Source organism: Pseudomonas peli, from assembly GCF_050563605.1.
Taxonomy (GTDB): Bacteria; Pseudomonadota; Gammaproteobacteria; order Pseudomonadales; family Pseudomonadaceae; genus Aquipseudomonas; species Aquipseudomonas peli_A.
This window is the reverse complement of the sequence record NZ_JBNXUH010000024.1, coordinates 1-56,315: the sequence shown is the minus strand read 5'-3', so window position 1 is coordinate 56,315 and position 56,315 is coordinate 1. Positions and strand designations below refer to the sequence as shown.

General features: G+C 60.0%; 59 protein-coding genes and 1 pseudogene (1 of these 60 running past the window's edge). 12 read left to right on the top strand and 48 right to left on the bottom strand.

Going from position 1 to position 56,315, the window contains the following annotated elements; translation table 11 throughout:
• The 27 genes from ACQ4LH_RS19380 to putP all read right to left on the bottom strand — a co-directional run.
• Positions 1-1,956, bottom strand: partial view of a chemotaxis protein CheA gene (locus ACQ4LH_RS19380; RefSeq protein WP_430698683.1) — the 5' portion only. Its footprint begins 237 nt before the window's first position; only the first 1,956 of its 2,193 coding nucleotides appear in the window; its start codon is at positions 1,954-1,956; its stop codon lies off the left edge, out of view.
• A gap of 11 nt (positions 1,957-1,967) precedes the next feature.
• Positions 1,968-2,756 carry a protein phosphatase CheZ gene (locus ACQ4LH_RS19375; protein WP_430698682.1) on the bottom strand — a complete coding sequence of 263 codons (789 nt, stop codon included), beginning with the start codon at positions 2,754-2,756 and terminating at the stop codon, positions 1,968-1,970.
• 19 nt (positions 2,757-2,775) lie between these two features.
• Complete coding sequence (locus tag ACQ4LH_RS19370) at positions 2,776-3,150, bottom strand: chemotaxis response regulator CheY (RefSeq protein ID WP_178091816.1); 375 nt, start codon at positions 3,148-3,150, stop codon at positions 2,776-2,778.
• 97 nt (positions 3,151-3,247) lie between these two features.
• Positions 3,248-3,994 carry an RNA polymerase sigma factor FliA gene (gene fliA / locus ACQ4LH_RS19365; RefSeq protein ID WP_167145311.1) on the bottom strand — a complete coding sequence of 249 codons (747 nt, stop codon included), beginning with the start codon at positions 3,992-3,994 and terminating at the stop codon, positions 3,248-3,250.
• Positions 3,991-4,821, bottom strand: coding sequence for a flagellar synthesis regulator FleN (gene fleN, locus ACQ4LH_RS19360; RefSeq protein WP_304864332.1), 831 nt, complete (start codon positions 4,819-4,821; stop codon positions 3,991-3,993). Before fleN ends, fliA begins: the two co-directional genes overlap by 4 nt.
• A 78-nt stretch (positions 4,822-4,899) precedes the next feature.
• Positions 4,900-6,201: a flagellar biosynthesis protein FlhF gene (gene flhF / locus ACQ4LH_RS19355; RefSeq protein ID WP_430698681.1), complete on the bottom strand. Its 1,302-nt coding sequence runs from the start codon at positions 6,199-6,201 to the stop codon at positions 4,900-4,902.
• Between the two features lie 15 nt (positions 6,202-6,216).
• Positions 6,217-8,340 (bottom strand): flagellar biosynthesis protein FlhA, encoded by a 2,124-nt coding sequence (gene flhA, locus ACQ4LH_RS19350; RefSeq protein WP_430698687.1) that lies wholly within the window; start codon positions 8,338-8,340, stop codon positions 6,217-6,219.
• A 133-nt stretch (positions 8,341-8,473) separates the two neighbouring features.
• Complete coding sequence (gene flhB / locus ACQ4LH_RS19345; RefSeq protein ID WP_430698680.1) at positions 8,474-9,610, bottom strand: flagellar biosynthesis protein FlhB; 1,137 nt, start codon at positions 9,608-9,610, stop codon at positions 8,474-8,476.
• Between the two features lie 3 nt (positions 9,611-9,613).
• Entirely contained in the window at positions 9,614-10,390 is a 777-nt protein-coding gene (fliR, locus tag ACQ4LH_RS19340; protein WP_430698679.1) for a flagellar biosynthetic protein FliR, read from the bottom strand.
• A gap of 1 nt (position 10,391) precedes the next feature.
• On the bottom strand, positions 10,392-10,661 hold the full coding sequence (gene fliQ / locus ACQ4LH_RS19335) for a flagellar biosynthesis protein FliQ (RefSeq protein ID WP_311091167.1): 270 nt from the start codon (positions 10,659-10,661) through the stop codon (positions 10,392-10,394).
• A 2-nt stretch (positions 10,662-10,663) separates the two neighbouring features.
• Positions 10,664-11,449: a flagellar type III secretion system pore protein FliP gene (gene fliP / locus ACQ4LH_RS19330; protein WP_430698678.1), complete on the bottom strand. Its 786-nt coding sequence runs from the start codon at positions 11,447-11,449 to the stop codon at positions 10,664-10,666.
• Positions 11,449-11,880 carry a flagellar biosynthetic protein FliO gene (gene fliO, locus ACQ4LH_RS19325; RefSeq protein ID WP_430698677.1) on the bottom strand — a complete coding sequence of 144 codons (432 nt, stop codon included), beginning with the start codon at positions 11,878-11,880 and terminating at the stop codon, positions 11,449-11,451. The genes fliP and fliO overlap by 1 nt, the downstream gene beginning before the upstream one ends.
• Before the next feature lie 2 nt (positions 11,881-11,882).
• The gene (fliN, locus tag ACQ4LH_RS19320) at positions 11,883-12,353 is read right to left on the bottom strand and encodes a flagellar motor switch protein FliN (protein ID WP_430698676.1); all 471 of its coding nucleotides are present in this window, start codon (positions 12,351-12,353) and stop codon (positions 11,883-11,885) included.
• A 32-nt stretch (positions 12,354-12,385) separates the two neighbouring features.
• Positions 12,386-13,357: a flagellar motor switch protein FliM gene (gene fliM / locus ACQ4LH_RS19315; RefSeq protein WP_339731627.1), complete on the bottom strand. Its 972-nt coding sequence runs from the start codon at positions 13,355-13,357 to the stop codon at positions 12,386-12,388.
• 13 nt (positions 13,358-13,370) lie between these two features.
• Positions 13,371-13,898: a flagellar basal body-associated protein FliL gene (gene fliL, locus ACQ4LH_RS19310; protein WP_430698675.1), complete on the bottom strand. Its 528-nt coding sequence runs from the start codon at positions 13,896-13,898 to the stop codon at positions 13,371-13,373.
• Positions 13,899-14,131: 233 nt separating this feature from the next.
• Positions 14,132-15,397 (bottom strand): flagellar hook-length control protein FliK, encoded by a 1,266-nt coding sequence (locus ACQ4LH_RS19305; RefSeq protein WP_430698674.1) that lies wholly within the window; start codon positions 15,395-15,397, stop codon positions 14,132-14,134.
• A gap of 116 nt (positions 15,398-15,513) precedes the next feature.
• Complete coding sequence (locus ACQ4LH_RS19300; RefSeq protein ID WP_275963041.1) at positions 15,514-15,867, bottom strand: Hpt domain-containing protein; 354 nt, start codon at positions 15,865-15,867, stop codon at positions 15,514-15,516.
• 29 nt (positions 15,868-15,896) lie between these two features.
• Entirely contained in the window at positions 15,897-17,591 is a 1,695-nt protein-coding gene (locus tag ACQ4LH_RS19295; RefSeq protein WP_430698673.1) for a SpoIIE family protein phosphatase, read from the bottom strand.
• A 14-nt stretch (positions 17,592-17,605) separates the two neighbouring features.
• Positions 17,606-17,911, bottom strand: coding sequence for an STAS domain-containing protein (locus ACQ4LH_RS19290; RefSeq protein WP_090252075.1), 306 nt, complete (start codon positions 17,909-17,911; stop codon positions 17,606-17,608).
• A 156-nt stretch (positions 17,912-18,067) separates the two neighbouring features.
• The gene (gene fliJ / locus ACQ4LH_RS19285; protein ID WP_430698672.1) at positions 18,068-18,520 is read right to left on the bottom strand and encodes a flagellar export protein FliJ; all 453 of its coding nucleotides are present in this window, start codon (positions 18,518-18,520) and stop codon (positions 18,068-18,070) included.
• 3 nt (positions 18,521-18,523) lie between these two features.
• The gene (gene fliI, locus ACQ4LH_RS19280; protein WP_430698671.1) at positions 18,524-19,885 is read right to left on the bottom strand and encodes a flagellar protein export ATPase FliI; all 1,362 of its coding nucleotides are present in this window, start codon (positions 19,883-19,885) and stop codon (positions 18,524-18,526) included.
• The gene (gene fliH / locus ACQ4LH_RS19275; protein ID WP_430698670.1) at positions 19,875-20,708 is read right to left on the bottom strand and encodes a flagellar assembly protein FliH; all 834 of its coding nucleotides are present in this window, start codon (positions 20,706-20,708) and stop codon (positions 19,875-19,877) included. Before fliH ends, fliI begins: the two co-directional genes overlap by 11 nt.
• A gap of 3 nt (positions 20,709-20,711) precedes the next feature.
• A complete protein-coding gene (fliG, locus tag ACQ4LH_RS19270; RefSeq protein ID WP_430698668.1) occupies positions 20,712-21,728 on the bottom strand; it encodes a flagellar motor switch protein FliG in 1,017 nt (338 codons plus the stop codon).
• Positions 21,721-23,514, bottom strand: a complete 1,794-nt coding sequence (fliF, locus tag ACQ4LH_RS19265) for a flagellar basal-body MS-ring/collar protein FliF (RefSeq protein ID WP_430698667.1) — start codon at positions 23,512-23,514, stop codon at positions 21,721-21,723. Before fliF ends, fliG begins: the two co-directional genes overlap by 8 nt.
• A 15-nt stretch (positions 23,515-23,529) precedes the next feature.
• Positions 23,530-23,859, bottom strand: coding sequence for a flagellar hook-basal body complex protein FliE (gene fliE / locus ACQ4LH_RS19260; RefSeq protein ID WP_136666327.1), 330 nt, complete (start codon positions 23,857-23,859; stop codon positions 23,530-23,532).
• 94 nt (positions 23,860-23,953) lie between these two features.
• Positions 23,954-24,175, bottom strand: a complete 222-nt coding sequence (locus tag ACQ4LH_RS19255) for a VF530 family DNA-binding protein (RefSeq protein WP_430698666.1) — start codon at positions 24,173-24,175, stop codon at positions 23,954-23,956.
• A gap of 302 nt (positions 24,176-24,477) precedes the next feature.
• Positions 24,478-25,965, bottom strand: a complete 1,488-nt coding sequence (gene putP, locus ACQ4LH_RS19250; RefSeq protein ID WP_430698665.1) for a sodium/proline symporter PutP — start codon at positions 25,963-25,965, stop codon at positions 24,478-24,480.
• A 552-nt stretch (positions 25,966-26,517) separates the two neighbouring features.
• On the opposite strand from putP, the gene ACQ4LH_RS19245 reads away from it, so the two are divergent.
• The gene (locus tag ACQ4LH_RS19245; RefSeq protein ID WP_430698664.1) at positions 26,518-27,375 is read left to right on the top strand and encodes an HDOD domain-containing protein; all 858 of its coding nucleotides are present in this window, start codon (positions 26,518-26,520) and stop codon (positions 27,373-27,375) included.
• Here ACQ4LH_RS19245 and ACQ4LH_RS19240 read toward each other — a convergent pair.
• The 5 genes from ACQ4LH_RS19240 to ACQ4LH_RS19220 form a co-directional block, all read right to left on the bottom strand.
• On the bottom strand, positions 27,372-27,791 hold the full coding sequence (locus tag ACQ4LH_RS19240; RefSeq protein WP_430698663.1) for a group I truncated hemoglobin: 420 nt from the start codon (positions 27,789-27,791) through the stop codon (positions 27,372-27,374). The genes ACQ4LH_RS19245 and ACQ4LH_RS19240 overlap by 4 nt on opposite strands.
• 2 nt (positions 27,792-27,793) lie before the next feature.
• Positions 27,794-28,651 carry a DUF3034 family protein gene (locus ACQ4LH_RS19235; protein WP_430698662.1) on the bottom strand — a complete coding sequence of 286 codons (858 nt, stop codon included), beginning with the start codon at positions 28,649-28,651 and terminating at the stop codon, positions 27,794-27,796.
• Positions 28,652-28,653: 2 nt separating this feature from the next.
• Complete coding sequence (locus ACQ4LH_RS19230) at positions 28,654-30,990, bottom strand: EAL domain-containing protein (RefSeq protein ID WP_430698661.1); 2,337 nt, start codon at positions 30,988-30,990, stop codon at positions 28,654-28,656.
• Complete coding sequence (locus ACQ4LH_RS19225) at positions 30,977-31,663, bottom strand: methylamine utilization protein (protein WP_430698660.1); 687 nt, start codon at positions 31,661-31,663, stop codon at positions 30,977-30,979. The genes ACQ4LH_RS19230 and ACQ4LH_RS19225 overlap by 14 nt, the downstream gene beginning before the upstream one ends.
• 167 nt (positions 31,664-31,830) lie before the next feature.
• Positions 31,831-32,583, bottom strand: coding sequence for an AraC family transcriptional regulator (locus ACQ4LH_RS19220; protein WP_430698659.1), 753 nt, complete (start codon positions 32,581-32,583; stop codon positions 31,831-31,833).
• Between the two features lie 250 nt (positions 32,584-32,833).
• Between ACQ4LH_RS19220 and ACQ4LH_RS19215 the strand changes: the two genes are divergently transcribed.
• The 6 genes from ACQ4LH_RS19215 (at position 32,834) to cmoB (ending at position 37,342) form a co-directional block, all read left to right on the top strand.
• A complete protein-coding gene (locus ACQ4LH_RS19215) occupies positions 32,834-33,568 on the top strand; it encodes a hypothetical protein (RefSeq protein ID WP_430698658.1) in 735 nt (244 codons plus the stop codon).
• Positions 33,569-33,608: 40 nt separating this feature from the next.
• Positions 33,609-34,004, top strand: coding sequence for a protease inhibitor I42 family protein (locus tag ACQ4LH_RS19210; protein WP_430698657.1), 396 nt, complete (start codon positions 33,609-33,611; stop codon positions 34,002-34,004).
• Positions 34,005-34,278: 274 nt separating this feature from the next.
• On the top strand, positions 34,279-34,920 hold the full coding sequence (locus ACQ4LH_RS19205) for a lysoplasmalogenase (protein WP_430698656.1): 642 nt from the start codon (positions 34,279-34,281) through the stop codon (positions 34,918-34,920).
• 74 nt (positions 34,921-34,994) lie between these two features.
• A complete protein-coding gene (locus tag ACQ4LH_RS19200) occupies positions 34,995-35,567 on the top strand; it encodes a hypothetical protein (RefSeq protein WP_430698655.1) in 573 nt (190 codons plus the stop codon).
• Between the two features lie 33 nt (positions 35,568-35,600).
• On the top strand, positions 35,601-36,377 hold the full coding sequence (gene cmoA, locus ACQ4LH_RS19195) for a carboxy-S-adenosyl-L-methionine synthase CmoA (RefSeq protein ID WP_430698686.1): 777 nt from the start codon (positions 35,601-35,603) through the stop codon (positions 36,375-36,377).
• Positions 36,374-37,342 (top strand): tRNA 5-methoxyuridine(34)/uridine 5-oxyacetic acid(34) synthase CmoB, encoded by a 969-nt coding sequence (cmoB, locus tag ACQ4LH_RS19190; protein WP_430698654.1) that lies wholly within the window; start codon positions 36,374-36,376, stop codon positions 37,340-37,342. The genes cmoA and cmoB overlap by 4 nt, the downstream gene beginning before the upstream one ends.
• A gap of 101 nt (positions 37,343-37,443) precedes the next feature.
• Here cmoB and pdxJ read toward each other — a convergent pair whose 3' ends face one another.
• From pdxJ to rpoE, 12 genes are all read right to left on the bottom strand, one after another.
• Positions 37,444-38,190 (bottom strand): pyridoxine 5'-phosphate synthase, encoded by a 747-nt coding sequence (gene pdxJ, locus ACQ4LH_RS19185; RefSeq protein WP_430698653.1) that lies wholly within the window; start codon positions 38,188-38,190, stop codon positions 37,444-37,446.
• A complete protein-coding gene (recO, locus tag ACQ4LH_RS19180) occupies positions 38,183-38,881 on the bottom strand; it encodes a DNA repair protein RecO (protein WP_275963021.1) in 699 nt (232 codons plus the stop codon). Before recO ends, pdxJ begins: the two co-directional genes overlap by 8 nt.
• 45 nt (positions 38,882-38,926) lie before the next feature.
• Complete coding sequence (gene era / locus ACQ4LH_RS19175) at positions 38,927-39,829, bottom strand: GTPase Era (RefSeq protein WP_275963020.1); 903 nt, start codon at positions 39,827-39,829, stop codon at positions 38,927-38,929.
• Entirely contained in the window at positions 39,822-40,511 is a 690-nt protein-coding gene (gene rnc / locus ACQ4LH_RS19170; protein WP_160015377.1) for a ribonuclease III, read from the bottom strand. The genes era and rnc overlap by 8 nt, the downstream gene beginning before the upstream one ends.
• A complete protein-coding gene (locus tag ACQ4LH_RS19165) occupies positions 40,508-40,885 on the bottom strand; it encodes a DUF4845 domain-containing protein (RefSeq protein WP_430698652.1) in 378 nt (125 codons plus the stop codon). Before ACQ4LH_RS19165 ends, rnc begins: the two co-directional genes overlap by 4 nt.
• Positions 40,886-40,989: 104 nt before the next feature.
• Positions 40,990-41,844, bottom strand: a complete 855-nt coding sequence (gene lepB / locus ACQ4LH_RS19160) for a signal peptidase I (RefSeq protein ID WP_430698651.1) — start codon at positions 41,842-41,844, stop codon at positions 40,990-40,992.
• Positions 41,845-41,850: 6 nt separating this feature from the next.
• A complete protein-coding gene (gene lepA / locus ACQ4LH_RS19155) occupies positions 41,851-43,650 on the bottom strand; it encodes a translation elongation factor 4 (protein WP_430698650.1) in 1,800 nt (599 codons plus the stop codon).
• 147 nt (positions 43,651-43,797) lie between these two features.
• On the bottom strand, positions 43,798-45,180 hold the full coding sequence (locus ACQ4LH_RS19150; RefSeq protein ID WP_430698685.1) for a DegQ family serine endoprotease: 1,383 nt from the start codon (positions 45,178-45,180) through the stop codon (positions 43,798-43,800).
• Positions 45,181-45,262: 82 nt separating this feature from the next.
• Positions 45,263-45,718 (bottom strand): SoxR reducing system RseC family protein, encoded by a 456-nt coding sequence (locus tag ACQ4LH_RS19145; RefSeq protein WP_430698649.1) that lies wholly within the window; start codon positions 45,716-45,718, stop codon positions 45,263-45,265.
• Positions 45,715-46,662, bottom strand: a complete 948-nt coding sequence (locus tag ACQ4LH_RS19140) for a MucB/RseB C-terminal domain-containing protein (RefSeq protein ID WP_430698648.1) — start codon at positions 46,660-46,662, stop codon at positions 45,715-45,717. Before ACQ4LH_RS19140 ends, ACQ4LH_RS19145 begins: the two co-directional genes overlap by 4 nt.
• 22 nt (positions 46,663-46,684) lie before the next feature.
• Positions 46,685-47,278: a sigma-E factor negative regulatory protein gene (locus ACQ4LH_RS19135; RefSeq protein WP_430698647.1), complete on the bottom strand. Its 594-nt coding sequence runs from the start codon at positions 47,276-47,278 to the stop codon at positions 46,685-46,687.
• A gap of 31 nt (positions 47,279-47,309) precedes the next feature.
• Complete coding sequence (gene rpoE, locus ACQ4LH_RS19130) at positions 47,310-47,891, bottom strand: RNA polymerase sigma factor RpoE (protein WP_090252003.1); 582 nt, start codon at positions 47,889-47,891, stop codon at positions 47,310-47,312.
• Between the two features lie 368 nt (positions 47,892-48,259).
• Between rpoE and nadB the strand changes: the two genes are divergently transcribed.
• On the top strand, positions 48,260-49,876 hold the full coding sequence (gene nadB, locus ACQ4LH_RS19125) for an L-aspartate oxidase (RefSeq protein ID WP_430698646.1): 1,617 nt from the start codon (positions 48,260-48,262) through the stop codon (positions 49,874-49,876).
• Here the strand turns inward: nadB and ACQ4LH_RS19120 are convergent.
• Both ACQ4LH_RS19120 and ACQ4LH_RS19115 read right to left on the bottom strand, forming a co-directional pair.
• Entirely contained in the window at positions 49,845-50,297 is a 453-nt protein-coding gene (locus ACQ4LH_RS19120; RefSeq protein ID WP_430698645.1) for a protein YgfX, read from the bottom strand. The genes nadB and ACQ4LH_RS19120 overlap by 32 nt on opposite strands.
• The gene (locus ACQ4LH_RS19115; RefSeq protein ID WP_430698644.1) at positions 50,281-50,535 is read right to left on the bottom strand and encodes a succinate dehydrogenase assembly factor 2; all 255 of its coding nucleotides are present in this window, start codon (positions 50,533-50,535) and stop codon (positions 50,281-50,283) included. The genes ACQ4LH_RS19120 and ACQ4LH_RS19115 overlap by 17 nt, the downstream gene beginning before the upstream one ends.
• Before the next feature lie 174 nt (positions 50,536-50,709).
• On the opposite strand from ACQ4LH_RS19115, the gene ACQ4LH_RS19110 reads away from it, so the two are divergent.
• The 3 genes from ACQ4LH_RS19110 to ACQ4LH_RS19100 all read left to right on the top strand — a co-directional run bounded on the left by ACQ4LH_RS19110 (position 50,710) and on the right by ACQ4LH_RS19100 (position 53,365).
• Positions 50,710-51,651 (top strand): YgfZ/GcvT domain-containing protein, encoded by a 942-nt coding sequence (locus ACQ4LH_RS19110; RefSeq protein WP_430698643.1) that lies wholly within the window; start codon positions 50,710-50,712, stop codon positions 51,649-51,651.
• A 47-nt stretch (positions 51,652-51,698) separates the two neighbouring features.
• Positions 51,699-52,535 (top strand): HDOD domain-containing protein, encoded by an 837-nt coding sequence (locus ACQ4LH_RS19105; protein ID WP_394238527.1) that lies wholly within the window; start codon positions 51,699-51,701, stop codon positions 52,533-52,535.
• Positions 52,536-52,603: 68 nt separating this feature from the next.
• Complete coding sequence (locus ACQ4LH_RS19100) at positions 52,604-53,365, top strand: substrate-binding periplasmic protein (protein WP_430698642.1); 762 nt, start codon at positions 52,604-52,606, stop codon at positions 53,363-53,365.
• A gap of 1 nt (position 53,366) precedes the next feature.
• Here ACQ4LH_RS19100 and ACQ4LH_RS19095 read toward each other — a convergent pair whose 3' ends face one another.
• Together ACQ4LH_RS19095 and ACQ4LH_RS19090 are read right to left on the bottom strand one after the other, a co-directional pair.
• Entirely contained in the window at positions 53,367-54,782 is a 1,416-nt protein-coding gene (locus ACQ4LH_RS19095) for a sensor histidine kinase (protein ID WP_430698641.1), read from the bottom strand.
• On the bottom strand, positions 54,775-55,446 hold the full coding sequence (locus tag ACQ4LH_RS19090) for a response regulator (protein ID WP_430698640.1): 672 nt from the start codon (positions 55,444-55,446) through the stop codon (positions 54,775-54,777). Before ACQ4LH_RS19090 ends, ACQ4LH_RS19095 begins: the two co-directional genes overlap by 8 nt.
• A gap of 206 nt (positions 55,447-55,652) precedes the next feature.
• Between ACQ4LH_RS19090 and ACQ4LH_RS19085 the strand changes: the two are divergent.
• Positions 55,653-56,315 (top strand): annotated as a pseudogene (locus ACQ4LH_RS19085) (OprD family outer membrane porin); the annotation flags it as partial.

The window sequence follows — 56,315 nt, the reverse complement described above, 5'->3', positions numbered from 1 at the left end:
GCCGATCAACCAGCGCTTGAGATAGAACAGCGGCAGAGCCTTGTCACGCACGATCACCACTTCCTGGCCGTCGACCACATTGGTCCGCGACAGGTCGAGGTGGAAGATTTCGTTGACGTTGACCAGCGGGAAGGCAAACGCCTGATTGGCCAGCATCACCATCAGCGTCGGCATAATTGCCAGGGTCAGCGGCACCTTGATCACGATCTTCGAGCCCTGGCCCTTGACCGAGAACACGTTGACCGTGCCATTGAGCTGGGAAATCTTGGTTTTCACCACGTCCATGCCCACACCGCGGCCGGACACATCGGAAATCTCGGTTTTGGTCGAGAAGCCTGGGGCAAAAATCAGGTTGTAGCATTCGAATTCGTTGAGGCGGTCAGCGGCGTCTTTATCCAGCAGGCCTTTCTCCACGGCCTTGGCGCGCAACTGGTCAGCATCCATGCCCTTGCCGTCATCAGAGATCGACAACAGGATATGGTCGCCTTCCTGCTCGGCGGACAGTATCACCTTACCGCCACGCGCTTTGCCTGAAGCCTCGCGCTCCTCCGGCATCTCGATACCGTGGTCGACCGCGTTGCGCACCAAGTGCACCAGCGGATCGGCCAGGGCCTCGACTAGGTTCTTATCGAGGTCGGTTTCTTCGCCGACCAACTCCAGATTAATCTCTTTCTTGAGCTGGCGCGCCAGGTCGCGGACCAGACGCGGGAAGCGCCCGAAGACCTTCTTGATTGGCTGCATGCGGGTTTTCATCACCGCCGTCTGCAGATCAGCGGTTACCACATCCAGGTTGGACACCGCCTTGGACATGGCCTCATCGCCGCTGCTGGCGCCCAGACGTACCAGACGGTTACGCACCAGCACCAGTTCACCGACCATATTCATGATTTCATCCAGCCGCGCGGTATCGACCCGCACGGTGGTTTCCGCTTCGCTGGGCGGCGCGGCCTTTTCTGCTGCAGGTGCGGCAACCGGAGGCGCAGGTGCCTTGGCCGGCTCAACCTTCGCTGCAGGTTTAGCGGCAGGTTTGGCTGCGACTTTGGCAGGTTCCGCAGGCTTGGCTGCCGGCGCTGGCGCCGCAGGTTTGATCGCTTCAGGCTCGACAAACTTGCCTTTGCCATGCAGCTGATCAAGCAGGGCTTCGAACTCATCGTCGGTGATATCACCGCTCGGGGGTGCTGCAGGCTCAGCCTTGGCTGCTGGCGCGGCAGGTGCAGATACCGGTGGCGGCACAAACTGGCCTTTGCCATGCAACTGATCGAGCAGCGATTCGAACTCATCGTCGGTGATTTCATCACCGGACGCCGCTACTGGCGCCGAAGCGGCAGGTGCGGCAGGAGCAGCAACGTCAGACGCTGCGAACTGGCCTTTGCCATGCAGCTGATCAAGCAGAGATTCGAACTCATCATCGGTGATTTCATCACTGCTGGCAGCACTGGGGGCTTGCGCCGGAGACTCGTCCAGGGCACCCAGCAACTGTTCGAATTCACTGTCGGTAATATCGCCAGCAGCCTGCTCCACTTCTGGCTCAGGCTCGGCTTCAGCAGCTGCTGGCTCAGCAGCCCCACCAGGCTCAGCCAGGCGCGCCAAAGCAGCCAGCAGTTCCGGAGTGGCAGGGGTCAGATCGGTGCGTTCACGCACCTCGGTAAACATGCTGTTGACGGCATCCAGTGCTTCCAGCACCACATCCATCAACTCGGAGTCGACGCGCCGCTCACCCTTACGCAGGATGTCAAAGACGTTTTCTGCGATATGGCAACACTCCACCAGCTCATTGAGCTGGAGAAAACCGGCACCACCTTTGACGGTGTGAAAACCGCGAAAAATAGCGTTGAGCAGATTCATGTCGTCCGGGCGGCTTTCCAGCTCTACCAGCTGCTCGGACAACAGTTCAAGAATCTCGCCGGCCTCTACCAGGAAGTCCTGGAGGATTTCTTCATCGGCGCCGAAGCTCATAAGACGTGCTCCTAAAATCCCAGGCTGGAAAGCAGGTCGTCGACATCATCCTGATTGGATGCGACGTCTTCACGCTTATCGGCATGAATCTGCGGACCTTCACCACGGGAAGGCTCTTTTTGCTTTTCTTGTTCGGCGCGGAGCAACTCATGATTGTGCTCAATGCCAGCAAACTGATCCACCTGACTGGCCATCAGCACCAGTTTCAGCAGGTTGCTTTCAACTTCGGTCACCAGCTGGGTCACGCGCTTGATCACCTGCCCCGTCAAGTCCTGATAGTCCTGAGCCAGCAGAATGTCGTTGAGATGGCCAGAAATCTTGGCACCATCGCGCTCGCTGCGAGCGAGAAACAGCTCAACACGCTTGGCCAACTCACGGAAACCATCGGCGCTCATCTCGCGGCGCATAAAGCGCCCCCAGTCGGCACTCAGGCTATGCGCTTCAGCGCTGAGGTCATTAACCAGTGGTGCGCTCTGCTCAACCAGATCCATGGTGCGATTGGCCGCTTTCTCGGTCATCGTCACCACATAATTCAGGCGTTCGGTAGCATCGGTGATTTGCGAGACTTCGGTGGCATGTGGCACACGGGGGTCTAGCTGGAAATTGACAATGGCGTTATGCAGCTCACGGGTGAGCTTACCGACCTCGTGGTACAGGCCGCGGTCACGTGCCTTGTTGAGCTCATGTATCAGCTGTACCGCTTCACCAAAGTTGCCTTGCTCCAGGCTGTCGACCAGTTGGCGAGCGTTGTGTTTCAGGGACGACTCAAGGTCACCCTGAGCGGAATCTTTATGTTCCATAGCAACCTCATGGCAGACATCAGCCGTTGACGCGTTCGAAGATTTTTTCAATCTTCTCTTTCAGTACCTGGGCAGTGAACGGCTTGACTACATAACCGTTAACCCCAGCCTGGGCTGCTTCGATGATCTGATCACGCTTGGCTTCTGCGGTAACCATCAATACCGGCAGGGTTTTCAGGCGCTCATCCGCACGCACCGCGCGCAGCAGGTCGATACCCGTCATGCCGGGCATGTTCCAGTCAGTCACCAGAAAATCGAAACTGCCGCTTTGCAGCATGGGCAGCGCGGTGACGCCATCATCGGCTTCCGCTGTGTTGGTGAACCCCAAGTCACGCAGGAGGTTCTTGATGATCCGTCGCATCGTTGAAAAGTCATCCACGATGAGGATTTTCATGTTCTTGTCCAAGTCGACCTCCGTACAGTCCCAAACGCACCCAGCAACCTGTATGCGCTTTTAATCGTGAAACCGGCCTAGTGTTAGCGAATGCTGCTCAATGTGCGCGCCACTCGCCCAAACGAGCGCGTAAACGAGCGGCACACTGACTGTGTAGTTGGCTTACACGTGATTCGCTAACCCCCAACACCTCGCCGATCTCTTTAAGATTCAATTCTTCATCGTAATATAGCGCTAACACTAGGCGCTCGCGCTCCGGCAGGTTGGCAATGGCATCCGCCAGGGCCGCCTGAAAGCGTTCATCTTCCAGATCACGAGAAGGTTCGAGGTGGTTGCTGCCAGCGTCTTCACCCAGCCCACCATGTTCGCCGTCCTGCAACAGGTCGTCGAAACTGAACAGGCGGCTGCCTAAAGTGTCGCCAAGAATGCCGTAGTAATCCTCGAGACTCAATTGGAGTTCGGCCGCAACCTCTTGATCTTTAGCGTCTCTGCCGGTTCTGGCCTCAATTTTTCTAATCGCGTCGCTGACCATGCGGCTATTGCGATGCACCGAACGAGGCGCCCAGTCACCTTTGCGCACCTCATCGAGCATAGAACCGCGGATGCGAATACCGGCGAATGTCTCGAAACTGGCGCCTTTGCTGGAGTCGTATTTTTTTGACGCTTCGAGCAGGCCGATCATCCCGGCCTGGATCAAATCGTCGACCTGCACATTGGCCGGCAGACGGGCCAACAGGTGATAGGCAATGCGTTTGACCAAGGGCGCGTAGCGCTCGATCAACTGGTGCTGGGAATCCTGCGCCTGCGCCTTGCTATACATACGAAGTCCAGAGGCTGCTGTCATATGGCCGTGTCTGCGATCGGTTGCTGCACCAGACGCTCAACGAAAAACTCCAAATGACCGCGCGGGTTGGCCGGTAACGGCCAGGCGTCGACTTTCTGGGCTATCGCCTTGAACGCCAGCGCGCACTTCGAGCGCGGGAAGGCTTCATAGACCGCACGCTGTTTCTGCACGGCCTTGCGGACTGACTCATCGTAAGGCACTGCACCTACATACTGCAGGGCAACATCGAGAAAACGGTCAGTGACTTTAGTCAGCTTAGCAAAGAGGTTACGACCTTCCTGCGGGCTATGGGCCATATTGGCCAATACGCGAAAACGATTCATGCCGTGGTCGCGGTTGAGCAATTTGATCAGTGCGTAGGCGTCGGTAATCGACGTCGGTTCATCACACACCACCACCAGCACTTCTTGGGCGGCGCGCACAAAACTGACCACGCCATCACCGATACCGGCAGCGGTGTCGATGATCAACACATCGAGGTTGTCACTGATATCGCTGAAGGCCTGGATCAGCCCGGCATGCTGCATGGGTGACAGCTGCACCATGCTCTGAATACCCGAGGCTGCCGGCACGATACGAATGCCGCCCGGCCCCTGCAGCAGTACATCGCGCAGTTCGCACTCGCCACTGATGACGTTTTCCAGGGTGCGTTTGGCGCTCAGGCCAAGCAGCACATCGACGTTGGCCAAGCCCAGGTCGGCGTCCATCAGCATTACCCGGCGACCTAGATCAGCCAGGGCCAAAGCCAGGTTCACCGAGACGTTGGTCTTACCGACACCACCTTTGCCGCCGGTCACCGCAATCACCTGTACGGGATGCATACCCATATTTTCTACACACCTTGTCTAACTTCGACTGGAGCCACTTGGCCGGCTAAGCACGGTTCAATTCCAACAGCCTGGCACTTAACTGACGCGTCGTGCGGGTTGCTGGTAAAGGCCGGCAAACATCTCCGCCATCGTATCCTCGCTTGGATCTTGGGTCGCCTGCAGCCCTACGGCTCGGCTTACCAACTGATGACTGCGGGGTATCTGCAGATCATCGGGAATGCGTGGCCCATCAGTGAGATAGGCTACCGGTAGACGCTGGCTAATAGCCAGTCCTAAAACCTCACCCAGGCTGGTGGCTTCATCCGCTTTGGTCAGGATGCAGCCAGACAAGCCGCAACGCTTATAACTATGGTAGGCGGCTTTCAGCACTTGGCCCTGGCTGGTGGCAGCCATTACCAGATAATTTTTTGCGTTGACGCCACGGCTGGCCAGGGTTTCCAGCTGCATGCGCAGGGCTGGATCGTTGGCTGGCAGGCCGGCGGTATCGATCAGCACCACACGCTTGCGCGCCAGCGGAGCCAGGGCCTGGGTCAGCGACTGGCCCGGGTCAACCAGGGTCACCGGGACGTTGAGAATGCGCCCCAAGGTTTTAAGTTGTTCCTGGGCGCCAATGCGGTAGCTGTCCAGGCTGACCAGGGCGATATGCTGCGCGCCGTACTTAAGCACGTAACGCGCGGCCAGCTTGGCCAGAGTAGTGGTCTTGCCCATGCCAGCCGGGCCCACCAGGGCGATCACGCCGCCCTCTTCCATCGGTTCCTGCTTCGGCGTTTTGATCGCGTGGGCCAGATGCGCCAGCAACATGCGCCAGGCCTGACGGGGTTCGGTCACGGTGCTGACACGTTCCAGCAACGCTTTCGACAATTCGGCCGACAGCCCCATGCGCTGCAGACGACGCCATAGATTGGCTTGCTGCGGGCGGCGGGTCTGCAACTGGCCCCAGGCAATCGAACCCAGCTGTACTTCAATCAGCTCGCGCAGGCCGTGCAGTTCGAAGCGCATGGCATCCAGGGCGCGCTGATCGGTTGCCGCAGCAGGCGCAGCCTGCGATTTGCGCATCACGGCCGCCAGGCTGTCAGCAGGCATGCTGTCGGCTGCGCCAAACAGCTGGCGGTCCTTGCCGGCATCCACCTGGGTGCGGGTGGTCAGCTCGGCCTGGGCCGTGGCGATTTTTGCCTGGGTCTTGCGCAGCTCGGCTTCCAGCGCCGGGTTTGGCTGACGGGCCGGTGCAGCAGGCACCTGATAATCCAGCGCGGCGGTCAGCTCGACACCGCCGGCAACCCGGCGATTGCCAATGATCGAGGCATCGGCACCCAGCTCATCACGCACCAGCTTCATGGCGGTACGCATATCGGCGGCGAAAAAGCGTTTGACCTGCATGGCCTGTAACCTCGGTTAGTTCTGCCCCACCGTCGCAACGATGGTGACCTGCTTGTTATCCGGAATTTCCTGGTATGCCAGTACATGGATACTCGGAACCGCCAGCCGCGCGAATCGCGAGAGCATCGCCCGGACCGGACCGGCCACCAGCAGTATCACTGGCTTGCCGAGCATCTCCTGGCGCTGCGCCGCTTCCACCAGGGAACGCTGCAGCTTCTCGGCCATGCCAGGCTCCAGGAGGATGCCCTCCTCGGAGCCTTGACCGGCCTTCTGCATACTGTTGAGCAATATCTGTTCCAACCTGGGTTCCAGAGTGATCACAGGCAGCTCCAGGTCTAGTCCCACAATGCTTTGCACGATTGCGCGGGCCAACGCCACGCGTACGGCCGACACCATCGCGGCGGGATCTTGACTCTTCACCGCGACATTGGCGATGGCCTCGGCGATGGTACGGATATCGCGTACCGGTACTTGTTCCTGCAGCAGGCTCTGCAGCACCTTGAGCAGGGTAGACAGGGAAATCATTCCCGGCACCAGCTCCTCAGCCAACTTGGGCGAACTCTTGGCCAGCAGCTGCATCAACTGCTGCACTTCCTCATGCCCGAGCAGCTCATGCGCATGCTTGTGCAGCACTTGGTTGAGATGGGTGGCTACTACCGTGCTGGCGTCCACCACGGTGTACCCGAGGGACTGCGCCTGATCGCGCTGAGTCGGGTCGATCCACACCGCTTCCAGACCGAATGCCGGGTCTTTGGCGGCGATGCCGTTGAGCGGGCCGAACACCTGACCGGGGTTGATCGCCAGTTCACGGTCCGGATACACCTCGGCCTCGGCCACGCTAACGCCCATCAGGGTCAGGCGATAGGCATTGGGCTGCAGATCAAGGTTGTCGCGGATATGCACCGAGGGCATCAGAAAGCCCATTTCCTGGGAGAGCTTCTTGCGCACGCCCTTGATCCGCGCCAGCAGCTGGCCACCCTGGTTACGGTCAACCAGCGGAATCAGCCGGTAACCCACTTCCAGGCCGACCATATCCACCGGCGTCACGTCGTCCCAACCCAGCTCCTTGACCTCCTGGGCCTTCTGCGCCGGCAGCAACTCCTGCTGGCGCTGCACTTCCTTGATCTCGTTTTCCTTGGTCGCACGCTGCTTGTTGGCAATCCAGTAGGCGGCGCCGGCAGCCACCAGGCCCAGGCTGATAAAGGAAAAATGCGGCATGCCGGGCACCAGACCCATGGCGATCATCACCGCAGCTGTCACCGCCAGCGCACGTGGCGAGGCGAACATCTGCCGATTGACCTGCGCGCCCATGTCTTCGGAGCTAGACACCCGCGTTACCATAATCGCCGCGGCAGTCGACAGCAGCAGAGAAGGAATCTGCGCCACCAGACCGTCACCGATGGTCAACAGGGTGTAGATACGGCCCGCGTCGGCGAAGCTCAGGTCATGCTGGAAAATACCGATGGCGATGCCACCGATCAGGTTGATAAACAGAATCAGCAGGCCGGCAATCGCATCGCCGCGCACAAACTTGCTGGCACCGTCCATGGAGCCGTAGAAGTCGGCTTCCTGGGAAACCTCAGAACGGCGCTTCTTGGCTTCGCCCTGATCAATCAAACCAGCATTCAGGTCGGCGTCGATGGCCATCTGCTTACCGGGCATGGCGTCCAGGGTAAAGCGCGCGCTGACTTCGGAGATACGCCCGGCGCCCTTTGTCACCACCACGAAGTTGATGATCATGAGGATGGCGAACACCACGATACCGACCACGTAGTTGCCGCCGATCACCACCTCACCGAAGGCCTGGATCACCTTACCCGCGGCGTCGTGACCGTCCTGGCCATTGAGCAAAACCACCCGAGTGGACGCGACGTTAAGCGCCAGGCGCAGCAAGGTTGCCGCCAGCAGAATGGTCGGGAATACCGCGAAATCCAGTGGGCGCAGGGCGTAGATCGCCACCAGCAGGACGACGATCGACAGGGCAATACTGAAGGTAAACAGCACATCGAGGAGAAACGGCGGAATCGGCAGCATGACCATGCCGAGCATGACCAGCAGCAACAGTGGGATGCCCAGATTGCCCTGCTTCAACCCCGACAGGTTGCTGCGCACATCACCGATCATTTGCGAGCGATCTATTGCCACACCACTACCCCAGCCAATTCAATCTTTTGACGCGAATCGCGCCTTTGGGGAGGGTTTTGCAAGAAGCTGTCCAACTTTGCCCGGCCAAGCCAAACAACAGTTAACCCAGCTAAAACGGCACTCGCCGTCACTCGTCGCGGCGTAAATCCGGCGGGATGGGCATCTCCGGCAACGGGCCAGGGCGCTTGCCCTTGCCTGCCTGGTACTGACGCAGCTGGTAGACGTATGCCAGCACCTGGGCAATCGCCAGGTACAGGCCCGCAGGAATTTCCTGATCCAGCTCGGTGGAATAGAACACCGCCCGCGCCAGGGCCGGCGACTCCAGCACCATGACCTTGTGCTCATTGGCGATTTCGCGAATCTTCAATGCGGTGAAGTCACCACCCTTGGCCAGCAACACCGGCGCACTGCCCTTGGCCGGGTCGTACTTCAAGGCCACGGCAAAGTGTGTCGGGTTGGTGATGACCACGTCGGCGTCGGGCACCGACTGCATCATGCGGCGCTCGGCCATTTCGCGTTGCAGCTGGCGAATGCGCTGTTTGACCTCGGGCTTGCCCTCGCTGTCCTTGTACTCGTCACGCACTTCCTGCTTGGTCATCATCAGCTTCTGCTTGCTGCTCCAGAGCTGGAATGGCACATCCACGGCGGCAATCAGAATCAACCCGCAGGACATCCACAGCGCACTCCAACCCACCACAGTAGCTGAGTGCAGGATGGCCGACTCGATCGGCTCATGAACAATCGCCAGCAGATCGTCCTGCCAGGCCGACAGCACGGCAACACCGACCAGCAGAATCAGGATGAACTTGGCCAAAGCCTTGAGCAATTCGACCAGAGCACTGGTCGAGAACATGCGCTTGAGCCCCGCCAAGGGGTCCATTCGGCTGAGCTTGGGCGCCATGGCTTCGGCAGAAAACAGCCAGCCACCGAGAGAAATCGGACCCACAATCGATACGATCAGCAGCAGCACGAACAGCGGAAACAAGGCTTCCAACGCAATCTGCCCAGAAGCCGCCAGCCACAGCGCCATGCTGCGCTCATCCATGATCACGTCACGGGGGAGCGAGAAATTGCCACGCATGATGTCGAGCATGGAATTGCCCATGCTGCCGCCGAAAGCCAGCAGGCCGCCAAAACCACCAAGGGTTACCGCCAGAGTATTAAGCTCTTTGGAACGGGCAATCTGCCCCTTCTCACGGGATTCGCGTAAGCGTTTCTCCGTGGGCTCCTCGCTTTTATCGGCACCACTCTCGGATTCGGCCATGGCTTAACTCGCCCCCGCCATTTCACGCAGGAACTGCAGGGCCTCAGTAGCAAATACCTGGTATTGCGCGAGGATATCGGCCATGCCGATCCAGACGATGACCATGCCCAGCACCAGGGTCAGAGGAAAACCGATGGAAAAGATATTCAACTGCGGCGCGGCGCGGGTCATCACCCCGAATGCCAGGTTGATCACCAATAACGCGGTAATCGCCGGCAATACCAGAAGCAGAGCTGCCCCCAGCACCCAACCCAGTTTATTGGCAATTTCCCAGTAGTTTTCCACCAGAAAGCCACCGCCAACAGGCAGGGTGAAAAAGCTCTCGGTCAGCACTTCGAATACCACCAGATGGGCGTTCATAGCGAGAAACAGCAAGGTCACCAGAATCATGAACAACTGACCGATCACTGGTACAGAAATACCGTTAGCCGGGTCAACCATGGAGGCAAAGCCCAGACCCATTTGCATGGCGACGATCTGCCCGGCAATCACGAAAACCTGGAAGAACAGCTGCAGAACAAAGCCCAGCATCATGCCAATCAGAATCTCCTGGGCGATCCAGATAAACGCCTGCACGCTGATCGCATCGATCACCGGCATCGGCGGCAGGGTCGGCATAATCACCAGGCAGATAGCCAAGGACAGATACAGGCGCACTCGCGCCGAAACCAGCTGAGTGCCGATGATCGGCATAAACATCAGCAGCGCTGCAATGCGAAACAGCGGCAGCAAAAAGCTGCCCACCCATGCGCCGATCTGCTCGTTGCTGAGTTCGAACATGTCAGCCGATCAGCATCGGAATGTTCATGATCAGGGTTTCGGTGTACTCCATCAGCTCGCGCACCAGCCAGGGGCCAGCAAAAATCAGCACCAGCAGGATCACCAACAGCCTCGGCAAGAAACTCAGGGTCTGTTCGTTGATTTGAGTGGCAGCCTGAAACATCGCCACCAACAAGCCAACAATAAGGCTGGGAACAACCAGAATTCCTACAATCATGGCCGTCAGCCACAAGGCATCGCGCACCAGATCGACAGCCACTTCGGGTGTCATGGCTAAGTGCCTCCAAAGCTTGCGGCTAGAGTACCCATGATCAGCGCCCAGCCATCAATCAGCACAAACAGCATGATCTTGAACGGCAGGGAAATGATCAACGGCGAGAGCATCATCATGCCCATGGCCATCAGGATGCTCGCCACCACCATGTCGATGATCAAGAACGGAATAAAGATCATAAAACCGATCTGGAACGCGGTTTTCAGCTCGGAGGTGACAAACGCCGGGACCAGAATGGTCAGCGGCGCATCTTCCGGGCTGGCGATATCGGTGCGTTTGGACAGCCGAACGAACAGCTCCAGATCGCTTTCGCGGGTCTGCGACAGCATAAAGTTCTTGATCGGCACCTCAGCCTTGGCGATGGCGTCCTGCGCCGTCATCTGCTCGTTCAGGTAGGGCTGCAGCGCCTCGCGGTTAATCTGATCGAACACCGGGGCCATGATAAACATGGTCAAAAACAGCGCCAGACCGACCAGAATCTGGTTCGAAGGCGTCTGCTGCAGACCCAGGGCCTGACGCAGAATCGAGAAGACGATGATGATCCGGGTAAAGCTGGTCATCAGCATGACAAACGCTGGAATAAAGCTCAGCGCAGTCATTATCAGCAGGATCTGCAGGCTGACCGAGTACTCCTGCTGCCCAGCCGTGTCGGTGCTCAGGGTAATAGCCGGAATCGACAACGGATTGCTGCCCGATTGAATCAACGTACTGGCAGTCGGCGCATCTGCGGCGAACGCAAGCGAAGCCCCTAGGCTAAAAACCAATACCAGCAACAAACGCAGCATCAAGACTTGTCCTTCTGATCCTTGCCCAACAGCTCCATCAAACGCTGGGCAAACTCGCTCGAGGCCGGCTCCGAATCCGGCAGATGCACCGGTTCTTTCAGCACATGCAATGAAGTGATAGTGCCCGGCGTCAGCCCCAGCAACACCTGCTCGCTGCCCACCTGCACCAGCACCAAACGATCACGCGGCCCCAAAGCCTGGGTTGCCACCACCTTGATCACCTGCCCGCCCCGCGGCACGATTTGCTGTACCCGGCGCATCAGCCAGGCCAGCAGAAAGATCAAGCCGATCACCAGCAGCAGGCCCAGCAACAACTGCACAAGCTGCCCGCCCATGCCCGCACCGGCAAGTGGTACAGCCGCTTGCGCTGCAGGTTCGGCAGCGGTTGCGGCAAGAGGTAGAACCAGGCCCAGCAGAAGGGTTCTATGCATGGTTAGCGCAGCTTCTTGATGCGTTCGCTTGGGCTGATCACGTCGGTCAGGCGGATGCCGAACTTCTCGTTCACCACCACCACTTCGCCGTGGGCAATCAGGGTGCCGTTGACCAGCACATCCAGCGGTTCACCCGCCAGACGATCCAGCTCGATCACCGAACCCTGGTTAAGCTGCAGCAGGTTACGAATGGTGATATCGGTATTACCGACTTCCATGGAAATCGACACCGGGATATCCAGAATCACATCCAGATTCGGTCCTTCCAGGTTAACCGGCAGATTCATCTTTGGCGCGCTGTCGAACTCTTCCATCGGCGCACGCGGAGCCGCTGGCCCCGGGTCGCTGGCGGCGAGCATGGCGTCGATATCGTCCTGACCGGCATCACCGGCCTCGGACAGTGCAGCCGCCCACTCATCAGCAAGTGCCTGTTCCTCGGGGGAGCTGGCTTCGTTCTCGTTTTCGTCTGCCATCGTTTTTCCTCGGCTGGCGTTGAATAGGGGGATTAGCGGTTACGCTCAATGGGGCCGAGCACCTGCAAAGCCAGTTTGCCTTTGTGCGCCCCCATCTTGACCTTGAATGAGGGCACACCGTTGGCGCAGAGCACCACGCTTTCCGGCAGCTCCACCGGTATCACGTCACCGGGTTGCATATGCAGAATGTCGCGCAGCTTGAGCTGGCGACGGGCAACAGTCGCGCCCAGGGGCACGCTGACGCCGAGAATGTCTTCACGCAGCGCCTTGATCCAGCGCTCGTCCTGATCGTCGACATCGGACTGAAAGCCCGCATCGAGCATCTCGCGGATCGGCTCGATCATCGAATAAGGCATGGTGATATGCAGGTCGCCGCCACCGCCGTCCAGTTCGATGTGGAAGGTGGACACCACAATCACTTCACTGGGGCTGACGATGTTGGCCAGCGCCGGGTTCACTTCCGAGTTGACGTACTCGAAGTTGATATCCATCACCGCGTGCCAAGCTTCCTTGAGATCGATAAACGCCTGATCCAGGACCATGCGTACGACGCGCAGCTCGGTGGGGGTGAATTCACGACCTTCGATCTTGGCATGACGACCGTCGCCGCCAAAGAAGTTATCCACCAGCTTGAACACCAGCTTGGCGTCGAGAATAAACAGACCGGTGCCGCGCAGCGGCTTCATCTTCACCAGGTTGAGACTGGTCGGCACATACAGCGAGTGCACGTACTCGCCGAACTTCATTACCTGCACACCGCCCACCGCCACATCGGCAGAACGGCGCAGCAGGTTGAACATGCTGATGCGGGTATAGCGGGCGAAACGCTCGTTGATCATCTCAAGCGTCGGCATGCGCCCACGGACAATTCGATCCTGGCTGGTCAGGTCATATTGTTTGACGCTTCCCGGTTCGGCTTCGTCCTCGGTGTCAACCAAGCCGTCGTCGACGCCATGCAGCAGGGCATCGATCTCATCCTGGGAAAGCAGGTCTTGCACAGCCATATACGGCTCCTGATTACTGCAACACGAGGTTGGTGAACAACACTTGCTCGACCGTGACCTTGCCGGTCTCTTTCTCGGCCAGCTCCTGCACGCTGGCGGTCGCCTGCTGGCGCAGCATTTCCTTGCCCACCGGAGTGATAAGAGAAGCAAAGTCCTGACCGGAAAACAGCATCACCAGGCGGTTACGCAACACCGGCATATGCACCTTGAGCGCATCCAGAGCCGCCTGATCGCGAGTCATCAGGGCCACACTGACCTGCATATAGCGGGCGCGCCCCTGATGGGTGAAATTCACCACAAAGGCGGGTGACAGCTCTTCATAGATGGCCGCCTGTTTGACTGGCACCGCAGGCTCGGCGCTGGCTTCAGCCTTGGCCTCATCAGCGCCAGCATCCTTCTTACTCAGAAAGAACCAGGTGCCACCCACGGAAAGACCTACAGCCAGCAGCACGGCAAGAACAATGATAATGATCAGCTTCATCTTGCCGGCCGGTTTCGCCTCGGCATTTGCCGGCGCTGGTGCTGCTTCTTTCTTAGCCATGCCAATAATCCGTCGTTATTCGGAGTTCTATCCGTTTTCAAAGGGTTAAGAGCAAGTGTTATGCCAGTCTGTCAACATACCTGCTCACTACGGGTGGCCCAGCACCTGAGGGTGTGTGGCCAAGGCATCAGATAAACCCACGCCCCAAACAAAATCGCCCGACTCCCACACAATGGGAGCCGGGCGAAATGCAGTTTAGATCAGTGGGCCATGCAACTACAGCAGCAAGCGCTCTATGCGTAGTAATCGACCAAGCCACGGGCACTCACAGACGTCGCGCGAGCCGATTCGAGAGTGCTCGAATGCAGCTCTTCATCCGCGCCGAGCAATTCACCGGAGGAACCACCGCGACCTTTGCCGCCATCGCCCTCCTGCCCCTGCCAGCCGCGGCTAAGCGACTGATCGGAGACGTTCACGTCCAGCTGGTTCATACCCTGCTGGGCGAACAGCTCACGCAGGCGATGCATCTGCGAGTCCAGCGCCTCACGCACCCCGGCATGTGGGCTGGCGAAGGTGACCTGGCTCTGCTCCTGGTTGACGCTGATGCGCACCTCCAAACGGCCCAACTCAGCTGGATCGAGCTGAATTTCGGCGGACTTGAGGTTCTGGCTGGACATCACCATCACCCGATCCACCACCGCTTCACTCCAACCGCCCTGCTGCATGGGCACAGGCTGCCCAACTACCACCGGCGCGCGGGCGGACAGCGGATTCTGTTGACCAATCGCCTGATTCAGCGCATTGAGCTTGCTGACAAAGTTCTCCGGCGTGTTGTTCGCCGTGCCTTCCTTCAGCGCTTCAAGGCTTTTGCCGGTGAGGGCTTCAAGCTGTAGTTCCGGCAGCTCCAGGGCATCCCCCTCTACCGGCACCTCGTCCTGCACCACCTGGCTGGACAACACAGTCTGGCTAGCATTCTGTGTTGCCAGACTGGCCTGGGCCAAAGGCGCAGCAGCCTGTTCAGCCAGCGCTTTTTCCTTCGCGCCCATCTCCAATGCCATGCGCACTGCAGGCAATTGGTTAAGCGCATCCAGTTCAGCATCGAAGCTGGCCTCGGTCATACTCGCCGGACCTGAACTGGTCAGGTTACCGGTGGTGACCAGCAGTGACGCGGGTTCGGTGTCCAGCGCCAATTCCTCCGTCTCTTCCGCTGGCATCTCGCCGGTTATACCGAGCAACAGCAACGGATCAAGCACCGCACCGTCGCTTGCCGGATCAGTCGGCAAAGGCTTGCCGCTATCGGCAACCTCAGCCTGCCCAGCGGCAGCTTGCGCCTGCGGATCTTGCGGCTCTTCTTGGTCAACCTTGCTCTCACGCGCAGGCTTGGCAGGCGCATCGCTACGCTCTGCAGCCTTGGCCTGACGCTCTTTGGCATACACCTGAGAGAAGCTGGAAGCTTCATTTCTATTGGGCTGCGCGGGTTTTTCCGGCGGTTTTGATGCAGCAGCCCTGGGCTTTACTTCAGGTGCCGACTTGAGCAGCAGATCGGGGGCAACGGACATGGATACTCTCCGTTCGGGGTTGGTCGTGCGGAGAGTTTTGCAAGGCGCGGGCCAACTTGTTGGCAGGCAGGTTCTGCGGGGTGAAATGCAGCTATACAGGGATAAAAATAGCAAGACTAGTGCCGATAACGCTGACGCTCGGACTTAAGCAAGATGCGCACAATGGCAAACTCACGCTCGATCTGCTCGACCAGCTCGGGGGCCTGTTCAAGCTGCTCGCGCCGCCCGGCCTCCTCCAGCTGCTTGCACAGCCCAGCCAGCATCAGTGCGCCCATATTGCTACAACTGCCTTTAAAGCTGTGCGCGGCCAACCGCAGGCTCTGCGCATCGGCGGCCCGCTCAGCCTGGCGCAATACCAGCAAGCGCTCTTCGGAGTCGATCAGGAAGGTATCCAGCAGCACCGGGTATTCATCTTCCATGACGTCCTGCAAAGCCGCCAGTACTGCGCTATCAAGGTGAATATCGGACAACTGCTCGCTCCCCTAGCGTTATGCCGGGATTATGCCCCAGGCAACCAGGAAAACTCCACGCGCACCCCCAGTTCGCCGTCGCCCCAACTGCAACGCTCACTCAACTGCCTGACCAACGCCAGCCCGCGACCGCTCAAGCTATGGGCATCACGGGGTTCTGTCGGCAATTGCTGGTCATCAAAGCCAGAGCCGCTGTCTTCGACGCGAACGATCAACCGCCCGCCAGCGCCTTCCGGCAGTAATTGCAGGTGAAAGCGCACAAAGCCGTCGGTCAGCGCAGCCAGCCGCACGCTGCGCTGACGGTAGTACTCGGCAAAACCCTCGGCATTCGCCTTGAGCGCCGAATCCAGGCCCAGCACGCCGTGCTCCAGAGCATTCGAATACAACTCGGCCAGCACACTGAACAACGCACCGCCCTGAGGCCGCAAACCCTGCACCTCCAGCAGCAGCTGCAAGAGGAATGGCAACGGATTGAAATGACGCAGGGTTTCCCCGCGAAACTCGAAGCTGGCCGACCAGTCCAGTGAATGGCTCTGGCCATTGTCGGCAAAGGCCAGCGGCGGTCGGCTCAGCTCGGCGTCATCGACCAGGCTGACCTCAAGCAAACTGACGTCATCCTGCTGCTCGCCACTGAAATGGGTCAGCGCCTGCTGGATTTCAGAGAACAGCGCCGTAGGCTGCTGATTGGCAGCGAACACCTCAAGCAATCGCCCTTCACCGAACAACTCACCCTGTTTGTTACAAGCCTCCAGCACGCCATCGGAAAGCAGGAAAACCCGATCCCCAAGCGCCAGCGGGTAAACCTCGTACTTGTCGTTGAACGCGGTCGGCTCCAACACGCCTAACGGCAAATGCCGTGACACCAGCGGCAAACGCTCGCCACTGCCGCGCAACAGATAGCCATCCGGCAGGCCGCCGTTCCACACCTCAACCACCTGGCGCTGGAAGCTGATATTCAGCACCGTGGCGCAACAGAACACCCCGACAGGGAGAATGCGCTTGAGCTTGGCGTTGATCTCGCGCAGCACTTCGGCAAGGGAATAGCCCTTGGCTGTCATGCCATAAAACACCTCGGCCAGCGGCATCGCGCCAATCGCTGCAGGCAAACCGTGGCCGGTGAAGTCGCCCAATAGCACATGCATACCGCCAGACGGTTTGAACGCGGCCAGCAGCAAGTCGCCGTTAAACACCGCATAGGGCGATTGCAGATAACGGATATTCGGCGCATCCAGACAGCCGGAATGGGTGACCTTGTCGAACACCGCCTTGGCCACCCGCTGCTCGGTGAGCAGGTGTTCGTTGTGCACGGCAATCAGATCACGCTGCTGCAGCACGGTATCCTGCAAACGCCGCAGGCGGTCCATGGCCTTGATCTTGGCTTCGAGAATGACCCGGTTATAGGGCTTGGCGAGAAAATCATCACCGCCAGCTTCCAGGCAGCGCACCAGGGCTTCGCCTTCGGTCAGGGAAGTGAGGAAGATGATCGGCACCAGCTCTTCGCCGGCCACCTGCTTGATTCGCCGCGCGGCTTCGAAGCCATCCATCAGCGGCATCAGAGCATCCATCAGCACCAGCTGCGGACGCTCCTGCTCGAACAGGGCCACCGCCTCCAGACCATTGCTGGCGGTCAGCACCCGGTGCCCCTGACGACTGACGATGGTCGACAGCAGCATGCGATCAGCCGCGTTGTCCTCGGCGATCAGAATGGACAGACGCTCTGGCATGGCGCGCGCCTCGATCAGGCGATCTTGAACAGCTGCTCGAAATTCGAGATAGCCAGAATCTTGCGCACGTCCGGGTTGCAGTTGAGCAGGCGGATCTGCGCACTGTCGCCGCCGGCGTGATCACGTAGCAGCAACAGCATGCCGAGCGCCGAGCTATCCAGGTAAGTGGTGTCCTTGAGGTCTACAACGTAGCGCTGTGGGGTGCTGTTGACGCGCTCGTAGGCATTGCGAAATTCCTGATGCGCACCGAAATCGAAGCGTCCTTGAATCAGAATGGTCAGCTCTTGCCCATCGGATGAGGGCAGCGAGGTGATGGCCATGAATTACTCCTATAAACGAAAAGACCAGGCCGCACGTTCAGGTGGACCAGACGCAGGTTATGCATGATCAAGATGTAGCATCGCAATGCCCATGCGGCAACTGTTTAGGCTGTGTTGGTGTGTCGCATTCAGTTTCAAGTAAGCGGCAATTCGCACTTAAGACTGCGAATTCCGGGCGGATATGCGCTGCGATAGCTCATCGAGCAATTTCTGCTCGCGCTTGTCTTCAGCCAGGCGCGCTTCGTCCTGATAGCGCTTGACCAGTTTGCGCAAGCCTTCAAGGCGGGCGTAGCGCTGCTGCCAGACCTCGCGGACCTTTTCCATATTGGCGCGGTGCCAGTCGACACTGTTGCGCTGCTGGCCGATGGCGGTTTCCAGCTGGGTGAGAAAGCGCTGGTAGTTCATCAACCACTGCCCGGAGACGCCGCGCTGACCTTCGGTGATCCATTGCTGCTGATAATCGCCGCGGTAGCGTTCAAGGTCGCCAAGCTGCACTTCGGCCTGGCGCAGCAAACCCTGACAATGCCCCAGCTGCAAGGCCGCCTCGCGCTCGGCACGCTCGGCCATGTCGACCACCGGAGCCAGCCGCGCGGCGCGGCTTTGCGCCATGGCTTACGCGCCTGCTGCTGCGGGGTTGAAGGTTGCCGCCAGCTGCGCGCTGCTGCTTTCCAGGCTTTCGTTGTCCTGCAGGTTCTGCCGCAGGTACTTGACCATGGCCGGCTGGCGCGCAATGGCCAGGTCGGTGTCGGCATCACCGCCTGGCACATAGGCGCCAACGCTGATCAGGTCACGGCTCTGCTGATAGCGCGACCACAGCTGCTTGAAGCGCTGCGCCAAGCGCATGTGTTCGGCGCTGACCACCTGCGGCATCACCCGGCTGATCGAGGCTTCGATATCGATAGCTGGGTAATGGCCTTCTTCGGCCAGCCGCCGCGACAGCACGATATGGCCGTCGAGCACACCACGGGCGGCGTCGGCGATCGGGTCCTGCTGGTCGTCGCCTTCACTGAGTACGGTGTAGAAGGCGGTAATCGAACCACCGCCTTTCTCCGCATTGCCGGCGCGCTCCACCAGCTTGGGCAGGCGGGCAAATACCGATGGCGGATAGCCCTTGGTTGCCGGCGGCTCGCCAATGGCCAGGGCAATTTCCCGCTGGGCTTGCGCGAAGCGGGTCAGCGAATCCATCAGTAGCAAGACATTCTTGCCCTTGTCGCGGAAGTATTCGGCAATTCGTGTGCAATACATAGCCGCACGCAAACGCATCAACGGCGCATCATCGGCCGGCGAAGCCACCACCACCGAGCGTTTGAGGCCCTCATGGCCGAGGATCTCGTCGATAAATTCTTTTACTTCACGGCCCCGCTCACCGATCAGCCCGACCACGATAATGTCGGCCTCGGTAAAGCGCGTCATCATGCCGAGCAGCACCGACTTACCCACACCGGTACCGGCAAATAGGCCGAGGCGCTGGCCACGGCCAACGGTCAGCAGGCCGTTGATTGAACGGATACCGACATCCAGCGGTTCGCTGATCGGGTGGCGGTTGAGCGGATTGATGGCCGGGCCATCCATCGGCACCCAGTCTTCGGCTTTCATGCCGCCCTTGCCATCAAGAGCGCGGCCGGTACCATCGAGCACCCGACCAAGCATCGACATGCCCATGGGCAAACGCCCGGTATCCGGCAGCGGCACCACACGGGCACCAGGGGCGATGCCGGCCAGGCTGCCGACCGGCATCAGGAAGATTTTGCCATTGGAGAAGCCCATAACCTCGGCCTCGACCTGCACCGGGTGATAGCTGTCGTCGTTGATCACCAGGCAGCGGCTGCCCAGGGCGGCGCGCAGGCCTTCGGCTTCCAAGGTGAGGCCAACCATGCGCAGCAGGCGGCCTTCGACCAACGGCTGAGTTGGCAGCGCAACGGCCTCGCTGTAACCGGCCAGGCGTTTGGCGAAACTCACTCGGTCAAGGCGCATCCGGGCTCGCCTGACTATTCACCTGAGGGGCATCCACCGGCAGGGCATCCAGGTCGGTATGCAGATCGGCTTCCAGCGGATGCGACGCCTGTTCGCGCTGTTGCTCGAACAACTGCTTGATCGCTTGGTTCAGGCGGGTTTCCACGGTGGCATCGATACGGCTGAGTTCGCTTTCCACCCGGCAACCGCCAGGCAACAGGGATGCGTCTTCGAGAATCCGCCAGCTTTCTTCGTGGCGCTCACGCAGGGCCTTGATCATCTCGAAGTCTTGCGGATTAAGGTGAATGCGGATGTTGCCGGTGCCCATCGGCAGCAGCTTGAGCGCCTCGCTGAGCACCTGACGAATCTGGCTGGAGTCGCTGACCAGCTCACGCTGAATCACCTGGCGCACCATCTGCCCGAGCAGGCCGACCATGGCTTCTTCGAGCTGCTGGTCCTGCCCGGCAATCGGCTCGAACAGCTGGGTCATCAACTGCTCCAGCCCAGCCAGTTTAGCGGCCAGGGCGATATCGGCTTCCTGCTTGGCTTTTAGCTGGCCAGCATGGAAGCCGTCTTTCTCGCCGGTGGCAAAACCTTCGTTGTAGGCATCCTGGCGGATCGCCTCCAACTCATCCAACGTCAAGGGTTTGACGTCTTCCAGGGCCACCTCTTCACTCTCGGCCTGTGCCTGCTCGCCCGCTTCAACAGGCTGCTCGGCCGCCTGCTGCTCTTCCACTGGCTCAGGTATTTCGACTTCCGGATCGAAGCTGGGCAGTGCCCACACATCAACGCCCTTAAGGTCCTTGGCGCGAATCAGCTCACTGGGCGGCTCTTTACTGGACATGCGTTAGACCATTTCCTCGCCGCCTTTGCCGCCCAGGACAATTTCCCCGGCTTCGGCCATACGCCTGGCGATAGTGAGGATTTCCTTCTGCGCGGTTTCCACGTCGCTGACGCGCACCGGGCCTTTGGCTTCCAGATCGTCGCGCAGCAGTTCGGCGGCACGTTTGGACATGTTCTTGAAGACTTTTTCCTTGATCGCCTCGTCCGCGCCCTTGAGCGCCAGCACCAGCACGTCGGAGGACACCTCACGCAGCAGCGCCTGGATGCCACGGTCGTCGACATCGGCAAGGTTGTCGAAGACAAACATCAGGTCCTCGATCTGGCTGGAGAGGTCTTCGTCAACTTCGCGGATCGAATCCATCAGCTGACCTTCGACCGAGCTGTCGAGGAAGTTCATGATATCCGCGGCGCGCTTGACCCCGCCGAGCGCGGCGCGGGTGGTGTTGGAGCTGCCGGAGAACTGCTTCTCGAGAATCTGGTTGAGTTCCTTGAGCGCCGCCGGTTGCACAGTATTCAGCGAGGACACGCGCAGAACGATATCCAGGCGCACCTTGTGGTCGAAGTGGCCAAGCACTTCACCGGCCTGATCGGGGTCCAGATAAGCCACCACGATGGCCTGAATCTGCGGGTGCTCGTAGCGGATCACGTCGGCTACGGCGCGCGGTTCCATCCATTTCAGGCTGTCGAGGCCGCTGGTACTGCCGCCGAGGAGGATACGGTCGATCAGGTTGCCGGCTTTGTCTTCGCCCAGCGCCTGAGTCAGCATTTTGCGGATATAGCCGTCGGCACCGACGCCTAGACTGGTCTGATCGCCGACGATATCGACAAACTCGCCCATCACCAGCTCGACCTGCTCACGCTGGATATTGCGCATGCCGGCCATGGCCACACCAACCCGCTGCACTTCTTTCGGCCCCAGGTGACGCAGCACCTGAGCTGCGTCGGTTTCGCCGAGCGACAGCAGCAGAATCGCGGCCTTTTCAACCTTGCTCAATTTAGTGGCGGTTCGATTCTCACTCATCGGCGTTAATCCACTCTTTCACAACCTGAGCTACGCGGCCCGGGTCTTCAGCGACCAGGCTCTTGATGGCGTTCAATTGTGCATCATACCCCTCACTCGGGCTCGGCAGGAGGATGCTTTGCGGGCCGCCCAGGCTCACGCGATCCTCGGACAGATCACCGCCCAGCGCGCCCATTTCACCCAGTTCGACATCGCTATCACGGCCATCGCCATGGCCTTTGCCGCCGCCAGTGATGTTCTTCATAACAGGGCGCAATACAAACCAGACCAATATAAAGATCAACAGCGCGGGCATCAGTTGTTTTAGCCCACCCATGGCAAGTAGGAACAACTCACTCTGATACCAAGGCAACGCAACAGCATCCTCGCCCAGCGCGGCAGAGAACGGCGTGTTGATCACGCTGACGCTGTCACCACGGCTGGCATCGAAGCCCACGGAGTCCTGCACCAGGCGGGTAAAGCGTGCCAGATCATCACTGCTCCACGGCACCCGAGTGGTTTCGCCGCTGGCCGCATCGACCTTGACCTGATCGTCCACCACCACCGCCACCGACAGCCGGCGTAGACGGCCCTGTTGCTGCTTGGTGTAGCTGATGGAACGGTCCAGCTCGAAGTTACGCGTGGATTGCTCACGCTTGTCCGCCGGATACGGCGCAAGCATGGCCAGGCCAGTGGCCGGGTCAATGATCTGCGCACCGTTGGCGTCCAGCAGTGGCTGGCCTGGAGCGACCGGGCCAGGCACTGCCGCAGCACCGCCCGCTTGCTCAGGTGCGGCGGCCGCACCGGGTGGCTGGTTGCTCAGCGCACCTGGCACACCTTGCGGCGGCAGGCTGCTGCTGCGTTGTTCGTTGACCGACTGCTCACTGCGCAGCGCCGGCTGATCGGGGTTGAACATTTCCGAGGTGGATTCCACCGCACTGAAATCCACATCCGCCGACACTTCGGCCTTGTAGCGGCCTGAGCCCAGCACCGGCTGCAGGATGTTGTGCACACGCTGGGTAAACAGGCTTTCCATGCGGCGGCTGTAATCGAACTGCTTGCCGGCCATGGTCAGCTCGGACATTTCCTGAATATCCGAAAGCAGGTTACCCTTCTGGTCGACCACGGTGACCTGGGCCTTGTCCATTTCCGGCACGCTGCTGGCGACCAGATTGACGATCGCCATCACCTGGCTCGGCTCCAGGCCACGCCCGGAATACAGCTCGACCAGCACCGAGGCGCTGGGTTTGCGCTCATCGCGCACAAATACCGAACTCTTCGGAATAGCCAGGTGCACCCGCGCGGCCTTGACGTTGTTCAGGCTGGAGACGGTACGCGCCAGCTCCCCTTCCAGGCCACGGCGGTAGCGGGTGGCTTCCATAAACTGGCTGGTGCCGAGGCCTTGCTCCTGATCGAGAATCTCGAAGCCGACGCTATTGTCCTTCGGTGCAACGCCAGCAGCCGCCAGGCGCATACGCGCGCGAGCCAGGTCACCAGACTGGACCAGCAGCGCGCCGGAGTTGGGTTCCACGGTGTATTTGATGTCGGCGGCGGACAACGTCTCCATCACCTGGGACGCATCCATGCCGTCGAGGCTGCCATACAGCGGCTGGTAATCCGGTTGCTGCGACCACAGCACCACGGCAAAGCCAATGGCCACGCTGGCGGCCAGACCGACGAGCAGGCCGATCTGGCGCAACATCGACATATCGGCGAGGTTTTCCAGAAAGGTCAGGCCGAACAGCGGTTTCTTCGGCTCATCACCGCCAGTGGTGGCAGGTACGTTTGCAACAACGGCTTCAGCCATGATTCAGCCCTACCCTTAAACCGGCATCTGCATAATGTCTTGATAAGCCTGAACCAGCTTGTTGCGTACCTGGGTCATGGCTTGGAAGGAGACGCTAGCTTTCTGCGACGCGATCATCACGTCCGTCAAATCCACGCCGCTGGTGCCCATTTCAAAGGCAGTTGCCAGCTTGTTGGAGGCCTGCTGGGTTTCGTTGACCTTGCCCACGGCCTGCCCGAGCATCTCGGAAAAGCTCGGCGCACCGGGCTCCGGCGTACTGGTGACAGGCTTCTGACGCGCCATGGCGTCGGCCTGCATGGAGCGCATCTCCAGCATCAAGCGATTGAATTCAACACCCTGACTCATCACTACCTCCACTGGCCGCGGTTTTTTGACGCTTCGCGGCGTTTGCAGAGGTATTGCAACAAGGGTGCCAGATTATCGAGCTGGCTCTCAGCGCCTATTTACGCGCTTGCGAACGGATATACAGGGCTTCGACCTTCTCCCGCGCCCAGGGCGTCTTGCGCAAAAAGGTCAGGCTGGACTTGATGCTCGGGTCGCTCTTGAAACAGCGGATATCAATCCGCTCGGCCAGGCCGTCCCAGCCGTACAGGGCAACCAGGGCGGTGAGAATGGCTTCAAGGGTCACGCCATGCAGCGGGTTTTTCGGTGATTGAGTCATGCAGAACCTGTACAGGCAGCTCGATTGAGGCAAACCCCGCCACCTTAGCCAAACCAGCGGCCAATCGAAAGCGCAGCGCGGTTTCTGAAGTTTATTTCGGGCATAAAAAATGGCCGGGAGTCATTTTTAACGTCGCGTAGCGACGGCCCGAAGGGTGGCGGCCATGGATGGCCAGCCATAAAAAAGCCGGCCCACACCAAAGGTGTGGGCCGGCGAAGCACTATCGGGTCGCACGCACATCGCCGCGATACAGGTCCACGGGGCAACTGAGCGACCAGTCAGTTGCCAGGTATTTCAAACCATCAGGCCGACTGGTATTCCTTCTCGGCTTCGTCGAAGCGCTTGATCATGCTGGCCGAAGGGCCGCTGCCGATCTTGCTGAACACCAGAATGGCGATGGTGGCGAAGATAAAGCCCGGGATGATTTCGTACAGGCCCAGGTGGCCGAGGAAGTTCTTCCACAGGATTACGGTCAGAGCACCGACCAGCATGCCGGCCAGAGCGCCGTTGCGGGTCATCTGCTTCCAGACCAGCGAGAGGATCACCACCGGACCGAACGCAGCACCGAAGCCTGCCCAGGCGTAGGATACCAGGCCCAGTACGCGGTTTTCCGGGTTGGCAGCCAGCATGATCGCGACGATAGCAATCAGCAGCACCATGCCACGACCGACCCATACCAGCTCGGTCTGTGAAGCATCTTTACGCAGGAAGGCTTTGTAGAAGTCTTCGGTCAGGGCACTGGAGCACACCAGCAGCTGGCAGCTCAGGGTGCTCATGACCGCAGCCAGGATGGCGGACAACAGGATGCCGGCGATCCACGGGTTGAATAGCAGCTTGGCCAACTCGATAAATACGCGCTCTGGGTTCTCGGTCACCGGGCCTGCGAGGTCCGGATTGGCGGAGAAGTACGCAATACCGAAGAAGCCCACAGCCACGGCGCCTGCCAGAGTCAGGATCATCCAGGTCATGGAGATACGACGGGCTGCTGGAATCGACTTCACCGAATCAGCGGCCATGAAGCGCGCGAGGATATGCGGCTGGCCGAAGTAGCCCAGGCCCCAGGCCATCAGCGAGATCACGCCAACAAAGGTCGCGCCTTTGAGCATGTCAAAGCTGGTGGCGTCTTTCAGTTCGATCGCTGCGAAGGTGGCATCAGCACCGCCAGTGGCAATCAGCACCACGATCGGGGTGAGGATCAGGGCGAAGATCATCAGCGTGGCCTGCACGGTGTCAGTCCAGCTAACCGCCAGGAAACCACCGATAAAGGTGTAGGCGATGGTCGCCGCAGCACCGGCCCACAGCGCGGTCTCGTAGGACATGCCGAAGGTGCTTTCAAACAGGCGGGCACCGGCCACAACGCCCGAGGCGCAGTAGATGGTGAAGAACACCAGAATCACTAGGGCGGAGAAGATGCGCAGCACGCGGCTGCTGTCTTCGAAGCGGTGGGTGAAGTAATCCGGCAGGGTCAGGGCGTTGCCGTTGTGCTCGGTCTGCACACGCAGACGGCCAGCCACGAACAACCAGTTCAGGTAAGCCCCCACAATCAGGCCGATGGCGATCCAGCCTTCGGACAGACCGGACAGGTATACCGCGCCCGGCAAGCCCATCAGCAGCCAGCCGCTCATGTCCGATGCGCCAGCCGACAAAGCGGTGACGAAACTACCCAGGCTGCGACCGCCCAGAATGTAATCGGAAAGGTTCTTGGTGCGCATGTACGCGAACAGGCCAATCAGCACCATGAGCGCGATGTACACCACGAAGGTGACGAGCATCGGAGTATTTGCAGTCATTGGGGAGCTCCCCTCTTGATTGTTGTTATTCCAGCAACAGGGAGTAGCCCCCATTGCCAACGTGGCATTGCACGCCTGCCTTATGCAGGTGAAGCCGCTTACCGCAATCGAGGCACAAAGGCCCCAATACAACAACGGGCGCATGCCGTAAGACAGTCGCCCGTGAAAATCCTTTTAAATGCCTGCCAGCGCTCTAACCCGGCCAGGCCCTGCGCGCACTCAACGTTCTGGCAAACGCTGCACACCGGAAAAACTCAGCATCACTCGCCACGGCCTGTATTAGGTCTAGCCCAACTGCAGCGGCTTGCCGGGGCAAGCCTGTGGGCAGAAACCTGCGCACCGCGTAAACCGAGCACGGAATTTAGTGGCAGATGCATGACCGCTTCTTACAAAAAGCTCTGGAGTTTTTGCAAAAAACTCCAAGCAGGGAACTTCCTGCAAACAGCTGTTTAAAGCGCCAAGCCAGAAACTCAGCTGCCACGGCCATCCATCGCCACTTATAGCGGGCGGGCAACAGGCATCTAGACTGCACCCATAAGCTGGAGGTGTGTGTTGCAGAGCGAAGCATCCGATTACTCAATCTACCGGCGCGTAGTCTCGCAGTTGATGCAGGGCGAAGAGCAACTGCCCAGTCTGCCGACCATCACCCTGGATATCCGCCGCGCCCTGGGTGACCCGAATATTTCCCTGAATGCCCTGGTGCGCCTGATCAGCCGTGATCCGGCCCTCAGCGCCCTGCTGATGAAACATGCCTCCAGCGCGCTGTATCGCCACACCCTGCCGCCTAAAACCCTGCACGAAGTGATCAGCATGCTCGGCATGGCTGAAGTCGACCGCATTACCATGGTGCACAGCATCAAAAGCCTGTTCACCCTGCACAGCCCCGGGCATAAACGGCTATTTGTCGATGCCTGGGAGCGCCTGGTGATCAAGGCCAGCACCAGCGCCATGCTGGCCCGCCTGCTGGGCCATGTAACGGCTGAACACGCGCTGCTGGCCAGCCTGCTCAGTGAGGTGGGCACCCTGGCCGTGCTCTCGGCGTTCCGGAGTGAAAGCGTCACGCCCTCCAGCGAGCTGTATTACAAGCTGTGCCGCGAATACAGCAAATCGCTCGGCATCATCGTGCTGAAAAAATGGTCAGTGGATAACGAATATATCGAGATCATCCGCGACACCGGCAACTGGCAGCGCAGCCCAGGGCATAGCCTGCAATTGCTGGATCTGGTCAACCTGGCGCTCTACCACGCCATCAAGGAACGCACCCCAGACGCCGACCTGCCGCCACTGCAGGAACTGGCCGCCTACCAGAAGCTGATGCCGCCGCAGGACTTTATTGGTGAGAACGGCGAACTCAGCCTGGTGATCAGCCACCGCGCCGATATTCTGGCGATCGCCCAGACCTTACGTTAGCGATCGATAACCTGCGCGCGCATCGGCGCAAGCCGCGCCAGCAGGCGGTTCTGCGCAGGCATGGGCACGCCTTGGGCGCTCATTGCATCCTGCAGGTTTTCCACCAAAGCGTTGAAGTCGCCGGGGGTGAGGTTCTGGCCCTTGTGGCTTTCCTCCATGCTGTCGCCGGTGTAGGTGCACGGGCCGCCGGCTTCGACGCATATCTGCTCCACCAGCTTGTCGCGCAGGCGCACGATGTCGATATTCTCGAAGTACCGAACGATGCGCGGGTCGGCGGCAATATTCAGCAGCATGCCTTCGACGATACGGGTAATTCCGGCCTGCTCGCCCAGGTCACGGTACAGGCTGTCGTCTTTCGGCGCCTGCTGGGCACAGGCCGCCAGACTCAGAACAACCACCAGCAGCAGACTGCGCATGCTTAGAAACTCCCCTGTACAGACAGATAAACCCCGTCCTGATTATCCAGCGTGGCGATCTCCCCCAGGCGCGCATAGGCCAGCACCACGGCCAGGTTCTTGTTGGGGAAGTAACCGATAAACAGATCAGCCCAGTCACTTTCGCCGGCAAAGCTTAAGTTGTCCGGCTTCTCGCGGTACTCCACGCCCAGCGCCCAGCGCGGGTTGAACAGCACGGCGACGGAACCTTCCTTGAGCACCGAGTGACGATCACGGCGGTCGCCACCAAAACCCAGCAGGCCCAGCTCGTTGGCCCGGCTGTAACGCAGACTGCCGTTAAGCAGCAGGTTGTAACCAAAGGCGCCGCCGAGAATCAGCCGGCTGGCGCTGATATAGCCCTCGGTGTCTTCGCTGCGTTGCGCGCCCACCAGGCTGGGAATCAGAAAATCCTTCTGGCGTTTGTGCTGAATACCCAATGACACCTGCGGCAGCTGGTCGTAGATCAGGTCGCCAAACAGGCGCACCTTGAGGCCGAAGATATCCTGGCTCAGGCTGTTTTCCGGCAGATTAAGGTTGCGCGCCAGGGTGCCCAGATCAAAGCGCTGGCGGGCGTAGGACAGTTCGATGCGGTTATCGAACGCTGCGCCAACACCGGCCACATCCAGGCGGTAATCGCCGGTTTCCACCCGCGTGGCGAATACATCCGCGCCCCATTCTCCGCGTTCGCCATAACCGGAGAGCACCGCCCAGGGCGTAATCCCGCCACCTGCCGCACCTTCAATGCTGCTGGCGCCACCGGTGGCCAACAAGCGGCCGTCGGCCCAGGCCAGGTTGGCCAGCAGACCGCACAACAGGGCAATGCAGCGAGGCAGTTGGGTCATGGTCAATGCACCAGGGTCGGGGAGGCATGAGTGTATTGCGCCATCCAGGTTTCAAAGGCTTTCGCCGCCAACGGTCGGCTGATCAGGTAGCCCTGGGCGGTATCGCAATGCCAGCGGCCGAGCAGTTGCAGGCTGCGCTCGAATTCGACGCCCTCGGCCACGACCTTGAGACCCAGGCTGTGGCTCATCTCGATGGTCGAACGCACGATCACCGAGTCCTCACTGGCATCGTCCAGGTCGCGGATAAACGACTGGTCGATCTTCAACTCCTGCACCGGCATGCGCTTGAGCTGCGTCAAGGATGAGTAGCCTGTGCCAAAGTCGTCCACCGACAGGCTGATACCGCACGCACGCAGGCCATGTAGCACCTGTAGGGCGACCTCGGGGTTGAGCATCACCCCGCTCTCGGTGATTTCAAAAATCAGCTGTTCGGCCGGGATCTGGTACTCGGCCAACAGTTTGCTGACCCGCGCTGGTAACTGTGGATCGATCAGGTCTTCGGTGGAGATATTCAGCGACACCTGCACGCGCAGGCCGCGCCCGGCCCACTCGCGCAGCTGGCGCATGACTTCCTCGATCACCCAGGAGGTCAACAGCTGAATGCTGCCGGTGCGCTCGGCCAGCGGGATAAATTCCCCCGGCGAGACCATGCCCAGCACCGGATGCTGCCAACGCAGCAAGGCTTCGGCCTGGCGCACCTGGCCGGCGGCAATGTCGAGTTTCGGCTGATAGTGCAACAGCAGCTCGGCCTTGCTTGGCGCATGGCGTAGATCACGAATCAGGCGAATCTGCCGCTGCTGGGCATCATCACGGCCACGCTGATAGACCTGCAGATGGCTGGCCATGCCGGCGGCATCCTGCATGGCGATACTCGCCCGGCGCAGCAACTCTTCCGGGGCGTTGCCATCGACCGGGTAGCTGGCAATGCCGATGCGGCAATCCAGGGCGAAATCATGGGTGGCGACGCGCAGCGGCTTGAGCAGCAGCTGCTGCACCTTGTCGGCGATGCCCACGGCGCTGTCGCTGTCAGTGTTTTCCAGCAGCAGGAGAAATTCATCACCGATAATGCGCGCCACGCTATCGCCGGGGCGCAGAATCGCCTGCAGGCGTCGGCTCAGCTGCTGCAACGCCAGATCGCCGCCCTCCGTGCCCAGGCTTTCATTAACCGCCCGAAAATTCGCCACGCCCAGATAGAGCAACGCCGTCGGCCGCTCCGCCGTGATCGCACTGCCCAGACGCTCCAGCGCCAGGGTGCGGTTGGGCAAACCGGTCAGCGCATCATGCAAAGCGTTATGCGCCAGCTGCCGCTCACGCTCGGCGATACCTTGCTGCATGTCTTTGAAGGCGATGGCCAAACGCCCCAGCTCATCACCGCGCTGCAGATCCAGGCTGGCCTGATAATCGCCCTGGCGCACCCGCTCGGCGACCGCCGCCAATTGCTGCACCGGCTGCGACACCGAGCGCGCCAGCAACAAGGCACCAACCAGGGAAGCGGTCAGCGCCACCAGGGCAATCAGCAGAATATTCTGATCGAGCGGGGCAAACGCCTGTTGCGCCTGACTCAGGGACTTGTGCAGCAGCGCACGCACCTCAAAGCCATCGCCGCTCGCCAGTACCAGGGTTTGATTGAGGTAAGACTCGGCACCGATCAGGCTTACCGCATCATCAGCCAGTTCAGCCATGCTGCCTTGCAGCTGCTCACGCTGCGTCGGCGGCAAGGTGCTGATCCAGATATCGGCCACACCATCCTGGGTTGCCCGTAGGGTCAGCTCCAGGTGGGTCAATCCACGCAATTCGGCGGCAAATACATCATCAACCTGAAAGCCCATCATCACCCGGGCAATCGGCAACGGCGCGGTGACAGTGGCTTGCACCAGCAGGTAGATCTTGTCGGCAATCGGCATCAGGAATATCTGCACGCCCTCGCGCTGACGCTGCATCACCTGGGCACTGAGGCGCTGGGCGGTTTCGCCGCTGATCTGCCGATCACTGCTGACCTCCAGATTGCCATCCAGGCCCAGCATCATTACGGCGCTGGCGTTGATCCGTGCGCCGTGGTTGGTCAGGGCCGAGCGAATGGTCTCAGTGTCGCCGCTGGCCACGGCATCCTTGAAGCCAAAATCGGCGGCCAGCACCTGCACCGCATCGTGCAACTGGCGGCCGCGTACTTCGAGCAACTGCTGAAACACCAGGCTGCCCACATCCAGCTGCTCACGGGCCTGGCTGCGTACGGCGGCATTGGTGGCGGTTTGCACGGCAGCATAGAGCGCGCCGATCACCACCAACAGCAGCAATACCAGTACGCCGGCGATGCGCGCCTGAAAACTATTGCGCAGCATCGCGAGCCTTCTTGAACGCATCACCAAAGGCACTGGCCGGCGCACTCGGCGCTGCCTGGGTGGCAGGCGCCTGCATGGTCAGGGTAAAGCGCTGCTGGTTGCCGGCCTCAGTCAGCTGCATCTGGCCGGCAGCCTGCGGCAACATCTCCGGCGCTTGCGGGTGCCACAGGCTGACTGTGTACGTACCGGCTGGCAGTTGCTCCAGGTTCAGCTTGCCCTGCGCATCGCTGACGGCAAACCAAGGGTCGTCGGTGACATAGACATAACCCACCATCCAGTCATGGATATTGCAACCAAGCACCACCACACCCGGCTTGTCGAACAGCACAGGCTCACTCGGTGTGCCCTGGTACAGGCGCAGCTCAAAGCGTTTGGCGAGGGAGAACGAATAGACGTGATGGCGAATATTGTCGCTGTTGGGGAACGACACCGAGGTGCCGCTGCGCACGGCCAGCACATTGGGCGCGAATTGCTGCGAGCGCTGGTCCATCACCGCGGCAGCAGGTGCAACCCCAGGCGCAACCGCGCTGCGCAAACTGAGCACGGCATTGGCCAAAGGCTGGCCTTGGCTATCCACCAACTCGGCTTGCAGGCTGGCGGCGGGCAAAGGCGTACTGAGCAGCAATATGCCGAGCAGCGAAAACGCGAACAATGGGTGCAGGTGCTTGCTCATCAAGACTACTCGTACGCTAGGGGCACACTTGACTATGAACAGCATCCTTGCCCGGGCACAGTAAATGTCTCTGTGCGCCACAGCTTAGTCGGCAGCGTGAAGAAGTTCACGTTTCGTCGGCGGTCGCTGCCTGATAAGCGCCGCCACGCAAGGCGGTCAACGAACGTTTATTCGGCGCTGCGCAGGCGTTTCGGCGTCAGGCCAAGATAACGGCGCATGGCGGTGGTCAGCGCGCTCTGGCTGGAAAAGCCGCACTCTTCCGCGATGCGGATCAGCGGCAGGCCGCTCTCTCGCAACAGCCGCACGGCGCGGTCCAGGCGGGTTTTCAGCAGGTACTGGTGCGGCGTCAGGCCGACGCTGTCCTTGAACTGTGCATGGAAATGACTAGGGCTCAGGCAAGCCACCTGCGCCAACTCGGCCACGCTGATGCGCCTCGCCAGGTGCTCGACGATATAGCTGTCGATCCTTTCCAGATTCAGCGCCCCCATAGGCCGCACATGGGGCTCGCCGAACAGGCGCAGGTGCAAGGCGCGCAGCAGCACACCACCGAGCGCACGGGGCAGCAGCGGATCAGAGCCGTAACGCTCAAGCTCGGCGCCTGCATAGCTCAGCAGGTTCTGGAAGTCAGCATCTAGTTGCGGGTAGCGCGGGGTTTCGAACAGGCGGGTCAGCAGTTGCAGGTCTTCGCTGGAGGTGCCCTGCTCATCCAGATCGATGATCAGCATGCGGTTATCACCAATACCGGCGAACTGGTGATCAGCATCCCCCGGCACCAGGCAGGCACGCATGCGGCAGACCTCGCCACCGCGACCGTTGACCTCAAACTCAGCGCGCCCAGCCAGCGACAACACCAGTTGATGATGGTCGTGAGTATGTTCGTGGGCTTGGTCATCAAGACGCATCAATCGCGCGTTGAACATGAAAAGTGCAACCCTGGAAAGCAGAGGTGCAACTTTAACCTTTTGCCCGGTAAAACTGCAGCCTGCACGACAAATGGGCAGCTGCCGCACCAAAAACTACCGAAGCCATTAAAAAGCGCCCAAATACGGGGCGAATTATCAGCGTGCCAACGGTAAAAAACGCCTGAAATAGGTGCTTTGCGGTGCCTGGCAAGGGATTTGCTCGGTTAGGACGCCCCTTGCGCACCGTTCGGGTTCAGGAAACCAGCTTATGGCTCTCAGCATTGCTCTCGCTCTGGCATTGGCGCTGTTACTCGCCGGCCACTTCCTCAGCCAGCTCGCCAGCAAACGCCATCAACAGCATCTCAATGAGCTGCAAGCTGAACTGCTGCAACGCGCAATTGATCTGCTGCAAACCCTGCAGAAACACCGCGGCCTGGGCGCCCAACAAGACCTGCTTAGCACCAGCCAGCGCAATGTCCTGGCCCGCCAACTCGACCAACTCTGGCTGAACTGGCCCGGCGCAAGCCTCGCACTCGCCCCGTTGCAGCAGGACTGGCCACGCCTGCGGCGCAACCCGGCGGACTTTGCCGCGCATTGCCAGGTTATCGACGGCTTGCTGGAGGTTATCGCCACACTCGAAACCCGCCTGTGCCAGGCCGGTAACTCGCAAGTAGAGGGCATCGCTCAGGCCTGCCACGGCCTGGAAAACCTTGCGCGCCTGCGCGGCCTGAGCGTACGTGCGGCCAATTACAGCCAATGCCCGCCAAGCCTGAAACAGCAGATTCAGCAGCTCTGCCTGGAGCTGGAACAATCGCCTGCCGACGCGCCCTTGCAGCAAGTGTTACAGCGCCTGGAGCAGGAGTTGATCGACAGCCGCGAAGTACGCCTGGCACCCCACGAGTGCTTTGCCCTGCTCACACCGCTGATCGACGATTACGCCCAGCGCTTGCGTGCGCCATTGCGGGCGGCGTTCGCAGCCCGGGCTCCCACAGAGCAGCCCTAGCGGCTATGCTGGCAGCCTCGACTTTCGCCAGGAGCTCACCATGTTTGCCCCCCGCCTGACAGTGGCACTCAGCCTTGCACTGCTCGCCGCCTGCGCGCAAAAGCCCAGCAACGTGACTCTGGAGCAGAACCAGCAGAGCAAATGCCCGCTGTCGCTGCACGTCGGCCAGCAATTCAACCTGCGCCTGCCGAGCAACCCCACCACCGGTTTCCGCTGGCTGCTGCGTGACTCCGCGCCGCAGGTGCTTAAAAGCCTCGGTCCCGAGGTCTACAGCAACCCGGAAGACGCCGGCCTGGTCGGCAGCGCCGGAGTTTCCACCTGGCGCTTCGAGGTCATCAAGGCTGGCGAAGGCCAATTGGCCCTGACCTACGAACGCCCCTGGGAAGTCGGCGTAGTGCCCGCCCAGCGCTTCAACTGCACGATTAAAGCTCGCTAGCAGGCCGTTGAAAAACGTAGGCGCGGCAGCCAGCGCAAGGCAAAAACAGGCGAAAAATGGACTGGGCTCGCACGCGAGTTTACGAGCTGTAAATGAGCTTTTTGATCGGACTCGCGCACGAGCCTGTTTTTAACGCGGCGATGGCAACGTAGGTAGTTTTTCAGCAGCCTGCTGCTACTGGCGCGAAATGCTGACCTGAGTGGCACCCACGGCGTGGCCAGTTAATTCGCGACACGCCATAGTGCTGGCCTTTCGAGAATCAAGGACAAAGGCCATGCGTTATCTGCTGCTGGGTTTGCTGGGCACTGCGGTATTTCTCTATGCACGCCTCAGTGGCCTGAGCGAGCTGGGCCTGCTCAGCAAAGGCATGCCAGTGATTGCCCTGCTGCTGTGGCTGAGAACTGCACCGAGCGGCCTGTATCGACGTTGGATCAGCCTCGGCCTGCTCGCCTCACTGGCGGGCGATATCCTGCTCGACTGGCCAGGTGATTTGTTTGTCTTCGGCCTCGGCGCGTTTCTGCTCGCTCACCTGGCTTACCTGCGCGCCTACCTGAGCGACTGTAAACAACCCGCCTGGCTCGCCCTGCTGCTCGCATTGGCCACTGGTGGGACGATGTTCGCCATACTCGCCAGCGCCAACCTGGGCCCGTTGCTGATCCCCGTGGCCTGTTACGCATTGGCGATCAGCGCCATGCTCTGGCGCGCCCTCGCCAGCCTCGGGCAAACGGGCCTGCCAAGCATCTCAACACGCCTGGCCGCCGGTGGCGCCGCGCTGTTTGTGCTCTCCGACAGCCTGATCGGCATCAACCGCTTTGTCGCCCCCTTCGATGCTGCGCCGCTGGCGATCATGCTCAGCTACTGGCTCGGGCAATGGGCTATCGCCGCATCAGCATTCAACCGCTCACAAAACGCTTAAGGTTATTTTTAGGTCGGCATCCCCCCAATAAATCGACTATAGGAAGTAGACAAAAATAATTTAGGGGAAACAGCATGGCGGTTATCGGGCGGATAGTTGGCCTTTTCCTGCTACTGGCAGGACTCTGCGGTTGTAGCAGCCTGTTGCCCAGCGAGCGCGCCGAAGCGCAATCCCCCTTCGATGATTACCTGGACGCGGAAATGCGCTATGCCAAGGTAGTTCCAGGAGTCACCAGCCGCTCCGAGCTGTTCGCCCTTGGCTTCGACCCGCTGGCCGAAGGCAACGGCAAGATGCTGTCGTTTATCGATATCCGCCTGATGTTTGTACAACCCAACGTGCCCATCACCTACCTGCCCGACGGCCTGGTGCAGTGCCTACAAGCCAAGGACCGTTGCATCGGCTACGCCTTTGAGTTCAACAAAACCGACACCCAACGCGTTGGCAACTTCTGGGCCGATGTGCTGAATTTCCGCAAGAAGCGCGAACTGCAAGGCTGGGCATTTCGCGCGGTGTTCGTGCTGGTGGATGATCAACTGGTGCACAAGGTCACCAACGGCGAACCGAACATTCGCCGCCTAGAAGTCAAACGCAACCCATTGGGACCACTGCAGGGCGCAGGCGAATTCTTTTCCGACCAATTGAAGTAATCGCGGTTTGGTTGCGCGCCGTACTTGGCTAAAATGCCCGGCTTTATCGACCAGTGCGTAACCATCGTGAGCAAACAGCCCGACCGTCTTTTCGCCAAACCCCTGGCCCAGGTGCCAGACTTCGTGTTCAACGAGGATGTGGTGCGGGTTTTCCCCGATATGATCAAGCGCTCGGTGCCGGGCTACCCGACCATTGTCGAGAATATCGGCGTGCTAGCATGCCAGTTTGCTCAGCCGCATAGCGTGCTGTATGACCTCGGCAGCTCCCTCGGAGCAGTAACTCAGGCGCTGCGCCGACATGTGCAAATTGCCGATTGCCGGGTGATCGCCGTGGACAACTCCAGCGCCATGGTCGAGCGCTGCCGTGAATACCTGCACGCGCAGGACTCGATGTTTCAGGAGCTGCTGCCGGTAGAGGTGATTGAGGCCGACATTCTCAGCCTCAACTTCCAGCCAACCTCGCTGGTGGCGCTGAACTTCACCCTGCAATTTATCCAGCCCGAACAACGACTCGAATTACTGACGCGGATTCGCCAGGCCCTGCTGCCCGGCGGCGCGCTGATTCTTTCAGAAAAACTGCAGTTCGAAGACGCTGAGCAACACGCTCTGTTGGGCGAGTTGCATATCGCCTTTAAACGCGCCAACGGCTACAGCGAGCTGGAAATAGCGCAGAAGCGCAGCGCCATTGAAAAGGTCATGCTGCCCGACAGCCTGGAGCAGCACCGCGAACGCCTGCTGGCCGCCGGATTCAGCCAGGTAGTGCCGTGGTTCCAGTGCCTTAATTTCGCCTCCTTGATTGCCCTGCCATGATCAGCCGCCTCGACCTCGACGCCCTGCAAGCTGCGCTTGCCGGCACACCACTGCAAGACTGGGCCGCCGACCTGCCCGGCCAGATCGACGCCAAACTGGCGATCGGCCATGGCGACCTGCCGCGCTGGTACGGTGCGGTACAGGCCCTGCCGGAACTGAATGTCGAGCAGCTGGAACTGCTGAACGCCTTCAGCTTCGACGGCGTTTGCAGCGATACCACCCGCGCCGAGCTGAAAACTGCGCTGCAGGGGCTGATCCCCTGGCGCAAAGGCCCATTTCACTTATTCGGCGTGCATGTTGATACCGAATGGCGTTCGGACTGGAAGTGGCAGCGGGTCGCGCCCTACCTCGATCTCAAGGGTAAGCGCGTGCTGGATGTCGGCTGCGGAAACGGCTACTACATGTGGCGCATGCTCGGTGCCGGCGCGGACAGCGTGGTCGGCATAGACCCCAACTGGCTGTTTCTCTGCCAGTTCCTGGCGATGAAGAACTACCTACCCGATCTACCCGCCTGGCACCTGCCGCTGGCGTTCGAGGAATTGCCGGGCAAGCTGCAAGGCTTCGACACGGTGTTTTCCATGGGTGTGCTGTATCACCGCCGCTCGCCTATCGATCATCTGATCGACCTCAAGGATTGCCTGGTCAAGGATGGCGAACTGGTGCTGGAAACCCTGGTGGTGGAAGGCGATGCGCAGCAGGTTCTGGTTCCCGAAGACCGCTACGCGCAGATGCGCAACGTCTGGTTCCTGCCTTCGGTGCCGGCACTGGAGCTGTGGCTGCGCCGCGCCGGCTTTGTCGATGTGCGCTGCGTGGATGTCAGCACCACCTCGGTGGACGAACAGCGCTCGACCGAGTGGATGCGCTTCCAATCACTGCCAGAGTTTCTCGATCCAGCCGACCACAGCCGCACGGTGGAAGGTCTGCCGGCCCCTAGTCGCGCTGTATTGATCGCGCGTAAACCGTAAACCGGACATATCACGGCTCGCGTAGGGTGGACATGCGCCAGCTTGTCCACAGGTTACAGATGGCGGACAAGCCTGCTGCATGTCCGCCCGACGCACTAGACTCAGCCGCGGTTAGCCGCGGCTACGATCAATTGCTTCATCTCCGCCACAGCTGACTTGAAGCCAACGAACAGCGCGTGCGCCACCAAGGCGTGGCCGATATTCAGCTCGTTGATCCCAGCAATCGCCGCCACCGGTTCGACGTTGTGATAATGCAGGCCGTGGCCGGCATTAACGATCAGGCCGTGCTGAAGGCCACAGGCGACTCCGTCGCGAATCCGCGCCAGCTCGCGTGCCGCCTCTTCCGGTGTATGGGCATCGGCATAACGACCGGTGTGCAGCTCGATAGCCGGAGCGCCGACACGCTTGGACGCTTCGATCTGCTGCGGATCCGGATCGATGAACAGCGACACTTCGCAGCCGATCTTGCTCAAACGCTCGACCGCAGCGCGAATCCGCGCCTCCTGCCCGGCCACATCCAGACCACCTTCAGTAGTAAGCTCCTGGCGAGTTTCTGGCACCAGACAGACATGCTCGGGGCAAATGCTTTCAGCGAAAGCGAGCATCTCCTCGGTGACGCCCATCTCGAAGTTCATGCGCGTCTGCATGACCTCCTTAAGCAGGCGCACATCACGCTCTTGGATATGCCGGCGGTCTTCGCGCAGGTGCACGGTGATGCCATCGGCGCCCGCCTCTTCCGCATCCAGCGCGGCCTTGACCGGGTCCGGGTAGCGGGTACCACGAGCCTGGCGCAGGGTGGCCACGTGGTCGATATTTACACCCAGCAGAATACGATTGGCATCAGTCACGGCTTGGCTCCTTGAGCGTCATAAACAGTTCGCGGCTGACCAGCGGTCGGCCACCTAAATGGGGGGCTAGGGCCTGGCGCATCAAGCGTTTGGCGGCAGCCAAGGCACCGGGCGCAGTCCAGTCCGCTTCGGCCATAGCCAACAACTCGGCCCCTTGAAAAGCGCCGGGTTGCAACTGGCCAATTGGCACCAGCCCAGTTTCGGTCTGCAGTCGATACAGGCCTGCTTCGGCGATAGGTTGACCTTCGCTGTCCAGATCCAGGGCGAAACCATAGCCCAGCTGATCCAGCAGACGCCATTCAAAAGAGCGCAGCAAGGGCTCCAGGGCGCGGCCCTGGGCTAGCGCCAGCACAGTCATGGCGTAGTGCTCGAAAACGGCGGGATGCGGGTCATCGGCGGGCAACAGGCGGATCAACAGTTCATTGAGGTACAGACCACTGAACAGCGCCTCGCCCACCAGCAGATTGGGGATGCCCGCAGGGTCAAGGCGGCCGACGTTTTTCAGCTCACCACGCCCGCGAAACTCGGCTTCCAGAGGAATAAACGGCCGAGCCAGACTTCCGGCCTTGCCCCGAGCGCCTCGCAAGACAGCACGCAAGCGGCCCTGCGGAGTAAGAAAGTCCACCAGCGCGCTGCTTTCACGGTAAGCGCGGCTGTGCAGAACATAGGCAGGCTGACCAAGGGCAAGCATGGGGCTTACTCACAAAAGCGGGCACAGGACGCGCCCGAGGACGACTCAGATATTGTCGTAACCCAGGGAGCGCAACGCGCGCTCATCGTCAGACCAGCCACTTTTGACCTTGACCCAGAGGTTGAGCATGATTTTGGAGTCGAACATCACTTCCATATCCTTACGCGCTTCCTGGCCGATGCGTTTGATCCGCTCACCCTTGTCGCCAATGATGATTTTCTTCTGCCCATCACGCTCGACCAGGATCAGCGCGTGGATATGCAGGATGCGCCCGTCGCGCTTGAATTCCTCGATTTCCACAGTGATCTGGTACGGCAGCTCGGCCCCCAGCTGACGCATGATCTTCTCGCGCACCAGTTCGGCGGCGAAGAAACGGCTGGAGCGGTCGGTGACCTGATCTTCGGGGAAGAAGTGCACACCTTCCGGCAGACGCTCACCTACCAGCTTTTCCAGAGTGTCGAGGTTATGCCCGTGCTGGGCGGAGACCGGCACAATCTCGGCATTCGGCAACTGGGTGGCTAACCACTCCAGATGCGGCATCAGCTCGGCTTTGTCTTCGATGCGGTCGGTCTTGTTGATCGCCAGAATCACCGGGCCTTCGACGTATTGAATACGCTCGAGCACCATCTGGTCCTCGTCGGTCCAGCGGGTGCGATCCACCACGAAGATCACCACGTCGACATCTTTCAGCGCCGACGAGGCGTTCTTGTTCATATAGCGATTGAGCGCTTTCTCGTTGTTCTTGTGCAGACCAGGAGTATCGACATAGATGGCCTGCACCTCACCCTCGGTCTTGATCCCGAGCATGTTGTGCCGCGTGGTTTGCGGTTTGCGCGAGGTTATCGCCAGCTTCTGCCCGAGGATGTGGTTGAGCAGCGTCGACTTGCCCACGTTGGGCCGGCCGACGATGGCGACATAGCCACAGCGTGTAACAGGTGAATCAGTCATTGCCATTCTCCACACCCAGGGCGATCAGAGCGGCAGCGGCCGCAACCTGCTCGGCGATACGCCGGCTGGCACCCTGCCCCAGGGTTTTATCATTGAGTAAGGTGATCTGACATTCGACTACGAATGTCCGGCAGTGCGGCTCGCCCTGAATATCCACAACCTCGTAACGTGGCAACTCACAACCGCGCGACTGCAGAAACTCCTGCAGGCGGGTTTTCGGATCCTTGTTGGTGTCGACTAGCGTCAGGCTGTCCAGCTCAGTGGTCAACCAGGCCAGCACACGCTCGCGAGCCGCATCCATCCCAGTATCAAGATAGATGGCACCGATCAGCGCTTCCAGGGCATCGGCGAGAATCGACTCGCGGCGAAAACCACCACTTTTCAGCTCGCCAGAGCCCAAGCGTAGGTACTCACCCAGATCAAAACCACGCGCCAAAATCGCCAACGTCTCGCCTTTGACCAGGCGCGCGCGCAGACGTGACAGTTGCCCTTCACGGGCCAATGGAAAGCGCTGAAACAGCGCCTCACCAGCGACAAAGTTGAGGATCGCATCACCGAGAAACTCCAGACGCTCGTTATTGCGCCCGGCGAAACTACGATGGGTAAGGGCCAGGATCATCAGCTCCTGGTCCTTGAAGGTATAACCGAGCTGCCGCTCGAGACGGGCTAACGACGCACTCACGGCATACGCACACGGAATTCTTTATCGAAGCGCACCACCAGATCGATATTTTCAATCAATGGCTCACGCTTTTCGTATTTCAGGTGCACACGAAATTCGTTGTTTTCAACTTTGACTTTGATCGCGTCCTGCATATTCAAATCGCGGATGCTGTTGACCTGCATGCCCTTGCTGATATGGCTATAAAAATCGTTAATGCTACGAACCTCAGCGGCTTTATCGGTCTCAACCGATGTGATCATTTTCTCTAGCGACATATAGTCAAAGTAATGCGGCAACACCTTAAACGCAGCACTGGCCAAAAAGGCAACAACAGCCAGCACCATCAACCAACTAAGAATCGACATTCCCTTTTGCGAATGCGCAGATTTCATATTTGTCCCCAAATTCGAGTTATGTGGAAGCCATGACGGCTGGAGGCAAGACTATATATAGCCTGCAACGCTGTATTTAACAGCGTCGCAAATTCGTCAGCAGGTCAGTGAATCAGACCTACGCGGGAGAAATTGGGCAGGTTGCGCGACTTCGGGTCCGGCCAGCTCATCCAGATGGCGAATGCTTTGCCGACGATATTCTGGTCCGGCACCATGCCCAGAAAAGCTTTTGGAATAGCTGGGTCATTCCAGTAGCGGCTGTCATTGGAGTTGTCGCGATTGTCGCCCATCATAAAGTAATGCCCTTGCGGCACCACCCACTCACGGCCAGGCTCAACTCGATAACGCTGCATTTCCTTACGGATCTGGTGCTCGGCTTCACCGAGTTTCTCGTTATACAGCGTCGCACTGCCCAGGCTACCCGGCTCATCGCCAATCAACTGCTGCGCTACAGACTCGCCATTGATGGTCAGACGCTTGTCACTGCTGTAGGCAATGCGGTCGCCGGCCAGGCCCACCACACGTTTGATGTAGTTGATGTTTGGATCGCTTGGGTAGCGAAATACCATCACATCGCCACGCTGCGGGTCGCCCACTTCGATCACCTTGGTGTCCAGCACGGGCAGGCGAATGCCATAGGCGAACTTGTTGACCAGGATAAAATCACCCACTTCCAGGGTCGGCTTCATCGAGCCGGATGGAATCTGGAAAGGCTCGACCAGAAACGAACGCAGGACCAGCACAATCGCCAGCACCGGGAAGAACGATTTGCCGTACTCCACCAGCAAAGGTTCTTTGTTCAAGCGCTCCACTACCGCCTCATCAGGCTCACTGACCTGACCGTGGTAAGTGCTGATGGCCGCTCGCCGGCGCGGGGCCAGAAAGATCAGATCGAACAACGCCAACGCGCCACAGACGGCGACGGCGATAACCAGTAACAGCGGAAAATTGATCGACATAGGGCCTTAACTATCCAACCTGAGCACGGCGAGGAAGGCTTCCTGTGGAATTTCCACGTTACCGACCTGCTTCATGCGTTTCTTACCGGCCTTCTGCTTTTCCAGCAGCTTGCGTTTACGGCTGACGTCACCGCCGTAGCATTTGGCCAATACGTTCTTGCGCAGCGCTTTGACCGTAGTCCGCGCAACGATCTGTCCACCAATTGCAGCCTGGATCGCCACGTCGAACATCTGCCGTGGAATCAGCTCTTTCATCTTCTCGGTCAACGCACGGCCTTTGTAGTGGGCGTTGTCCTTATGCACGATCAGAGCTAGTGCATCAACCTTGTCGCCATTGATCAGTACATCCAGCTTGACCAGGTTGGCCGACTGGTAGCGATCAAAATGGTAATCCAGCGAGGCGTAGCCGCGGCTGGTGGATTTCAGTCGGTCGAAGAAGTCGAGTACCACTTCGTTCATCGGCAGGTCATAGCGAACCTGAACCTGAGAGCCGAGGAACTGCATGTCACGCTGCACGCCACGCTTCTCGATGCACAGGGTAATCACGTTACCCAGATGCTCTTGCGGCACCAGAATAGTGGCCTGCACGATAGGCTCGCGGAAGTCCTCGACCGAGGAAACATCCGGCAGCTTGGACGGGTTGTCGACGTAGATCGTCTCACCGGTCTTGAGCACCACTTCGAAGATTACGCTCGGCGCAGTGGTGATCAGATCCAGGTCGTATTCGCGTTCCAGGCGCTCCTGAATGATCTCCATATGCAACATGCCGAGGAAGCCGCAACGGAAGCCGAAGCCCAATGCATCGGAGCTTTCTGGCGAATACTGCAGCGACGAGTCATTCAGAGTCAGCTTCTGCAACGCATCGCGAAAATCTTCGAAATCATCGGAGCTAACCGGGAACAGGCCGGCATAAACCTGCGGCTGAATACGCTTGAAACCGGGCAGCACTTCGACGTTAGGTGTGGCGGCCAGGGTCAGGGTGTCGCCCACAGGCGCGCCGTGAATGTCCTTGATGCTGGCGATGATAAAGCCCACTTCACCGGCCTTGAGGTCGACGGTAGCGGTGTGCTTCGGGTTGAAGACGCCGACGCTATCGACCAGGTGAATCTTACCGGTGGACTTCACCAGCACCTTGTCACCCTTCTTGATCCGGCCGTGGCGCACACGTACCAGGGAGACCACACCCAGGTAGTTGTCGAACCAAGAGTCGATGATCAGCGCCTGCAACGGCGCCTCGATATCACCGGTCGGCGCCGGAATGGTCTGCACCAGACGCTCGAGCACTTCATCGACGCCCAGACCAGTCTTGGCACTGCAGGTCACCGCGTCGGTGGCATCAATACCGATGATTTTCTCGATTTCTTCCTTAACCCGATCCGGATCGGCCTGAGGCAGGTCAATCTTGTTCAGCACCGGCATGACCTCAAGGCCCTGCTCGATCGCGGTGTAGCAATTGGCGACCGACTGTGCCTCCACGCCCTGACCGGCATCGACCACCAACAGCGCGCCTTCACAGGCAGCCAGCGAACGGCTGACTTCGTAGGTGAAGTCGACATGGCCTGGGGTGTCAATAAAGTTCAGCTGATAGGTAATGCCGTCTTTAGCCTTGTAATACAGGGTGACGCTGTGCGCCTTGATGGTGATCCCGCGCTCGCGCTCAAGATCCATGGAGTCCAGTACCTGGGCCTCCATTTCACGATCAGCCAGGCCGCCACACATCTGGATAAACCGGTCAGCCAGGGTCGACTTGCCGTGGTCAATGTGGGCGATGATGGAGAAATTACGGATATGACTCAAATCACTCACGGATCAACACTCGAAAAGGTCGCAGGCGACTGCCCGCCGAAAATAGCCGCGAAGTGTACCCGAAAGCCACCTTGCACGTCATCAAGGCCGCACGGCAGCTCTATGTAAAAGGGCGACCGAAGTCGCCCTTTTACCCTGCCAGCGCCGTTAGTCGGCCAGCTTGAAGGTGATAAAGCTGGCGCGCCCCTGACGCAGCACACGCATAGACACCGAACGATTCTTCGGCAGTGCCTGCGCCACTTCAGTAAAAGTCTTGGCCGAATTGATCGCCTGATTGTTCAGGTGAGTGATCACATCGCCGGGGCGCAGACCAATCAGCTCCGCCGGACCGTCCTGCACCTCGGAAATCACCACACCGCCTTTCAGGTCGAGGCTCTTCTTCTGCTCAGCGGTCAGCTCGACCACCTTGACCCCTAGACGGTTGCTACTGCGCTCAACTCCAGGCGCAGCTGCTCCGGCCAAGGTCTCGCCGTCTTCAGGTAGCGCACCAATGGTCAACTGCAGCTTCTTGCGTGCACCGTCGCGCACCACATCCAGCTCAGCACTCGTGCCCGGTTTGAGTGCACCGACCAGGTGCGGCAGATCGGCAGACATGATGATCGGCTTGCCATCTAGGCTGAGAATCACATCACCTACCTGCAAACCGCCCTTGGCAGCCGGCCCCTCTTCCAGCACTTGCGCCACCAGCGCACCGGCCGGCTTTTCAAGGCCAAAGGACTCAGCCAGATCCTTGTTCACTTCCTGAATCACCACGCCCAACCAGCCGCGACTGACCTTGCCTTCAGCCTTGAGCTGATCGGCCACATCCATCGCCACACTCATCGGGATAGCAAACGACAGGCCCATAAAGCCGCCAGAACGGGTGAAAATCTGCGAGTTGATACCGACCACTTCGCCAGCCAGGTTGAACAGCGGACCACCGGAGTTACCCGGATTGATCGCTACGTCGGTCTGAATAAACGGCACATAGCTCTCGTTTGGCAGGCTACGCCCCTTGGCGCTGACGATCCCAGCGGTCACCGAGTGGTCGAAGCCGAAGGGCGAGCCGATCGCCAGAACCCACTCACCGACTTTAAGGTCTTCGGACTTGCCCAGTTTGACGGTTGGCAGGCCTGCACCCTCGACCTTGAGCAGTGCAACATCGCTGCGCGGATCAGTGCCGATCAGCTTGGCTTCCAGCTCACTGCGGTCCGACAAACGCACGATGATCTCATCGGCATCGGCAATCACATGGTTATTGGTCAGCACATAGCCATCAGCGGAAATGATAAAACCCGAGCCCAGCGATTGGGCCTCACGCTGGCGACCGCCGCCAGGCACGCGCGGTACCTGTGGAATATTGCGCTCGAAGAACTCGCGAAACATCGGCGGCATGCCTTCAAGATCGGGCATGTTGAGCTGACCGCTACCTGCGACTGCGCGATCCGGCATCTTCTGCCGGGTACTGATATTGACGACCGCAGGTGACGCCTGCTCAACCAGTTCGGTGAAATCCGGCAGGCTCGCTTGAGCAAGCAGCGCTTGCCCCATCAGCAACACAGCAAATAACGCAGTAAATGAAGATTTCAGACCAGGCTTAGACATACAACTCCCCATCAGGCCAGCAAAAGTCTTAAAACGCTGCTGCGGCACTACCAAGCAATGCACGCAACACCACAGGTTGCAAAGCCGGATCACCGGCTGTAAGACGGCTGCGCCAGCGCACCGCGCAGCAGGCAAACAGAAAACCGAATAGCGCACTGAGTATCACCCAGGGCTCGCTCAAACCCATTTGCTCCGCCAGCACAGCCGCAGCAAACAAGCCGAGCAATGGCAGTAGATAAACCAGAAACGAACCGCGCACCAGCAGATCCTCGCGCACACCGATGATGACCGCATCGCCCACATTCAGCTGCAGATTCGACAGTGCACGCACGTAACCACGACGACCGCTCGCCCCGAGCTGATCAAGCAAGCTCTGGCCGCAGCCGGCTTTGACAGAGCAGCTGGAACAAGTGCTTTTACGCAGCGTTTCGACCCAGACGGCACCGGGCTCAATGGCCACGACCCGCCCCTGCTCCTCAATCACTGCACCACCTCGGCCGCCGAACGCATCGACAAGGCCACTCGCTCGGCAGTACCCAAAGGTATTTCACCGACTACGGTGACCATGACGTCGCCGTCATCGGTCTTCAGCCGGCGCGAAACGGCGACAGTCGGCCCCAGCTGAGTGCGAACATCCTCAACTGCCGCGCCGCGCAGCGGCTCCATGAAGACGGAAAAACTCGCCAGACCATCGTCATACACCTGGCAGGCGACAGGCTCATCCGATGCAGGGCTGCGGCGCTGGGTAACTGAACTCAGGCTAAAACCTGGCGGCAGCCAATCTGAACGCCAGGCCTCGACCGCTTCACTCTGCGCGGCAGGCAAACGCACCGGGCGACAGCCTGCACCAGGCTCAAGGTTAGAGGCTGTGGGGGCTTCGGTTTGTAGATGGGTAAACTGGAAACGCTCAAGCAACTGCCCCTTGTCGTTCACCAGCAACGACTTGAGCGGCAAGCCCGTTTGCTGATCAAGGTGCAGTTCAATGCCATAACGGTGCTGATCGCGCGGCACCAGCGCCAATACACTGGTGGCCCGCCCCGCTACGCGGGCCTTGCCGAGCACACGCAGCTCATACCACTCAGTCAGCTGCGCGGCATTCAGCGCCCGAGCGGGCCATAGCTGACTGTCGATCAATTGGTCGGCCAATGCGCCACTGGCGCACTGCACCTGGCCATCGATACGCAACACTTCCTGCGCCGATCCATCCAGTTGCATCAAGCGTTCGCGTAATTTGCCGCCCTCTTCAACCCGGTGCCAGATGCTGTGCGTCGAAAAACTGCCATTACGTTCGTAGACGAACGTGCCCTGAAAACTCTGTGTGCGCTCGGCATCAGCCAATCGCTGCAGCAAGGCCTGCCCCTCATCGGCAACTGCCGGCAACGCCAGCCAGCTACCCAACAGCAGGGCGCTAAGTGGAATAAAGCGCATGCGCCTCCTTAACAACAGGCCGTTAACGGCTTTCCAGACTGGCCGCGCGAGCATAAGGCAGTGGACTTTCACCGGTGCTCATGGCCGCTTGCTGCGCATGCTGACGCAGATAGGCTGGCAGACGCTGCTCATGCCAACCAGGCTGACCTTGACCAACAGCACTGGCCGCAGGAGCCGCTTGCTCTTCAGAGGTATTGAAACCTGCCAACATAGCCGGCCCGCTGACTTGGGGAATGCTGAGCGCCGGCTGATTGGCCTGCTGCGCCAACTGCGTACCGGTGATGTCGTCCTGGTTGTACAGACGCACACCTGCCAGCACTGCCACAGTAACCGAGGCGGCAACAGCCAGACGCCCAACGGTGCGCCATGGGCCGCGCTGCTCTTGCTTCAGAACAAGTGGGGCATCATCGGCCAAGGCTGCGGATACGGCAGCCGCAATATCCAGGCGCGGCTCAAGCAGCTCTTTGTGCATGACCGCACGGGCGATCTGGTAGCGCGACCAGGTTGCCCGCATTTCAGGGTCATCGCTGGCCGCCAGCACGCGTCTCAGTTCAAGTTCATCCGCTTGGTTATCCATCACCGCGGACAGCGATTCCTGTAGGGTTTCACGACTCATGGCGGTTCCTCTCATGGCTGACGCCGCTGTCTTAGGTTTCCTGCAGCAATGGCTGCAGGGATCGGTCGATGGCCTCACGCGCTCGGAAAATCCGCGAACGTACGGTACCGACTGGGCATTGCATGACGCTGGCAATGTCCTCGTAACTCAGACCATCAAATTCACGCAAGGTTAGCGCTGTGCGTAAATCTTCCGGCAATTGCTCGATGCTGCGGTGAACGGTGGCCTCGATCTCGTCGCGCAACAACGCGCGCTCCGGCGATTCGATGTCCTTGAGGGCATGGTCTCCATCATAGAACTCGGCATCCTCAGCACTTACATCACTGTCTGGCGGGCGCCGACCACGCGATACCAGATGGTTCTTCGCCGTGTTGATGGCGATGCGGTACAGCCAAGTGTAGAACGCGCTGTCACCACGAAAATTACCCAACGCCCGATACGCTTTGACGAAGGCTTCCTGCGCCACATCCTGTGCCTCATGGGTGTCATGCACAAAACGCACGATCAACCCGAGAATCTTGTGCTGATACTTAAGCACCAATAGATCAAATGCGCGCTTGTCGCCGCGCTGTACGCGCTCGACCAGTTGCTGATCATCTTCCTGGGTTAGCATGAAAACTCCTCATAAGGTTTGAAGGAGTGCAACGCCAACCCTTTAATCGGTCTGCCAAAGTAGACTCGGGCATTGCGCAAAAGTTCTCTCCTTCAAACAAGCTTCCTGCAGAACACTTAAAAGCCCTGCACGGAACAGCGCAGCAAAGGAACTCCATTGCTGCGCTTGTAGTCTGGATCACCTGCCGGCTAAGCAAAAACCGCAGGCCCACTGGAAGTCGCCTGACGCAGGCGAATTTCCATTCAAACAACCGCCTATGGAACCCGAAACGCTTAAAAAGTTCCCGAGTAACGCACTTGGTCATAAGCTGGCTATTGTGCCGTCCACCCCCTCTATATACTAGGGGCCGCTTTTCGCGGAATTCGGACATGAGCCAACATTACCAACACGACGTTCTGGTCATCGGCAGCGGTGCAGCCGGCCTTACTCTGGCCCTCACGCTGCCTGATCATCTGCGCATTGCCGTACTGAGCAAGGGCAACCTGTCCAACGGCTCGACCTACTGGGCACAGGGCGGCGTGGCGGCGGTACTGGACGATACCGACACGATTGAATCGCATGTCGAGGATACGCTCAATGCTGGCGGCGGCCTGTGCCGCGAAGACGCCGTGCGTTTCACCGTCGAGCACAGCCGCGAAGCCATTCAGTGGCTGATCGACCAGGGCGTGCCCTTTACCCGCGACGACCAGACCGCACGCGAAGACGGCGGCTTCGAATTCCACCTGACCCGTGAAGGCGGCCACAGCCACCGACGCATCATTCACGCGGCCGATGCCACCGGTGCGGCGATCTTCAATACCCTGCTGGAACAGACCAGACAGCGTAGCAATATCGAACTGCTGGAGCAGCGCGTCGCCGTTGACCTGATCACCGAACGCAAACTCGGCCTGGAAGGCCAGCGCTGCCTAGGCGCTTACGTGCTCAACCGCGCCAGCGGCGAGGTCGATACCTTTAGCGCACGCTTCGTGATTCTCGCCACCGGCGGCGCAGCCAAGGTCTATCTCTACACCAGCAACCCGGATGGCGCCTGTGGCGATGGCATCGCCATGGCCTGGCGCGCCGGTTGTCGGGTCGGCAATCTGGAATTCAACCAATTCCACCCGACTTGCCTGTATCACCCGAAAGCCAAGAGCTTTCTGGTCACCGAAGCACTGCGTGGTGAAGGTGCACTGCTCAAGCTGCCGAACGGTGAACGCTTTATGCCGCGCTTCGATGAACGCGCCGAACTGGCGCCACGGGATATCGTCGCCCGCGCTATCGACCATGAGATGAAGCGCCTGGGGATTGACTGCGTGTTCCTCGATATCAGCCATAAACCGGCTGATTTTGTGAAATCGCACTTCCCTACCGTATACGAACGCTGCCTGGACTTCGGCATCGACATCACCAAAGAGCCCATCCCGGTGGTACCGGCCGCGCACTACACCTGCGGCGGCGTGCTGGTCGACCAAAGCGGCTGCACCGATGTACCGGGGCTGTATGCCATCGGCGAAACCAGCTTTACCGGCCTGCATGGGGCCAACCGCATGGCCAGCAACTCGCTGCTGGAATGCTTCGTATATGCCCGTTCAGCGGCCGAGAACATCCTCGCGCAGCTGGAGCACATCAGCATGCCGAGCGCGCTACCCAGCTGGGACGCCAGCCAGGTGACCGACTCGGATGAAGACGTGATCATTGCGCACAACTGGGACGAACTGCGGCGCTTTATGTGGGACTACGTCGGCATCGTGCGCACCAACAAGCGTCTGCAGCGGGCCGAACACAGGGTACGTCTGCTGCTCGACGAAATTCACGAGTTTTACAGTAACTACAAGGTCAGCCGTGACCTGATCGAGCTGCGCAACCTGGCCCAGGTCGCCGAGCTGATGATCCGCTCGGCCATGCTCCGCCATGAAAGCCGCGGCCTGCATTACACCCTGGACTACCCGCAGCAGTTGGCCGAGGCCAAGGACACTATTCTGCTGCCGCCCACCTATGGCGACTGAATTTCAACCGCACCCGTAAGCGCCGGTGCTGATCACGCGCCAGGCTGTCGCGGGCAATGCACAACGAGCGCACACGGCGCTGCCCCGCTAGGCGAAAACGCAGCAACACAATCATCGGCAAGACCAGGCTATCGGGATGCAGCTCAATGGCCTGCCAGCCCTGCGCCGCGCTGTGCACCTGCCAACCATCCGCCGTGCAACGCAGCGCCCGGTAAGCCTGCGGTGCACTCAGCAGCAAATGTCGCGGCAGCACCCAAGCGGCATGGGTGACACAGAAGCAAATCCCGAGCAAAAGTGCCCAGAGCGGAATATCCACCAGCGCCAGACTAAGCAGCGCCAGCCCCTGAATCAGGGCGTAGCAGATCAGCAGCTGCCGTGAAGGCTGCCACTGACAGTCGAAGCCATCACTGGGGCTGGACACGGTCCAGAATCATCCGAACCATTCGCTTGAGATCGGCATCTTCTGGCTCGTCGCGCTGCATAAACCAGCCGAACATGTCCTGATCTTCACATTCGAGCAGTTTGCGATAACGCTCGCGGTCTGCCTCGTCGAGATGCGGGTACACCTCTCTGACAAACGGCACCAGCAGCACATCCAGCTCCAGCATGCCGCGGCGGCTGTGCCAAAAAAGACGATTGAGTTCAACCGAGTCAACCATGGGTATGCTCCTTGGATAAGGCGCGCAGTATACCGATGAAAAGCGCCCCTGTTGACCGCGCGCATCAGCCAACCAGCCAATGCCCTCAAGCGAAGCTGCGGCAAGCGCTGACAAGGCGCGAGGCGCGCTCTATGATGAGCCCCCTAACTTTTATCCAGCGATACCTAATCCACCATGGCCGATACCGCGTTTTACTGCACCCTCAGCCACGAAGGCATCCTCGCCGTACGCGGCCCGGACGCCAACAAGTTCCTCCAGGGCCAAGTCACCTGCAACCTCAATTACCTCAGCGACAGCCAATCCAGCCTGGGTGCGCGCTGCACGCCAAAAGGCCGCATGCAGTCGAGCTTTCGCATTGTCAGCGTGAGTGACGGTTTCCTCCTGGCGATGGCCAACGACTTGCTGGAGGCGCAGCTCGCCGACCTGAAGAAATACGCCGTATTCAGCAAATCCAAACTCACCGATGAAAGCCAGGATTGGCTGCGTATCGGCCTGAGCGGCGGCGATGAGGCCATACGCAGCCTCGGCCTGGATCTCGCAGAGGCTGCTGACAGCGTCGCGCACAGGGATGAACTGCTGGCCCTGCGCCTGAGCGATGGCCGCGCCGAACTCTGGATACCCGCCAGCCAAGCCGAAACCGTACAAGCCCAATTGGCCTCGCAGCTGCGCGAAGCACCGTTGAATGACTGGCTACTGGCCCAGGTACGCGCTGGCATTGGCCAGGTTATGGGTAGCACCCGCGAGCTGTTTATCCCGCAGATGATCAATCTGCAGGCCGTGGGCGGCGTGAGCTTCAAGAAAGGCTGCTACACCGGCCAGGAAATCGTCGCGCGCATGCAGTACCTGGGCAAACTCAAACGCCGCCTGTATCGCCTCGAGCTGCATGACAGCCAGGTGCCGGAGCCCGCCACTGCGCTGTTTTCCCCAACGCACACCTCCAGCGTCGGCGAAGTGGTGCTGGCGGCGCGCAGCGCAAGCGGCGTCGAACTGCTTGCCGTATTGCAGGACGAAGCCGCGCTAAATGGCGTTATTCACCTGGGTTCTGCCGAGGGCAGCACGCTGAGCGTGCTCGATTTGCCGTATACACTGGACTCAGACCGCGAAATACAGCGCTAAGCACTTACTACACTTACTATTGCCTGACCGCCTAAAGAGAATTGCCCATGAGCAAGCTTGCCGAGAAAGTCCAAAAGGAACTGATCCAGGCCATCGACAGTGATGAACTGGTCCTGCCGACCCTGCCGGAGGTCGCGCTGAAAGTCCGCGAGGCGGCAGAGAACCCGGATATCGGCATCCCGCAACTGAGCAAAGTGATCGGCAATGATGCGGCCCTGACGGCGCGCATCATCAAGGTGGTGAACAGCCCACTGCTGCGCACCAACAAGGAAATCACCGACCTGCAGATGGCCGTCGGTCGCCTCGGCATCAACTACACCTGCAACCTGGCCACGGGCCTGGCGATGGAGCAGATGTTCCAGGCCACCAGCGACGTGGTCGACCGCAAAATGCGCGAAGTGTGGAACAAAAGCACAGAAATCGCCGGTATCTGCCACGTTCTATGCAAACACTACACTCGCCTGCTACCGGACCAGGCTACCCTCGCCGGCCTGGTGCATCAGATCGGCGTGCTGCCAATCCTCACTTACGCCGAAGAGCACAGCGAACTGCTGGCCGACTCGATCAGCCTCAACCACGTGATCGAGCAGATCCACCCGATCATCGGTGACAAGATTCTGCGTACCTGGGAATTCCCCGAGCTGATCGCCATGGTGCCCGGCCAGTACCTGGACTTCACCCGCGACAGCGCCAAGGTCGACTATGTCGATATCGTTCAGGTCGCCACCCTGCAGAGCTACCTGGGCAGCGAACACCCTTACACCCAGCTGGACTGGAGCCAGATCCCGGCGTTCCGCAAACTCGGCCTGGACCCAAGCCAGAACCTGAATGAAGACGAAGACCTCTCCGCCGCGATGGAAGCGGCCATGAGCATGCTCCAGTAAGGCCCCTCACGCGCATGCAGCCGAATGCAACTAGACTGAATACAGTCCCCGCAATTGGCATACGGCTCATGCGCGCTCTGCTGTTATCCGCCCTGTTCAGCCTGTTTTGCGGTGCTTTGGCCGCTGCAGAATCGGTGCGCCTGACCAACGGTGAATGGCCGCCTTACCTGGGTGAGCAGTTGCCGCACAAGGGCGTTGCCTCACGCATCGTCGCCGAAGCCTTTGCCCTGCAAGGTATCGACGTGGCCTGGGAGTTCCACCCCTGGGCGCGCTCGCTGCAACTGGCCGAGCGCGGCCAACGCGCCGGCAGCGCGGTATGGCTGCACAGCAACGAGCGTGAGGAAAAGTTCTTTATCAGCGACCCGGTAGTGGAAAGCGGCTACTACCTGTTCCACCGCAAGGGTTATAGCTTTGACTGGAAGCAGGTCAGCGACTTGCAAGGTCGGCGCCTGGCCGGCACCCGCGGCTATGACTACGGCGAAGCCTTTCAGCAGGCCGAAGCCAGCGGACAACTGCGGGTCAACCGGGTCACCAGCGATGAAACCGCCTTTCGCCAGTTGATCGCCGGCCGCGTGGACCTGTTCCCAATGGACAAGGTGGTCGGCTTCGACATGCTGCATCAGCACTTCAGCGCCGCCGAGCGCGCGCAACTGAGCTTCCACCCCATGCCCCTGCGCAGTGACAGCCTGCACCTGCTGCTCTCGCGGGAAGTACCCGGCAATGCCGAGCTGATTGCACGTTTTAACCAGGGCCTGGCGCAACTGCGCGAAAGCGGCAAGGTCGCCCAGTACCTGCTGGAAATCCAGCAACCACTTAGCCTCGCCCCCTGACTCAAGCCTCCGCGCTGGCGAACTCGACGCGCACCAACAAACCGTGCGGCTGCGCCTGATGCAGGCTGATTTCAGCCTGATGCGCTCGGCAGATCTCGCCGACAATCGCCAAACCCAACCCCGCCCCCGAGCCCTTGTTGCTGCGCCGATAGAAGCGCGCAAACACCCGTTCATGTTCTTCCGGCGGAATCCCCGGGCCGTCGTCCTCGACCTCCAGCACCCCAGTGGGCAAGACCCGCAGAATCACATTGCCGTCGGCTGCGGTGTGCGCCAGGGCATTGTCCAGCAGGTTGCACAGCAGCTCGTTGAGCAAAGTCGGCTCACCGCTGACCCACACCGGCTGCTCGGCCTCCAATGCCAGAGCAATACCCCGCGCATGGGCCAGTGGTGCCAGGGCCATGCCCAGTTCGCGCGCCAGCTGACTGAGATCCAGACGCTGCGCGCCGCCCTCGGAAATTGCTCGGGCGCCGCTTTCGATACGCGCCAACGAGAGCAACTGATTAGCCAGATGGGTCAGTTTGTCGGTGTTCTGCGCTGCTTCTTCCAGGGTGCTGCGCCATACCGCCGGCTCCTGCGCGCGCAAGCCCAGTTCGACCCGCGCCTTCAGCGCTGCCAGCGGCGTGCGCAGCTCATGGGAGGCATCGGCGATAAATTGCGACTGGCGTTCGAACAGGTTGCGCAGGCGATCATTGAACTGGTTCAGCGCATCGATCAGCGGGCGCAGCTCGCGCGGCATGCCGACATCCGACAACGGCTGCAGATCGTCGCTGGTACGCGCCGCCACACTGCGGCGCAAAGCTTCCAGCGGGCGCAGCGCAGCGCTTACCGCCAGCCACACCAGCAGCAAGGCACTCAGCGACAGCACGCCCATACGCAGCAAGGTGCCGAGCAACAATTCGCGAGCCATGCGCTCACGCGCGCCCTGGGTTTCTGCCACGCGGATTTCCGCCACACCATTGACCCCCGGCTCACTAACCGGCTGCAGCAGGCTGACCACCCGCACGCCCTGGTTGCGGTATTCGGCATCGTAGAAATGCGCCAGCGCCGGGTAATCCTCGGTGCGCTTGGTGCCGGGCGGCGGTGGCGGCAGGTCCTCATATCCGGACACCAGCGCGCCCTGCACATCCAGCACCTGGTAGTAGATGCGCCCGGCACTGTCATAGGCAAAGGTGTCCAGCGCCACATAAGGCACATTGGCATTCAACCGTTCGGCTGTGGCGTACAAACCATCGGCAATCGCCCGCGCCGAAGCCAGCAGAGTGCGGTCGTAGGCGGTGTCGGCGGCGCGGCGCGCGCTCCAGTAGGCGCTCAGGCTGCTGACCAGCAGAATCAGCGCCAACAGCAGCGCCAAGCGGCGGATCAGCCGGCCGCGCAGGCTGCCCGGTTCGGTCTGCACAGGCTTGCTGCGTTCAGTCACCGACTGCCTCCAATAGATAACCAAGGCCACGGAAGGTGACGATTCGCACCCCGCCGCCTTCGAGCTTCTTGCGTAGACGATGCACATAGATTTCGATGGCATCGCTGCTGGCCTCCTCATCCAGGCCGAAAACCTGGGCAGCCAACTGCTCCTTGCTCATCACCCGTCCAGGCCGGGCGATCATCGCTTCCAGCACCGCCTGTTCTCGCGAGGTCAGGGTCAGCAGGCCATTGGCCAGGGTAAAACGCCGGGTATCCAGATCATACAGCAGATTGCCGCAGCGCTGCTGGCGCTCACCACCGAGCACCGTGCGGCGTAGCAGCGCCTTGACCCGTGCTTCCAGCTCGCTCAACTCAAAGGGTTTGGCCAGGTAATCGTCGGCGCCGAGGTTAAGGCCATGCACGCGGTCCTTGACCTCGCCACGGGCGGTCAGCATCAGCACCGGCAGGGTATTGCCACGTTCACGCAAACGCGCCAGCACCTGAAAACCGTCCAGCCGCGGCAGGCCGATATCGAGAATCGCCAGGGCGTAATCCTCACTGCTCAGGGCCAGATCGGCGGCCACGCCGTCATGCAGCACGTCCACCGTCCAGCCGGCACTTTTCAACGCCTGGGCCACGCTGGCCGCCAGTTGCACATGGTCTTCAACCAGCAGGATTCGCACGGTATTGGCACTCCACAACATTGTTCTTGTGCGCCCAGTGTAACGGCGCAAAGGCCGCTGGGAACGCCCCAGCAACTTTCTTTCAAGATGAAAGCCTGGTGAAAGCTTGACCCCATAGCATCGGTTTCAGGTGGCTCGATCCACCTACCAGAACGACTGACGCAGTGGTGCGCAGCCGTGACAAAAACAACAATGGAGACCACAGGATGCCGACTGCATCGCATCGGGCACTTTCGCCTGTACACCTGCTTAGCCTGGCCATCAGCACGGCCCTGCTCGCCCCCGCTGCCCACGCCGATTTTGTCGCTGACAGTAAGGCCAGCCTGACCACCACCAACATCTACCTCAATCGCGACTTCCGTGAGAATGCCGGGCAGAACAAGCGTGAAGAATGGGGTCAGGGTTTCTGGCTCGACGTCCAGTCCGGCTACACCGAAGGCACCGTCGGCTTCGGCCTCGATGCTTTGGGCCTGCTTGGGGTAAAACTGGATTCCGGCGGCGGACGTACCGGCACTGATCTGCTCCCCGTACAAGACGATGGTGGCACCCCGGACCAATTCGGTCGCCTGGGTCTGACTGCCAAGGTCAAGGTCTCCAATACCGAGCTGCGCTACGGCTCGCACATCCCCGAACTGCCAGTGGTAAAGGCCAGCGACAGTCGCCTGCTGCCGCAGGTGTTCGAAGGCGGCCTGCTGACCTCCAACGAACTCGACGGCCTGAGTTTTACCGGCGGGCGCCTGGACAAGGTNGATCGACCGCGCCTCAACCAACTCCGAAGAGCTGATCCTCAACAGCAAGAACCGCCCCYTCGCCGCAGGGATCACGGCGGKTCATCTKGACCYGATGGGCCYCGACCCGTCTCTTATACA

Excerpts from the sequence above, each read along its gene's own strand:
- ACQ4LH_RS19375 (WP_430698682.1), bottom strand. The coding sequence starts at position 2,756 with ATGGAACATAAAGATTCCGCTCAGGGTGACCTTGAGTCGTCCCTGAAA.
- ACQ4LH_RS19370 (WP_178091816.1), bottom strand. The coding sequence starts at position 3,150 with ATGAAAATCCTCATCGTGGATGACTTTTCAACGATGCGACGGATCATC.
- fliA (WP_167145311.1), bottom strand. The coding sequence starts at position 3,994 with ATGACAGCAGCCTCTGGACTTCGTATGTATAGCAAGGCGCAGGCGCAG.
- fleN (WP_304864332.1), bottom strand. The coding sequence starts at position 4,821 with ATGGGTATGCATCCCGTACAGGTGATTGCGGTGACCGGCGGCAAAGGT.
- flhF (WP_430698681.1), bottom strand. The coding sequence starts at position 6,201 with ATGCAGGTCAAACGCTTTTTCGCCGCCGATATGCGTACCGCCATGAAG.
- flhB (WP_430698680.1), bottom strand. The coding sequence starts at position 9,610 with ATGGCCGAATCCGAGAGTGGTGCCGATAAAAGCGAGGAGCCCACGGAG.
- fliR (WP_430698679.1), bottom strand. The coding sequence starts at position 10,390 with ATGTTCGAACTCAGCAACGAGCAGATCGGCGCATGGGTGGGCAGCTTT.
- fliQ (WP_311091167.1), bottom strand. The coding sequence starts at position 10,661 with ATGACACCCGAAGTGGCTGTCGATCTGGTGCGCGATGCCTTGTGGCTG.
- fliP (WP_430698678.1), bottom strand. The coding sequence starts at position 11,449 with ATGCTGCGTTTGTTGCTGGTATTGGTTTTTAGCCTAGGGGCTTCGCTT.
- fliO (WP_430698677.1), bottom strand. The coding sequence starts at position 11,880 with ATGCATAGAACCCTTCTGCTGGGCCTGGTTCTACCTCTTGCCGCAACC.
- fliN (WP_430698676.1), bottom strand. The coding sequence starts at position 12,353 with ATGGCAGACGAAAACGAGAACGAAGCCAGCTCCCCCGAGGAACAGGCA.
- fliM (WP_339731627.1), bottom strand. The coding sequence starts at position 13,357 with ATGGCTGTGCAAGACCTGCTTTCCCAGGATGAGATCGATGCCCTGCTG.
- fliL (WP_430698675.1), bottom strand. The coding sequence starts at position 13,898 with ATGGCTAAGAAAGAAGCAGCACCAGCGCCGGCAAATGCCGAGGCGAAA.
- ACQ4LH_RS19305 (WP_430698674.1), bottom strand. The coding sequence starts at position 15,397 with ATGTCCGTTGCCCCCGATCTGCTGCTCAAGTCGGCACCTGAAGTAAAG.
- ACQ4LH_RS19295 (WP_430698673.1), bottom strand. The coding sequence starts at position 17,591 with ATGCCAGAGCGTCTGTCCATTCTGATCGCCGAGGACAACGCGGCTGAT.
- ACQ4LH_RS19290 (WP_090252075.1), bottom strand. The coding sequence starts at position 17,911 with ATGGCCATCACCTCGCTGCCCTCATCCGATGGGCAAGAGCTGACCATT.
- fliJ (WP_430698672.1), bottom strand. The coding sequence starts at position 18,520 with ATGGCGCAAAGCCGCGCCGCGCGGCTGGCTCCGGTGGTCGACATGGCC.
- fliI (WP_430698671.1), bottom strand. The coding sequence starts at position 19,885 with ATGCGCCTTGACCGAGTGAGTTTCGCCAAACGCCTGGCCGGTTACAGC.
- fliH (WP_430698670.1), bottom strand. The coding sequence starts at position 20,708 with ATGTCCAGTAAAGAGCCGCCCAGTGAGCTGATTCGCGCCAAGGACCTT.
- fliG (WP_430698668.1), bottom strand. The coding sequence starts at position 21,728 with ATGAGTGAGAATCGAACCGCCACTAAATTGAGCAAGGTTGAAAAGGCC.
- fliF (WP_430698667.1), bottom strand. The coding sequence starts at position 23,514 with ATGGCTGAAGCCGTTGTTGCAAACGTACCTGCCACCACTGGCGGTGAT.
- fliE (WP_136666327.1), bottom strand. The coding sequence starts at position 23,859 with ATGAGTCAGGGTGTTGAATTCAATCGCTTGATGCTGGAGATGCGCTCC.
- ACQ4LH_RS19255 (WP_430698666.1), bottom strand. The coding sequence starts at position 24,175 with ATGACTCAATCACCGAAAAACCCGCTGCATGGCGTGACCCTTGAAGCC.
- putP (WP_430698665.1), bottom strand. The coding sequence starts at position 25,965 with ATGACTGCAAATACTCCGATGCTCGTCACCTTCGTGGTGTACATCGCG.
- ACQ4LH_RS19240 (WP_430698663.1), bottom strand. The coding sequence starts at position 27,791 with ATGCGCAGTCTGCTGCTGGTGGTTGTTCTGAGTCTGGCGGCCTGTGCC.
- ACQ4LH_RS19235 (WP_430698662.1), bottom strand. The coding sequence starts at position 28,651 with ATGACCCAACTGCCTCGCTGCATTGCCCTGTTGTGCGGTCTGCTGGCC.
- ACQ4LH_RS19230 (WP_430698661.1), bottom strand. The coding sequence starts at position 30,990 with ATGCTGCGCAATAGTTTTCAGGCGCGCATCGCCGGCGTACTGGTATTG.
- ACQ4LH_RS19225 (WP_430698660.1), bottom strand. The coding sequence starts at position 31,663 with ATGAGCAAGCACCTGCACCCATTGTTCGCGTTTTCGCTGCTCGGCATA.
- ACQ4LH_RS19220 (WP_430698659.1), bottom strand. The coding sequence starts at position 32,583 with ATGTTCAACGCGCGATTGATGCGTCTTGATGACCAAGCCCACGAACAT.
- ACQ4LH_RS19215 (WP_430698658.1), top strand. The coding sequence starts at position 32,834 with ATGGCTCTCAGCATTGCTCTCGCTCTGGCATTGGCGCTGTTACTCGCC.
- ACQ4LH_RS19210 (WP_430698657.1), top strand. The coding sequence starts at position 33,609 with ATGTTTGCCCCCCGCCTGACAGTGGCACTCAGCCTTGCACTGCTCGCC.
- ACQ4LH_RS19205 (WP_430698656.1), top strand. The coding sequence starts at position 34,279 with ATGCGTTATCTGCTGCTGGGTTTGCTGGGCACTGCGGTATTTCTCTAT.
- ACQ4LH_RS19200 (WP_430698655.1), top strand. The coding sequence starts at position 34,995 with ATGGCGGTTATCGGGCGGATAGTTGGCCTTTTCCTGCTACTGGCAGGA.
- cmoA (WP_430698686.1), top strand. The coding sequence starts at position 35,601 with ATGCCCGGCTTTATCGACCAGTGCGTAACCATCGTGAGCAAACAGCCC.
- cmoB (WP_430698654.1), top strand. The coding sequence starts at position 36,374 with ATGATCAGCCGCCTCGACCTCGACGCCCTGCAAGCTGCGCTTGCCGGC.
- recO (WP_275963021.1), bottom strand. The coding sequence starts at position 38,881 with ATGCTTGCCCTTGGTCAGCCTGCCTATGTTCTGCACAGCCGCGCTTAC.
- era (WP_275963020.1), bottom strand. The coding sequence starts at position 39,829 with ATGACTGATTCACCTGTTACACGCTGTGGCTATGTCGCCATCGTCGGC.
- ACQ4LH_RS19165 (WP_430698652.1), bottom strand. The coding sequence starts at position 40,885 with ATGAAATCTGCGCATTCGCAAAAGGGAATGTCGATTCTTAGTTGGTTG.
- lepB (WP_430698651.1), bottom strand. The coding sequence starts at position 41,844 with ATGTCGATCAATTTTCCGCTGTTACTGGTTATCGCCGTCGCCGTCTGT.
- ACQ4LH_RS19150 (WP_430698685.1), bottom strand. The coding sequence starts at position 45,180 with ATGGGGCAAGCGCTGCTTGCTCAAGCGAGCCTGCCGGATTTCACCGAA.
- ACQ4LH_RS19140 (WP_430698648.1), bottom strand. The coding sequence starts at position 46,662 with ATGCGCTTTATTCCACTTAGCGCCCTGCTGTTGGGTAGCTGGCTGGCG.
- ACQ4LH_RS19135 (WP_430698647.1), bottom strand. The coding sequence starts at position 47,278 with ATGAGTCGTGAAACCCTACAGGAATCGCTGTCCGCGGTGATGGATAAC.
- rpoE (WP_090252003.1), bottom strand. The coding sequence starts at position 47,891 with ATGCTAACCCAGGAAGATGATCAGCAACTGGTCGAGCGCGTACAGCGC.
- nadB (WP_430698646.1), top strand. The coding sequence starts at position 48,260 with ATGAGCCAACATTACCAACACGACGTTCTGGTCATCGGCAGCGGTGCA.
- ACQ4LH_RS19115 (WP_430698644.1), bottom strand. The coding sequence starts at position 50,535 with ATGGTTGACTCGGTTGAACTCAATCGTCTTTTTTGGCACAGCCGCCGC.
- ACQ4LH_RS19110 (WP_430698643.1), top strand. The coding sequence starts at position 50,710 with ATGGCCGATACCGCGTTTTACTGCACCCTCAGCCACGAAGGCATCCTC.
- ACQ4LH_RS19105 (WP_394238527.1), top strand. The coding sequence starts at position 51,699 with ATGAGCAAGCTTGCCGAGAAAGTCCAAAAGGAACTGATCCAGGCCATC.
- ACQ4LH_RS19100 (WP_430698642.1), top strand. The coding sequence starts at position 52,604 with ATGCGCGCTCTGCTGTTATCCGCCCTGTTCAGCCTGTTTTGCGGTGCT.